The 55,628-nt window shown below is 68.9% G+C and carries 59 protein-coding genes and 1 pseudogene (2 of these 60 cut by a window edge); 33 read left to right on the forward strand and 27 right to left on the reverse strand.

The features are described from left to right. The 6 genes from C6A87_RS07345 to C6A87_RS07370 all read left to right on the forward strand — a co-directional run. On the forward strand, nt 1-441 hold the final stretch of the coding sequence (locus tag C6A87_RS07345; RefSeq protein ID WP_311117844.1) for an alkane 1-monooxygenase. Its footprint begins 717 nt before the window's first position; only the last 441 of its 1,158 coding nucleotides appear in the window; the start codon falls outside the window, past its left edge; the stop codon is at nt 439-441. Then, nucleotides 438-599, forward strand: coding sequence for a rubredoxin (locus C6A87_RS07350; RefSeq protein WP_311116640.1), 162 nt, complete (start codon nt 438-440; stop codon nt 597-599). Before C6A87_RS07345 ends, C6A87_RS07350 begins: the two co-directional genes overlap by 4 nt. 94 nt (nt 600-693) lie before the next feature. Next, nucleotides 694-873, forward strand: a complete 180-nt coding sequence (locus C6A87_RS07355) for a rubredoxin (RefSeq protein ID WP_003929438.1) — start codon at nt 694-696, stop codon at nt 871-873. 58 nt (nt 874-931) lie between these two features. Beyond that, nucleotides 932-1,576 (forward strand): TetR family transcriptional regulator, encoded by a 645-nt coding sequence (locus C6A87_RS07360; RefSeq protein WP_311117845.1) that lies wholly within the window; start codon nt 932-934, stop codon nt 1,574-1,576. A gap of 168 nt (nt 1,577-1,744) precedes the next feature. After that, the gene (gene ahcY / locus C6A87_RS07365) at nt 1,745-3,205 is read left to right on the forward strand and encodes an adenosylhomocysteinase (protein WP_311116641.1); all 1,461 of its coding nucleotides are present in this window, start codon (nt 1,745-1,747) and stop codon (nt 3,203-3,205) included. 1 nt (nt 3,206) lies between these two features. Then, the gene (locus tag C6A87_RS07370) at nt 3,207-3,692 is read left to right on the forward strand and encodes a hypothetical protein (protein ID WP_311116642.1); all 486 of its coding nucleotides are present in this window, start codon (nt 3,207-3,209) and stop codon (nt 3,690-3,692) included. Nucleotides 3,693-3,696: 4 nt separating this feature from the next. Here the strand turns inward: C6A87_RS07370 and C6A87_RS07375 are convergent, their stop codons facing one another. From C6A87_RS07375 to C6A87_RS07385, 3 genes are read right to left on the reverse strand one after another with little or no spacing between them, the layout of a single operon-like run. Next, on the reverse strand, nt 3,697-4,530 hold the full coding sequence (locus C6A87_RS07375) for an alpha/beta hydrolase (protein ID WP_311116643.1): 834 nt from the start codon (nt 4,528-4,530) through the stop codon (nt 3,697-3,699). Next, a complete protein-coding gene (locus C6A87_RS07380) occupies nt 4,530-5,702 on the reverse strand; it encodes an alpha/beta hydrolase (RefSeq protein ID WP_311116644.1) in 1,173 nt (390 codons plus the stop codon). The genes C6A87_RS07375 and C6A87_RS07380 overlap by 1 nt, the downstream gene beginning before the upstream one ends. After that, nucleotides 5,630-6,283, reverse strand: coding sequence for a hypothetical protein (locus C6A87_RS07385; RefSeq protein WP_311116645.1), 654 nt, complete (start codon nt 6,281-6,283; stop codon nt 5,630-5,632). The genes C6A87_RS07380 and C6A87_RS07385 overlap by 73 nt, the downstream gene beginning before the upstream one ends. An 81-nt stretch (nt 6,284-6,364) precedes the next feature. On the opposite strand from C6A87_RS07385, the gene C6A87_RS07390 reads away from it, so the two are divergent. From C6A87_RS07390 to secA, 9 genes and pseudogenes are all read left to right on the forward strand, one after another. Continuing rightward, nucleotides 6,365-6,997: a dTMP kinase gene (locus C6A87_RS07390; RefSeq protein WP_311116646.1), complete on the forward strand. Its 633-nt coding sequence runs from the start codon at nt 6,365-6,367 to the stop codon at nt 6,995-6,997. A 124-nt stretch (nt 6,998-7,121) separates the two neighbouring features. Beyond that, nucleotides 7,122-7,751, forward strand: a complete 630-nt coding sequence (locus tag C6A87_RS07395; protein WP_311116647.1) for a hypothetical protein — start codon at nt 7,122-7,124, stop codon at nt 7,749-7,751. Nucleotides 7,752-7,822: 71 nt separating this feature from the next. Then, complete coding sequence (gene mtrA, locus C6A87_RS07400) at nt 7,823-8,509, forward strand: two-component system response regulator MtrA (RefSeq protein ID WP_040540373.1); 687 nt, start codon at nt 7,823-7,825, stop codon at nt 8,507-8,509. Nucleotides 8,510-8,528: 19 nt separating this feature from the next. Further along, complete coding sequence (gene mtrB / locus C6A87_RS07405; protein WP_311116648.1) at nt 8,529-10,181, forward strand: MtrAB system histidine kinase MtrB; 1,653 nt, start codon at nt 8,529-8,531, stop codon at nt 10,179-10,181. Nucleotides 10,182-10,186: 5 nt separating this feature from the next. Continuing rightward, complete coding sequence (gene lpqB, locus C6A87_RS07410) at nt 10,187-11,935, forward strand: MtrAB system accessory lipoprotein LpqB (RefSeq protein ID WP_396837076.1); 1,749 nt, start codon at nt 10,187-10,189, stop codon at nt 11,933-11,935. 57 nt (nt 11,936-11,992) lie between these two features. Continuing rightward, nucleotides 11,993-12,388, forward strand: a complete 396-nt coding sequence (locus C6A87_RS07415) for a Rieske (2Fe-2S) protein (RefSeq protein WP_311116649.1) — start codon at nt 11,993-11,995, stop codon at nt 12,386-12,388. A gap of 109 nt (nt 12,389-12,497) precedes the next feature. Then, nucleotides 12,498-13,123, forward strand: a pseudogene (locus C6A87_RS07420) (ComF family protein). A gap of 289 nt (nt 13,124-13,412) precedes the next feature. After that, nucleotides 13,413-14,120, forward strand: coding sequence for a ribosome hibernation-promoting factor, HPF/YfiA family (hpf, locus tag C6A87_RS07425; RefSeq protein WP_311116650.1), 708 nt, complete (start codon nt 13,413-13,415; stop codon nt 14,118-14,120). A gap of 150 nt (nt 14,121-14,270) precedes the next feature. After that, nucleotides 14,271-17,075 (forward strand): preprotein translocase subunit SecA, encoded by a 2,805-nt coding sequence (gene secA, locus C6A87_RS07430; protein WP_311116651.1) that lies wholly within the window; start codon nt 14,271-14,273, stop codon nt 17,073-17,075. On the opposite strand, the gene C6A87_RS07435 is transcribed toward secA, so the two are convergent. Then, nucleotides 17,076-17,603: an Rv3235 family protein gene (locus C6A87_RS07435; RefSeq protein WP_311116652.1), complete on the reverse strand. Its 528-nt coding sequence runs from the start codon at nt 17,601-17,603 to the stop codon at nt 17,076-17,078. It abuts the gene before it with no gap. Between the two features lie 168 nt (nt 17,604-17,771). Between C6A87_RS07435 and C6A87_RS07440 the strand changes: the two genes are divergently transcribed. The 5 genes from C6A87_RS07440 (at nt 17,772) to C6A87_RS07460 (ending at nt 24,077) form a co-directional block, all read left to right on the forward strand. Continuing rightward, the gene (locus C6A87_RS07440; protein ID WP_311116653.1) at nt 17,772-19,181 is read left to right on the forward strand and encodes a wax ester/triacylglycerol synthase family O-acyltransferase; all 1,410 of its coding nucleotides are present in this window, start codon (nt 17,772-17,774) and stop codon (nt 19,179-19,181) included. 59 nt (nt 19,182-19,240) lie between these two features. Continuing rightward, nucleotides 19,241-20,983, forward strand: a complete 1,743-nt coding sequence (locus C6A87_RS07445) for a BCCT family transporter (protein WP_311116654.1) — start codon at nt 19,241-19,243, stop codon at nt 20,981-20,983. A gap of 65 nt (nt 20,984-21,048) precedes the next feature. Continuing rightward, nucleotides 21,049-21,522 carry a DUF6912 family protein gene (locus tag C6A87_RS07450; protein ID WP_311117847.1) on the forward strand — a complete coding sequence of 158 codons (474 nt, stop codon included), beginning with the start codon at nt 21,049-21,051 and terminating at the stop codon, nt 21,520-21,522. A gap of 93 nt (nt 21,523-21,615) precedes the next feature. Beyond that, nucleotides 21,616-22,755, forward strand: coding sequence for a ferredoxin reductase (locus tag C6A87_RS07455; RefSeq protein ID WP_311116655.1), 1,140 nt, complete (start codon nt 21,616-21,618; stop codon nt 22,753-22,755). A 68-nt stretch (nt 22,756-22,823) separates the two neighbouring features. Further along, nucleotides 22,824-24,077, forward strand: a complete 1,254-nt coding sequence (locus C6A87_RS07460) for a fatty acid desaturase (RefSeq protein ID WP_311116656.1) — start codon at nt 22,824-22,826, stop codon at nt 24,075-24,077. Nucleotides 24,078-24,151: 74 nt separating this feature from the next. Here the strand turns inward: C6A87_RS07460 and C6A87_RS07465 are convergent, their stop codons facing one another. The 3 genes from C6A87_RS07465 to aroA all read right to left on the reverse strand — a co-directional run bounded on the left by C6A87_RS07465 (nt 24,152) and on the right by aroA (nt 27,398). Further along, a complete protein-coding gene (locus tag C6A87_RS07465; RefSeq protein ID WP_311116657.1) occupies nt 24,152-25,000 on the reverse strand; it encodes an aldo/keto reductase in 849 nt (282 codons plus the stop codon). An 80-nt stretch (nt 25,001-25,080) separates the two neighbouring features. Further along, a complete protein-coding gene (gene rsgA, locus C6A87_RS07470) occupies nt 25,081-26,061 on the reverse strand; it encodes a ribosome small subunit-dependent GTPase A (protein ID WP_311116658.1) in 981 nt (326 codons plus the stop codon). Between the two features lie 5 nt (nt 26,062-26,066). Continuing rightward, nucleotides 26,067-27,398 (reverse strand): 3-phosphoshikimate 1-carboxyvinyltransferase, encoded by a 1,332-nt coding sequence (gene aroA, locus C6A87_RS07475; RefSeq protein ID WP_311116659.1) that lies wholly within the window; start codon nt 27,396-27,398, stop codon nt 26,067-26,069. A gap of 86 nt (nt 27,399-27,484) precedes the next feature. Here aroA and C6A87_RS07480 point away from each other — a divergent pair, with 86 nt between their 5' ends. Continuing rightward, nucleotides 27,485-28,237 carry an SOS response-associated peptidase gene (locus C6A87_RS07480; protein WP_311116660.1) on the forward strand — a complete coding sequence of 251 codons (753 nt, stop codon included), beginning with the start codon at nt 27,485-27,487 and terminating at the stop codon, nt 28,235-28,237. After that, nucleotides 28,234-29,751 carry a methyltransferase gene (locus C6A87_RS07485; protein WP_311116661.1) on the forward strand — a complete coding sequence of 506 codons (1,518 nt, stop codon included), beginning with the start codon at nt 28,234-28,236 and terminating at the stop codon, nt 29,749-29,751. Before C6A87_RS07480 ends, C6A87_RS07485 begins: the two co-directional genes overlap by 4 nt. Before the next feature lie 4 nt (nt 29,752-29,755). On the opposite strand, the gene C6A87_RS07490 is transcribed toward C6A87_RS07485, so the two are convergent. Next, nucleotides 29,756-30,535 carry a class I SAM-dependent methyltransferase gene (locus tag C6A87_RS07490; RefSeq protein ID WP_311116662.1) on the reverse strand — a complete coding sequence of 260 codons (780 nt, stop codon included), beginning with the start codon at nt 30,533-30,535 and terminating at the stop codon, nt 29,756-29,758. Nucleotides 30,536-30,575: 40 nt separating this feature from the next. Here C6A87_RS07490 and C6A87_RS07495 point away from each other — a divergent pair, with 40 nt between their 5' ends. Next, entirely contained in the window at nt 30,576-31,283 is a 708-nt protein-coding gene (locus C6A87_RS07495; protein WP_311117848.1) for a DUF2071 domain-containing protein, read from the forward strand. A gap of 73 nt (nt 31,284-31,356) precedes the next feature. Here the strand turns inward: C6A87_RS07495 and C6A87_RS07500 are convergent, their stop codons facing one another. The 3 genes from C6A87_RS07500 to ybaK all read right to left on the reverse strand — a co-directional run bounded on the left by C6A87_RS07500 (nt 31,357) and on the right by ybaK (nt 33,985). Continuing rightward, nucleotides 31,357-32,553 (reverse strand): IS30 family transposase, encoded by a 1,197-nt coding sequence (locus C6A87_RS07500; protein WP_311116663.1) that lies wholly within the window; start codon nt 32,551-32,553, stop codon nt 31,357-31,359. 85 nt (nt 32,554-32,638) lie between these two features. Continuing rightward, nucleotides 32,639-33,484, reverse strand: a complete 846-nt coding sequence (locus C6A87_RS07505) for an NAD(P)-dependent oxidoreductase (protein WP_311116664.1) — start codon at nt 33,482-33,484, stop codon at nt 32,639-32,641. A 9-nt stretch (nt 33,485-33,493) separates the two neighbouring features. Further along, nucleotides 33,494-33,985 (reverse strand): Cys-tRNA(Pro) deacylase, encoded by a 492-nt coding sequence (gene ybaK / locus C6A87_RS07510; protein ID WP_311116665.1) that lies wholly within the window; start codon nt 33,983-33,985, stop codon nt 33,494-33,496. A 229-nt stretch (nt 33,986-34,214) separates the two neighbouring features. On the opposite strand from ybaK, the gene C6A87_RS07515 reads away from it, so the two are divergent. Together C6A87_RS07515 and rsrA are read left to right on the forward strand one after the other, a co-directional pair. Next, complete coding sequence (locus C6A87_RS07515; protein ID WP_311116666.1) at nt 34,215-34,877, forward strand: sigma-70 family RNA polymerase sigma factor; 663 nt, start codon at nt 34,215-34,217, stop codon at nt 34,875-34,877. Then, nucleotides 34,874-35,218, forward strand: coding sequence for a mycothiol system anti-sigma-R factor (gene rsrA, locus C6A87_RS07520; RefSeq protein ID WP_311116667.1), 345 nt, complete (start codon nt 34,874-34,876; stop codon nt 35,216-35,218). Before C6A87_RS07515 ends, rsrA begins: the two co-directional genes overlap by 4 nt. Before the next feature lie 91 nt (nt 35,219-35,309). Here rsrA and C6A87_RS29170 read toward each other — a convergent pair whose 3' ends face one another. Further along, a complete protein-coding gene (locus C6A87_RS29170; protein ID WP_006245863.1) occupies nt 35,310-35,405 on the reverse strand; it encodes a 50S ribosomal protein bL37 in 96 nt (31 codons plus the stop codon). A gap of 172 nt (nt 35,406-35,577) precedes the next feature. Between C6A87_RS29170 and C6A87_RS07525 the strand changes: the two genes are divergently transcribed. After that, nucleotides 35,578-35,793, forward strand: coding sequence for a biotin/lipoyl-binding carrier protein (locus C6A87_RS07525; protein WP_163888703.1), 216 nt, complete (start codon nt 35,578-35,580; stop codon nt 35,791-35,793). Between the two features lie 48 nt (nt 35,794-35,841). Next, complete coding sequence (locus C6A87_RS07530) at nt 35,842-37,332, forward strand: sensor histidine kinase (protein WP_311116668.1); 1,491 nt, start codon at nt 35,842-35,844, stop codon at nt 37,330-37,332. A 105-nt stretch (nt 37,333-37,437) separates the two neighbouring features. Here C6A87_RS07530 and whiB1 read toward each other — a convergent pair whose 3' ends face one another. The 6 genes from whiB1 to pcaH all read right to left on the reverse strand — a co-directional run bounded on the left by whiB1 (nt 37,438) and on the right by pcaH (nt 41,881). Further along, complete coding sequence (gene whiB1, locus C6A87_RS07535) at nt 37,438-37,692, reverse strand: transcriptional regulator WhiB1 (RefSeq protein WP_003929142.1); 255 nt, start codon at nt 37,690-37,692, stop codon at nt 37,438-37,440. Nucleotides 37,693-37,971: 279 nt separating this feature from the next. Further along, on the reverse strand, nt 37,972-38,928 hold the full coding sequence (locus C6A87_RS07540; RefSeq protein ID WP_311116669.1) for a diacylglycerol kinase family lipid kinase: 957 nt from the start codon (nt 38,926-38,928) through the stop codon (nt 37,972-37,974). A gap of 40 nt (nt 38,929-38,968) precedes the next feature. Continuing rightward, the gene (gene pcaC, locus C6A87_RS07545; protein WP_311116670.1) at nt 38,969-39,334 is read right to left on the reverse strand and encodes a 4-carboxymuconolactone decarboxylase; all 366 of its coding nucleotides are present in this window, start codon (nt 39,332-39,334) and stop codon (nt 38,969-38,971) included. Next, complete coding sequence (locus tag C6A87_RS07550; RefSeq protein ID WP_311116671.1) at nt 39,331-40,533, reverse strand: lyase family protein; 1,203 nt, start codon at nt 40,531-40,533, stop codon at nt 39,331-39,333. The genes pcaC and C6A87_RS07550 overlap by 4 nt, the downstream gene beginning before the upstream one ends. Further along, nucleotides 40,530-41,090, reverse strand: a complete 561-nt coding sequence (gene pcaG, locus C6A87_RS07555; RefSeq protein WP_311116672.1) for a protocatechuate 3,4-dioxygenase subunit alpha — start codon at nt 41,088-41,090, stop codon at nt 40,530-40,532. The genes C6A87_RS07550 and pcaG overlap by 4 nt, the downstream gene beginning before the upstream one ends. Next, a complete protein-coding gene (gene pcaH, locus C6A87_RS07560; protein WP_311116673.1) occupies nt 41,087-41,881 on the reverse strand; it encodes a protocatechuate 3,4-dioxygenase subunit beta in 795 nt (264 codons plus the stop codon). The genes pcaG and pcaH overlap by 4 nt, the downstream gene beginning before the upstream one ends. Nucleotides 41,882-41,950: 69 nt before the next feature. Between pcaH and C6A87_RS07565 the strand changes: the two genes are divergently transcribed. Then, nucleotides 41,951-42,700 (forward strand): IclR family transcriptional regulator, encoded by a 750-nt coding sequence (locus C6A87_RS07565; protein ID WP_311116674.1) that lies wholly within the window; start codon nt 41,951-41,953, stop codon nt 42,698-42,700. A gap of 7 nt (nt 42,701-42,707) precedes the next feature. Here C6A87_RS07565 and C6A87_RS07570 read toward each other — a convergent pair whose 3' ends face one another. The 3 genes from C6A87_RS07570 to C6A87_RS07580 all read right to left on the reverse strand — a co-directional run bounded on the left by C6A87_RS07570 (nt 42,708) and on the right by C6A87_RS07580 (nt 45,754). After that, nucleotides 42,708-44,045: an MFS transporter gene (locus tag C6A87_RS07570; RefSeq protein ID WP_311116675.1), complete on the reverse strand. Its 1,338-nt coding sequence runs from the start codon at nt 44,043-44,045 to the stop codon at nt 42,708-42,710. Nucleotides 44,046-44,086: 41 nt separating this feature from the next. Next, on the reverse strand, nt 44,087-44,965 hold the full coding sequence (locus C6A87_RS07575) for a shikimate dehydrogenase (protein WP_311116676.1): 879 nt from the start codon (nt 44,963-44,965) through the stop codon (nt 44,087-44,089). Between the two features lie 141 nt (nt 44,966-45,106). After that, nucleotides 45,107-45,754 (reverse strand): TetR/AcrR family transcriptional regulator, encoded by a 648-nt coding sequence (locus C6A87_RS07580; RefSeq protein ID WP_311116677.1) that lies wholly within the window; start codon nt 45,752-45,754, stop codon nt 45,107-45,109. A gap of 78 nt (nt 45,755-45,832) precedes the next feature. On the opposite strand from C6A87_RS07580, the gene C6A87_RS07585 reads away from it, so the two are divergent. The 3 genes from C6A87_RS07585 to C6A87_RS07595 are packed head-to-tail and all read left to right on the forward strand — an operon-like array spanning nt 45,833 to nt 48,544. Further along, a complete protein-coding gene (locus C6A87_RS07585) occupies nt 45,833-47,626 on the forward strand; it encodes a TIM barrel protein (protein WP_311116678.1) in 1,794 nt (597 codons plus the stop codon). 52 nt (nt 47,627-47,678) lie between these two features. Continuing rightward, complete coding sequence (gene aroQ, locus C6A87_RS07590; protein WP_311116679.1) at nt 47,679-48,122, forward strand: type II 3-dehydroquinate dehydratase; 444 nt, start codon at nt 47,679-47,681, stop codon at nt 48,120-48,122. Beyond that, entirely contained in the window at nt 48,119-48,544 is a 426-nt protein-coding gene (locus tag C6A87_RS07595) for a hypothetical protein (RefSeq protein WP_311116680.1), read from the forward strand. Before aroQ ends, C6A87_RS07595 begins: the two co-directional genes overlap by 4 nt. Here the strand turns inward: C6A87_RS07595 and C6A87_RS07600 are convergent. From C6A87_RS07600 to C6A87_RS07610, 3 genes are read right to left on the reverse strand one after another with little or no spacing between them, the layout of a single operon-like run. Further along, entirely contained in the window at nt 48,481-48,978 is a 498-nt protein-coding gene (locus C6A87_RS07600) for a GNAT family N-acetyltransferase (protein WP_311116681.1), read from the reverse strand. The genes C6A87_RS07595 and C6A87_RS07600 overlap by 64 nt on opposite strands. Next, complete coding sequence (locus C6A87_RS07605) at nt 48,975-50,072, reverse strand: isochorismate synthase (protein ID WP_311116682.1); 1,098 nt, start codon at nt 50,070-50,072, stop codon at nt 48,975-48,977. The genes C6A87_RS07600 and C6A87_RS07605 overlap by 4 nt, the downstream gene beginning before the upstream one ends. Beyond that, nucleotides 50,069-50,680, reverse strand: coding sequence for an acid phosphatase (locus tag C6A87_RS07610; protein ID WP_311116683.1), 612 nt, complete (start codon nt 50,678-50,680; stop codon nt 50,069-50,071). The genes C6A87_RS07605 and C6A87_RS07610 overlap by 4 nt, the downstream gene beginning before the upstream one ends. 81 nt (nt 50,681-50,761) lie before the next feature. Here C6A87_RS07610 and C6A87_RS07615 point away from each other — a divergent pair, with 81 nt between their 5' ends. Further along, nucleotides 50,762-51,565, forward strand: a complete 804-nt coding sequence (locus C6A87_RS07615) for an AAA family ATPase (protein WP_311116684.1) — start codon at nt 50,762-50,764, stop codon at nt 51,563-51,565. Between the two features lie 8 nt (nt 51,566-51,573). Here C6A87_RS07615 and C6A87_RS07620 read toward each other — a convergent pair whose 3' ends face one another. Beyond that, nucleotides 51,574-52,785, reverse strand: coding sequence for a hypothetical protein (locus C6A87_RS07620; RefSeq protein ID WP_311116685.1), 1,212 nt, complete (start codon nt 52,783-52,785; stop codon nt 51,574-51,576). 10 nt (nt 52,786-52,795) lie between these two features. Next, nucleotides 52,796-54,310, reverse strand: coding sequence for a DEAD/DEAH box helicase (locus tag C6A87_RS07625; RefSeq protein ID WP_311116686.1), 1,515 nt, complete (start codon nt 54,308-54,310; stop codon nt 52,796-52,798). Nucleotides 54,311-54,558: 248 nt separating this feature from the next. Between C6A87_RS07625 and C6A87_RS07630 the strand changes: the two genes are divergently transcribed. Then, nucleotides 54,559-55,272, forward strand: a complete 714-nt coding sequence (locus tag C6A87_RS07630; RefSeq protein WP_311116687.1) for a ferritin-like fold-containing protein — start codon at nt 54,559-54,561, stop codon at nt 55,270-55,272. Nucleotides 55,273-55,357: 85 nt separating this feature from the next. Here C6A87_RS07630 and C6A87_RS07635 read toward each other — a convergent pair whose 3' ends face one another. Next, a protein-coding gene (locus C6A87_RS07635; protein ID WP_311116688.1) for a hypothetical protein crosses the window boundary here: on the reverse strand, nt 55,358-55,628 show its 3' end. 542 nt of this gene lie beyond the right edge of the window; only the last 271 of its 813 coding nucleotides appear in the window; the start codon falls outside the window, past its right edge; its stop codon occupies nt 55,358-55,360.

Genomic DNA, 55,628 nt, shown 5'->3' on the forward strand with positions numbered 1-55,628 from the left:
GGCTGGGCGCTGCTCCCGTACATCGTCATCTCGGCGGTGTTCGGCTTCACCCTGCTGGAGACCGTGAACTACCTGGAGCACTACGGCCTGCTGCGGCAGAAGACCGCGAGCGGCCGCTACGAGCGCTGCGCGCCCGCCCACAGCTGGAACTCCGACCACATCGTCACCAACCTGTTCCTGTACCACCTGCAGCGCCACAGCGACCATCACGCCAACCCGACCCGGCGCTACCAGACGCTGCGCAGCATGGCTGACGCCCCGAACCTGCCCAGCGGTTACGCGTCGATGATCGGGCTGACCTACTTCCCGCCGTTGTGGCGCAAGGTGATGGACCACCGCGTGCTCGCGCACTACGACGGCGACCTCAGCCGGGTGAACATCCACCCGCGGATGCGCGACAAGGTGCTGGCCCGCTACGGCGCGGGCGAGGAGCAGGCGTGAGCACCTACCGTTGCCCCGGCTGCGACTACGTCTACGACGAAGCCAAAGGTGAACCCCGCGAAGGGTTTCCGGCAGGCACCCGCTGGGCTGACGTGCCCGACGACTGGTGCTGCCCGGACTGCGCGGTCCGGGAGAAGGTCGACTTCGAACCGGTGTGAACGACAGCGAGAGTGCACTCAGAGCGTGGAAAAGCGCGAGCGGGCGCTCTGAGTGCACTCTCGGGTAACAGAGCGATAAAAGGAAGGCAGAGCGATGGACTACAAGCTGTTCGTGTGCGTGCAGTGCGGATTCGAGTACGACGAGGCCAAAGGCTGGCCCGAGGACGGCATCGCGCCCGGCACCCGCTGGGACGACATCCCCGACGACTGGAGCTGCCCGGACTGCGGCGCGGCCAAGTCGGACTTCGACATGGTCGAGGTCGCCCGGCCGTGAACGCACGCGGCGGCGGGTCGTGACCGCGGCGGCGGGCCTCGCCGCCGCGGGAAGCGTTATTGTCGCGCGTGTGAGCAGCCCCAGCGACAAGCGCATCTCCTATGCCGAGGCGTCGCGGGTGCTGTTGCGCGACTCGATCCTCGACGGCATGCGCGAGATGCTGTTCGACCGCGACTGGTCCAACATCACGCTCTCCGACGTCGCCAAGGCCGCGGGCATCAGCCGCCAGACCATCTACAACGAGTTCGGCTCGCGGCAGGGACTGGCCCAGGCCTACGCGATGCGACTGGCCGACCGGCTCGTCGACCAGATCCACACCGCCATCGACGACAACGTCGGCGACGTGTACGCGGCGTTCCTGCAAGGATTCCGCGATTTCTTCGCCGAGTCGGCCGCCGACCCGCTGGTGGTCTCGCTGCTTACCGGAACCTCCAAGCCCGATCTGCTGCAGCTGATCACCACCGACAGCGCGCCGATCATCAACCACTGCTCCGCCCGGCTCGCCGAGACGTTCATGACCGGCTGGGTGCACAGCAGCGCCGAGGACGCCGGCGTGCTGGCCCGGGCCATCGTCCGGCTCGCGATGAGCTACATCTCGATGCCGCCCGAGGCGGACCACGACGTGGCCCGCGACCTGGCCCGCCTGATGACGCCGTTCGCCGAGCGGTACGGCGTCATCGACCCAGGTGACGGACGGCCGTGACCTGGTCTGCGGCCCGAGGCGCTACGGTGTCATAGACGCCCCTGGCCGGCAGAGCGCTGAAGCGCCTGTCCCGCGAGCCCGCAGGCCGGGGTTGTTCGCATGGGTTCCGCCACAGCGCGCGCACCCGTGCGCTCACAGGCAATTGACGAAACACAAAAGGGGCTCTACATGACTGCTCTGACCGCCGACGTCCGCAACGGGATCGACTTCAAGGTCGCCGACCTGTCGCTGGCCGAATTCGGGCGCAAAGAGATCCGCCTCGCCGAGCACGAGATGCCCGGCCTGATGGCGCTGCGCCAGGAATACGCCGAAGTCCAACCGCTCAAGGGCGCGCGGATCTCCGGCTCGCTGCACATGACCGTGCAGACCGCGGTGCTGATCGAAACGCTGACCGCCCTCGGTGCCGAGGTGCGCTGGGCCAGCTGCAACATCTTCTCCACCCAGGACCACGCCGCCGCGGCCATCGTCGTCGGCCCGCACGGCACCCCCGAGGAGCCCAAGGGCATCCCGGTCTTCGCGTGGAAGGGCGAGTCGCTTGAGGAGTACTGGTGGGCCGCCGAGCAGATGCTCACCTGGGAGGGCGAGCCGGCGAACATGATCCTCGACGACGGCGGCGACGCCACCATGCTGGTGCTGCGCGGCGCACAGTTCGAGAAGGCCGGCGTGGTTCCGCCCGCCGACGAGAACGACTCGGCCGAGTACAAGGTCTTCCTGAACCTGCTGCGCGAACGGTTCGAGACCGACAAGTCCAAGTGGACCAAGATCGCCGAGTCGGTCAAGGGCGTCACCGAGGAGACCACCACCGGCGTGCTGCGCCTGTACCAGTTCGCCGCCGCCGGTGAGCTGGCGTTCCCGGCGATCAACGTCAACGACTCGGTCACCAAGAGCAAGTTCGACAACAAGTACGGCACCCGCCACTCGCTGATCGACGGCATCAACCGCGGCACCGACGCCCTCATCGGTGGCAAGAAGGTGCTGATCTGCGGCTACGGCGACGTCGGCAAGGGCTGCGCGGAGTCGCTGGTCGGCCAGGGCGCGCGTGTGCAGGTCACCGAGATCGACCCGATCAACGCGCTGCAGGCGCTGATGGACGGCTACGACGTCGTCACCGTCGAGGAGGCGATCGGTAACGCCGACATCGTCATCACCTCGACCGGCAACAAGGACATCATCACCCTCGAGCACATGAAGGCGATGAAGGATCACGCCATCCTGGGCAACATCGGCCACTTCGACAACGAGATCGACATCGCCGCTCTGGAGCGCTCCGGTGCCACCCGGATCAACATCAAGCCGCAGGTCGACGAGTGGACCTTCGGGGACACCGGCAAGTCGATCATCTTGCTGTCCGAGGGCCGTCTGCTCAACCTCGGCAACGCGACCGGACACCCGTCCTTCGTGATGAGCAACAGCTTCTCCAACCAGGTGATCGCGCAGATCGAACTGTGGACCAAGAACGACGAGTACGACAACGAGGTCTACCGGCTGGCCAAGCAGCTCGACGAGAAGGTCGCGCGCATCCACGTCGAGGCGCTCGGCGGCACGCTGACCAAGCTCACCAAGGAGCAGGCGGAGTACATCGGCGTCGACGTCGAGGGCCCGTACAAGCCGGAGCACTACCGCTACTGACGTGCAGAAGTTGTTGCGAGCGGCAACGCTCGGCTTAGCGCTGGCCCTGACTGCATGTCAGGGCCAGCCTGCCGAGCAGGCCGAGGACGTCGAGACCGCCACCACCCGCCCCGGGCCGGAGGTGCGCCACGACACCGCCGAGCTGGCCGAGACGTTCCCGGCCCTCGGCACGCCGGTCTCGGCGTCGTGGATCCGGTGGGACAACACCGGTACGGCCGAGAAGCCCAGGACGAAGGTGGTCTGGATCGACGCCGTCGTCGAGGTGACTCCGGAGACGATGAATGCCCTTGTCACCGAACATGAGTCAGAGGACCGCGGGCAGGTGCCCGCGGTGCAGAAGGTGCTGGAGCCCGAACTGCCGCCGGGCCCGTACCGCACCGGCATCGAGCTGAACATGGCGTTCGCCGCGGACCGAACCAGCACCCGGGTGTTCCTCGACCCGCCGCACGACACCGTCGTGCTGCAGTCCTACCGCATCGGGGCCTGACGGACTAGGCGACCTGCAGCGTGACGTAGCGCGCCGCGTCGGTGGGCAACAGCCCCAACTGCCGGTACACATTCGACCGCCACACCGGGGCCTGCGAGTTCACCACGATGCCGCCCAACGCCCAGCTGTGCATCTGCCCGTCGCCGATGATCACCGTCAGATCGGCCTGCGGGTCCTGCGCGAGCACCGCGTCGCGGAACGCGAGCACGCCGGGATAGAGCTTTTCGATCGTCCCGATGTACACCGTGGTCGGGGGCAGGCCGCTCAGGTCGCCGTTGATCGGGTTCACCCGCGGATCGTCCATGTCCCAGTCGCCGTTCCAGCGTGGGCCTTCGCCGGGCGCGCGCCGCGGCAGGATCGGATCGTCGATCGCGTCGACCTCCGGTCCGCGCAGCGTCAGGTGCAGCGCCGGTGACACCAGCACCATCCGCGACGGCTGGGACTGCGACACCACGCAGGCCACCTGGATCTTGCAGCGGCGCGCCAACTCCTGCGCCACCAACACCGCGTACGAGCCGCCCGAGGAATCCCCGTACAGGCTGACGTTGTCCACGCCGTGCGCGTCGATCAGCGACTTCAGGTAGTCGGCCATCGGCGGCACCAGCGTGGCCGCGGTCCCGGTGCCCTTCGGCGGCGCCATCGGATAGATCGGCACCAGCACCGTGGCTCCGGTCTCGCGGGCCATCTGCGCGTAGTCCGACCAGTGCAGCACCGTCGCCGAGGCCTCGAAGCCGCCGCCGTGCAGCGCCACCACGTACTCACCGGATGGCTTGGCGGAGGCCAACTCCCACACCGTCCACCCGTCGTGCAACCGTTCGGTGACGGTCAGCCCGAGCATCAACAGCCACGGGGGAGTGCTGCTGGTGGAGCCGCGGCGATCCCGCTGAGGATCTTGATGCCGGTCTCGTCGTTGATCCAACGCAGCGTGCGCAGCAGCCCGACGACGAACCTGTCGCCGAACGACGGCGGCGCGGTGACGATCGTCTTCGGGCCTGCTGCAACGTTATTGAGCCCGAGTTGGCGGTAGATGTCGGGGCGCACCCGCATGGCCTGCGAGTTGATCGGCACGCCCAGCGCCCAGTCGTGGATCTGGCCCTGCCCGATCACCGTCGAGATCACCGCGCCTGCGGCCGACCACTTCTCGTGCAGCAACAAAGTTTCGGGGAGGGAGAACTCCAGTGCGCCTTGATAGATCGTCGTCGGTGGTAGCCCGGCGATCACCTCGTCCTCGAAGAACAGCGGGCTGAGCATCGGGTCCCGGCGGTCGAGGCCGTGGCTCCAGTGGTTCGCGGCGTCGTAGAAGTCGAGGTTGTCGAAGTCGAAGACCGGGTCGTCGATGGTGCGGATGTCCGGGTTGGACAGCGAGGCGTCCGGGGTGATCGACACCAGCACCATGCTTGCCGGGACAGGCTTGCCGGCCAGGATCAACTCGCGCACCGCCACCGGGGCCAGGATCGCGCCGGCCGAATCCCCGTACAGACTGACGTTGTCGGCGCCGTACCGGTCGATCTGCGCGGAGATGTACTGCGCCATGGCGGGCACGACTTGCGTGGCGGTGCCCCGGGGCGTCGTCGCCAGCGGGTACATCGGTACCAGGACCGTCGCGCCGGTCTCCCGGGCCATGTTCGAGTAGTCGATCCAGTGCAGCAGGATCGGCTCCAGGATGAAACCACCGCCGTGCAGGGCGACCACGGTCTTGCCGGTGGGGTTGGGCGGGTGGAACTCCCAGACCTTCCAGACGTTGTCCTCGGACACCGCGAACTCGGTGCGGTGGACGTCGAGCCCGAACTTCACGAACCACGGCGGCCGGTCGCTGGACAGCAGCTTGCCGATCTGACCGTAGATATCGATGCCGATGAACTGCGAGATGCCGCGCAGGATCCGCAGCGCGACGAGGGTGACCTTGTCGAAGAACGAGGGCTCCGGGGTGTAGACGATCAAGTTCGCGGCGGCCGCGACGACCGCACCGCTGGTTGTCGCATCGGCGTCGCGGCGGGCCGCTCCGAGCATCGACCACAGCGCCGGCGCGGCCGCCGGCGGCGAGGGCGGGGCGGCCGGGACCGCGGGGGACTCCGGGACGTCGAGGTCGCGCTGCGTGGTGGCGGGGCCGGCGCAGGCGGGACGTCCGTCTCGTCACGCGGCGCGGGGTCGCTCGCCGACGGCTCCGCCACAGGGAGTTCGTCGGCCGGGAGTTCGGCGCCGACGTCGTCGGAGGTCTGCGCGTCGTCGCTCACCACGTCGTCGGGAAGTTCACCGCCGGGGAGGTCCTCGTCCTCGGCGGGTACGCCGGGGCGGCCACGGGCGTCGTTGACGTCGTCCTCTGCGACGTCGTCTTCTGCGAGGTCTTCGTCGCCGTCGTCGGAGCCGTCGGAGTCGTCGGCGTCCGATCCGTCGGTCACCGCGCCGCCGACGGTGGGGGTGTCGTCGTCGCGAGGGGGCCCGGTCTCGGTCTGGGACGCGTCACCGCCGCCCGTCCCGACCGACTCGTCGGCCGCGGCAACCCCGCAACCGAACCCGAGGAACACCGCCGCGCCGACCCCCGCCGCGGCAGCAACACCGACACCTTTGCCCAACGCCTGCCCACCCCGCATTTGCAGAACTATGAAGGTCGATCCGGCCCAGGTCAATGTTTGCCCGCGTGACGCCCGGGGTTCCTCGATTAGGCTCGCCGGGTGCTCATCGTGATCGAGGGAGTCGACGGCGCCGGCAAACGGACGCTGACCAACGGGCTGCGCGCCGCGTTCGAATCCGGCGGCCGCTCCGTGGCCACTCTGGCGTTCCCGCGGTACGGCGTCTCGGTGCCCGCCGACGTCGCCGCCGAAGCTCTGCACGGCAGCCACGGTGACCTCGCCGACTCGGTGTACGGAATGGCGCTGCTGTTCGCGATGGACCGGGCAGGGGCGCGCGCCGAGATCGACGACCTCACGTCGGCCTACGACGTGGTCCTGCTGGACCGCTACGTCGCGTCCAACGCCGCCTACAGCGCGGCGCGGCTGCATCAGGGCGTCGACGGCGACGTCGTGACCTGGGTCGGCGACCTCGAATACCGGCGGTTGGGCCTGTCTGCCCCGGACTGGCAGGTGCTGCTCGATGTGCCGACCGAACTCGCGGCGCAGCGCGCGGTCAACCGGGCGGCCGAGGAAGCCGACCGGGCCCGCGACGCCTACGAACGCGACGACGGGTTACAGCGCCGCACCGGCGCCGTGTACGCCGAACTGGCCGCAGCGAACTGGGGCGGACCCTGGCTGGTGGTGCCCCCGGAGATCGATGCCACCGAGCTCGCCGGCCGTCTCACCTCGGACTGAAAGTCGGTAACTGCGCGAACTGTCGCCCGAGCAGATAAGCTCCGTCCCGGGGAAGTCGCAACCGCGACAGTGAATTTCAGGGGGACCATTGCCTCTTCAGAGCAGTGTTCGCGAAAACTCCGCGGTGGCGGTGGAATCGACCGTCGATCAGCTGATGGCCTGCATCAAAGCGGCCAACCAGCGATTCGACCAGGGACGGCACACCGAGGTGAAGCCGTTGGCCGGATACCTCCGCGCGCTGCTCTACCGCAGCAACGGATCGGACGCCCTGCACGGGCTGCGCGACACCCTCACCTGGGTCGACACCGCCGGTGTGCCCAACCCCAAGACCGCATGCTCGATCGCCGGCCTGACCCTGATGCGCATCCGCAGCCGCCACCACGGCGCCGAGGAGTACGTCCCCAAGTTGGCGATGTACCCGCCGGCGCCGATCCGCACCAGAGACGGTGAGCAGATCTTCAGCGGCTCGCGCATCCCGTTCGAGCACTGGTGGACCAACCCCGTGCTGATGGACTCCGTCGGCGCGCAGTACTCACGCAAGGAACTCGTGCTCGCGCTCGCCGCTCTCGACGACAGGGAAGCCAGGTCGGCCCGCCGTGCCCTCGCCCGGAGCGCTTCGCTGGGCTGGGTGATGCGCGACGCGCCCGCGACGCGACTGTGCAGCAGCCCGGTCGTCGCCAGCGTCCGCCAGATCGGCTACGAGGTGATGCAGTCCATCAACGAGCAGCGCGAGGTCCTCGACGCCGTTCGTTGACGCTCCCGCCGCGGTAGGACACGCGAAACACCCCGCGTGGTAGCAGCGGTTTATCGCCATCTGGTGACACCATGGACACCATGAGGCAAAGGATCCTGGTAGTCGACGACGACCCTTCGCTCGCCGAGATGCTCACCATCGTGCTGCGAGGCGAAGGTTTCGACACCGCCGTCATCGGTGACGGCACCCAGGCGCTGACCGCCGTGCGCGAACTGCGGCCCGATCTGGTGCTGCTGGACCTGATGCTGCCCGGCATGAACGGCATCGACGTGTGCCGCGTGCTGCGCGCGGACTCCGGCGTGCCGATTGTGATGCTCACCGCAAAGACCGACACCGTCGACGTGGTGCTCGGCCTGGAATCCGGCGCCGACGACTACGTGATGAAGCCGTTCAAGCCCAAGGAGCTGGTGGCCCGGGTGCGCGCCCGGCTGCGCCGCAACGAGGACGAACCCGCCGAAATGCTCTCGATCGCCGACGTCGACATCGACGTCCCGGCCCACAAGGTGACCCGGCAGGGCGAGCAGATCTCGCTGACGCCGCTGGAGTTCGACCTGTTGGTGGCGTTGGCGCGCAAACCGCGCCAGGTGTTTACTCGTGATGTGCTGCTCGAACAGGTGTGGGGTTACCGTCACCCCGCCGACACCCGTTTGGTGAACGTGCATGTCCAGCGACTGCGGGCCAAGGTCGAGAAAGACCCGGAGAACCCGCAGGTGGTGCTGACCGTTCGAGGAGTGGGATACAAGGCCGGACCTCCGTGATCTCACCCCGGCGGCCGTCGTGATCTTCGGCTCACGGCGCCGCATCCACCGGCGATCGGCGCCGCTGGTTCGCGGGCTGGGTGTGCTCGGCCGGGCGCTGAGCATGATGTGGCGCCGGTCCCTGCAACTGCGAGTGGTCACGCTGACCCTCGGGCTGTCGCTGGCCGTCATCCTGGTCCTCGGCTTCGTGCTGACCAGCCAGATCACCGACCGCATCCTCGAGGTGAAGGTCGGCGCTGCCACCGAGGAGATGGAGCGCGCCCGCACCACCGTCAGCGGCATCGTCGGCGGTGAGGAGACGCGCTCCCTGGACAGCAGCCTCCAGCTGGCCCGCAACACGCTGATCGACCGCAAAGCCGACGCCAGCGCCGGCTTGGCCGGGACGTTCGACGCGGTGCTCGTGGTCCCCGGCGACGGCCCCCGCGCAGCGACCTCGGCCGGGCCGGTCGACCAGATCCCCGACACCCTGCGCGACTTCGTCAAGGCCGGTCAGGTCAGCTACCAGTACGCCACGGTGCACACCGACAGCTTCAACGGCCCGGCACTGATCATCGGCAGCCCCACCGCGTCGTCCTCGTCGTCGGTGACCAACCTCGAGTTGTACCTGATCTTCCCGCTCAACAGCGAGGACTCCACCATCGCGCTGGTCCGCGGCACCATGGCCACCGCGGGCATCGTGTTGCTCGGCCTGCTCGCCGCGATCGCGTTGCTGGTCGCCCGCCAGATCGTGCTGCCGGTGCGGTCGGCGTCGCGCATCGCCGAACGCTTCGCCGAAGGCCACCTCACCGAACGGATGCCGGTGCGCGGCGAGGACGACATGGCCCGGCTCGGGGTGTCGTTCAACGACATGGCCGAAAGCCTGCACCGCCAGATCACCCAGCTCGAAGAGTTCGGCAACCTCCAGCGGCGGTTCACCTCCGACGTCAGCCACGAACTGCGCACCCCGCTGACGACCGTGCGGATGGCCGCCGACCTGATCCACGACCACGCCGAGGACCTCGACCCCGCCCTGCGCCGCTCCACCGAGCTGATGGTCAACGAACTCGACCGGTTCGAGTCACTGCTCAACGACCTGCTGGAGATCTCGCGTCACGACGCCGGCGTCGCCGAGTTGGCCGTCGAGGCCGTCGACCTGCGCTCCATCGTGCAGAAGGCGCTGGACAACGTCGGACACCTCGCCGAACAGGCCGGTGTCGAGATGCGCGTCGACCTGCCCACCGACGAGGTGATCGCCGAAGTCGACCCGCGCCGCGTCGAGCGGATCCTTCGCAACCTGATCGCCAACGCGATCGACCACGCCGAGCGCAAGCCGGTGCACATCCAGATGGCCGCCGACGTCGACACCGTCGCCGTCACCGTCCGGGACTACGGCGTGGGCCTGCGCCCCGGTGAGGAGAAGCTGGTGTTCAGCCGGTTCTGGCGGGCCGACCCGTCACGGGTGCGCCGCTCCGGCGGCACCGGCCTGGGCCTGGCGATCAGCATCGAGGACGCCCGCCTGCACCAGGGCCGGCTCGAAGCCTGGGGCGAACCCGGCAAGGGCGCCTGCTTCCGCCTCACCCTGCCGCTGGTGCGCGGCCACAAGGTCACCAGCAGCCCGCTGCCGGTCAAGCCGACGGACATGTCGGCAGCCCCCGGCCGCCGGGTGCGCGAACCGGACAGGGAAAGCGTGTGAGGCGCCTGGCCGCACTGTGGCTCAGCGTGCTGATGGTTCTTCTCGTCGGATGTGCCGGGGTGCCCAGTTCCTCGTCGCCGCAGGCCATCGGCACCGTGGACCGGCCCGCACCGCCGAGCCTGCCCAAACCCACTCCCGGCATGGACCCGGACGTGCTGCTGCGCGAGTTCCTCAAGGCCACCGCCGATCCGGCGAACCGACACCTGGCGGCGCGTCAGTTCCTCACCGAATCCGCATCCAGCACCTGGGACGACGCCGGCAGCGCGCTGCTGATCGACAACGTCGTCTTCGTCGAAACCCGCTCACCCGAACGGGTCGAGGTCACCATGCGGGCCGACATCCTCGGGTCGCTGTCGGACATGGGCGTCTTCGAGACCGGTGCGGGCGCACTGCCCGACCCCGGACCGATCGAACTGGTCAAGACCCCAGGCGGGTGGCGCATCGACCGCCTGCCCAACGGGGTGTTCCTGGACTGGCAGCAGTTCCAGTCCACCTACAAACGGCACACGCTGTACTTCGCCGACCCCACCGGCAAGACCGTCGTCCCCGACCCGCGGTACCTCGTGGTGTCCGAACCCGACCAGCTGGCCACGGAATTGGTGAGCAAGCTGATCGCCGGCCCGCGACCGGAGATGGACCGGACGGTGCGCAACCTGCTCGGTCCGCCGATGCGGCTGCGCGGACCGGTGACCCGCGCCGACGGCGGCAAAACCGGCATCGGCCGCGGCTACGGCGGTGCCCGCATCGACCTGGAGAACCTGTCGACGACCGATCCGCACAGCAGGCAACTGCTTGCCGCACAGCTGATCTGGACGCTGTCCCGCTCCGGCATCAACGGCCCGTACGTGATCAACGCCGACGGTGCCGCACTCGACGACCGGTTCGCCGACGGCTGGGACACCGCCGACGTCGCCGCGACCGATCCCGGTGCGGCCGACGGCGCGGCCGCCGGACTGCACGCACTGGTCGGGGGATCGCTGGTGCGCCTCGACGGTGAGCGCGCGCCCCGCGTCGCCGGACCGTTCGGGCAGATGCCCGGGCAGACCGCCGCGGCGCTGTCGCGGACCGGTCAGGAGGTCTCCTCGATCGTCACGCTGCGCCCCGGCGCCCCCGACATGGCGTCCTCGCTGTGGGTGGGACCGCTCGGCGGCAACGCCAGCCAAGCCCTGGACGCCCGCAGCCTGAGCCGGCCCAGCTGGTCGCTCGACGACGCGATCTGGGTGGTCGTCGACGGCAACAACGTCGTGCGCGTCATCCAGGACGCGTCCGGCCAGCCCGCCCGCATCCCCGTCGACGCCACCGCCGTGCTGACCCGCTTCCCCGGCGGCATCGCCGAACTGCAGTTGTCGCGCGACGGTACCCGCGCGGCGATGGTGATCGAGGGCCGTGTCGTGCTGGCCGGTGTCGAGCAGACCCCGGGCGGCGGCTACGCGCTGACCTACCCGCGACGGCTGGGATACGGGCTGGGGGACACCGCGCTGTCGCTGTCCTGGCGCACCGGCGACGACATCGTCGTCACCCGCACCGACCCGCAGCATCCGGTGTCCTACGTCAACCTCGACGGCGTGAACTCCGACGGGCCCAGCCGCAACCTGCTGATGCCCGTCACCACCGTGGCCGCCAGCCCGTCGGCGGTCTATGTCGCCGACGGACGCGGGGTGTTGCTGCTGTCCGGCTCGGTCGCCGAAGACCCCAGCTGGAGTGAAGTGCGGCCGCTGATGACGGCCGGCGCGGTGCCGGTGCTGCCCGGCTGACCCCACACGTGTCGCCGGCGCAGCCCGCCGGCGATCGGCTCGACGGAGAGGTTCGGTATGTCGGTGGAGATTCCGCGCAAAGCAGTGCTCGCCGGGGCGGGGATCGGCCTCGTTGCCGCAGTGGTGGCCGCGTGTTCGAAATCAGGGTCCGGTTCCGAAGGTTCGTCTGCGCAGGGAGACACGCTCACCTCGACCGCCGACGTGCCCGTCGGATCGGGCGTCATCGTCGGCGACGTGGTGGTGACCCAGCCGGTGGCGGGGGAGTACAAGGGCTTCTCGGCGGTGTGCACCCACACCGGATGCCTGATCGACAAGATCGCCGACGGGACGATCAACTGCCCCTGCCACGGCAGCCGCTTCAACCTGGACGGCGCGGTGGTGAACGGCCCGGCCGAGAGGCCGCTGCCGTCGGTGCCCGTTCGGGTGCAAGGGGATTCGATCGTCAAGGGCTGACCGGGCCGCCGGCACCGCGAGCGTGAAACCACGGTCGCGATCGCCGGCGTTTCACGACCGTGGCTGCACGCTCGCAGAGCATGTCAGATGCCGGAGCGACACTGACCGCGTGCTCGATCTGGTGCTTCCGCTGCAGTGCGGCGGGTGCGACGCCGTCGCGACCGCGTGGTGTGAGGGCTGCGCGCGCGACCTGACCGTCAAGCCCGACGAACCGCACCTGGTGACCCCGCGCGTCGATCCCGGCGTGCCGGTGCTGTCGCTGGGGCGCTACGCCGGAGCGCGCCGCAAAGCCATCGTCGCGCTCAAGGAGCGGGGCCGCGCCGATCTGCGGCAGCCCCTGGCGGCGGCCCTGCGCGACGCGACCGAGCACCTGCTGACCTGGGGCGTGCTCGAGGTTCCGCTGACCCTGGTGCCGGCGCCGACCCGGCGCTCGTCGGCCCGGCGCCGCGGCGGGGACCCGGTCACCCGGATCGCCCGCACCGCGGCGGCCGATCTGCCAGGCGTCGGCGTGGCGCCCGTGCTGCGCTTCGCGGCGTTCACCCGCGACTCCGTCGGGCTCTCGCAGGCAGACAGCGCAACGTGGCCGGCCGGGTGCGTCTGACCGGAGCCGTCCACGGACCCGTCATGGTGGTCGACGACGTCGTCACCACCGGCGCCACCGCAGCGGAATCGGTCCGGGTCCTGCAAACCACTGGGGCCGACGTTGTTGCTGTGCTCGCAGTGGCGAACGCGTGACCCGCGCAGCCTGTTACCCCCGGGTCAATCGGGCATGAAGAACTGACAACACAAAGAACGAATTAGTGGCACGTCCGGTGAACAGCGACTACCGTCGGCACCAACCATCCGTGAACATTTCACGGCGGCGCTCAGCAGTGAGACGCCGGTATCGCGTCAGCGGTAGGAGGTGAGTAGTCGACACCTGGCACCGGCGAGTGGCGCGTCCGAACAAGCCCTACCGGTGCGATATCTGTTCAGTAGGGCACGCAGGGGGCGTGCGAATCGCGAGAGAATCGAGTTGCCAAGTATGTCAAGTCATTCCGTGGATGCCGACAGCACGATTTTGATCGACCCCGACCATGCGGTCGGGGCGTCCGACGCGACTCCAGACGCTGAGGTGGTGGTGACCGGGCGCAACGTCGAGGTGCCAGATCACTTCCGTGCCTATGTCGCCGAGAAGTTGTCTCGATTGGAGAGATTCGACCGCACCATCTACCTGTTCGACGTCGAACTCGATCACGAGAAGAACCGCCGCCAGCGCAAGAACTGCCAGCACGTCGAGATCACCGCCAAGGGCCGCGGGCCCGTGGTGCGCGGCGAGGCCTGCGCCGACAGTTTCTACGCCGCGCTGGAAGCCGCCGTGAGCAAACTCGAGGCCCGGCTGCGTAAGGGCAAGGACCGGCGCAAGGTCCACTACGGCGACAAGACCCCCCGGTCGTTGCGAGAGGCCTGCTCGCTCGATCACCTGGAAGGTGCGTTCGCCCCGCCCGCCCAAGACGCCGCGGAACCCGAGACAGGGCTCGCCGGGAACGTCGACGAACACGAACCGGGCCGCATCGTGCGCGTCAAGGAGCACCCGGGCACCCCGATGACCGTCGACGACGCCCTCTACGAGATGGAACTGGTGGGTCACGACTTCTTCCTGTTCCACGACAAGGAAAGCGACCGGCCCTGTGTGGTCTACCGGCGCCACGCCTTCGACTACGGCTTGATCAAGCTCGCTCAACCCTCCTGACCAAGCGAATCCCCCGGGACTCCGGTCCCGGGGGATTTCGTGTTCAAAGGTCACGGCACGGGCACGCCCGACCAGCATTTTCGCTGCGTCACCTACGATGGTGTCCGTCTATTTGCGAAACGCATCCGGCGAGGAAAAAGGGTATTCAGCGTGCTGTCGAAGTTGCTCCGTATCGGCGAGGGCCGCATGGTCAAGCGCCTCAAGGGGGTGGCTGACTATGTCAACACCCTGTCCGACGACATGGAGAAGCTCTCCGACGCCGAACTGCGGGCAAAGACCGACGAGTTCCGTGCCCGGCTGGCCGCCGGCAACGAGGACCTCGACGACCTGCTGCCCGAGGCGTTCGCCGTCGCCCGCGAGGCGGCCTGGCGGGTGCTCAACCAGCGCCACTTCGACGTCCAGGTGATGGGCGGCGCCGCGCTGCACTTCGGCAACGTCGCGGAGATGAAGACCGGTGAGGGCAAGACCCTGACCGCCGTGCTGCCCGCCTACCTCAACGCGCTGTCCGGCAAGGGCATGCACATCGTCACGGTCAACGACTACCTGGCCAAACGCGACGCCGAGCAGATGGGCCGCGTGCACCGCTTCCTGGGCCTGGACGTCGGCGTGATCCTGTCGCAGATGACCCCGGACCAGCGCCGCACCGCCTACAACGCCGACATCACCTACGGCACCAACAACGAGTTCGGCTTCGACTACCTGCGCGACAACATGGCGCTGCGTCTCGAGGACTGCGTCCAGCGCGGCCACAACTTCGCGATCGTCGACGAGGTCGACTCCATCCTGATCGACGAGGCCCGCACCCCGCTGATCATCTCCGGGCAGGCCGACGGCGGATCGAACTGGTACACCGAGTTCGCCCGGCTGGCGCCGCTGATGGAGAAAGACCTCCACTACGAAGTGGACATCAAGAAGCGGGTCGTCGGCATCAACGAGATCGGCGTCGAGTTCGTCGAGGACCAGCTGGGCATCGAGAATCTCTACGAGGCCGCCAACTCGCCGCTGATCAGCTACCTGAACAACGCCATCAAGGCCAAGGAGCTGTTCGAGCGCGACAAGCACTACATCGTCCGCAACGGCGAAGTGCTGATCGTCGACGACTTCACCGGCCGCGTGCTGATCGGCCGCCGCTACAACGAGGGTCTGCACCAGGCGATCGAGGCCAAGGAACACGTCGAGATCAAGGCCGAGAACCAGACCGTCGCCACGATCACGCTGCAGAACTACTTCCGCCTCTACGACAAGCTGGCCGGCATGACCGGCACCGCCGAGACCGAGGCCGCCGAGCTGCACGAGATCTACAAGCTCGGGGTGGTGCCGATCCCGACCAACCGCCCGATGGTCCGCACCGATCAGTCCGACCTCATCTACAAGACCGAGGAAGCCAAGTTCATCGCCGTCGTCGACGACGTGGCCGAGCGCTACGAAAAGGGCCAGCCGGTCCTGATCGGCACCACCAGCGTGGAGCGCTCGGAGTTCCTGTCCCGGCAGTTCGAGAAGCGCCGCATCCCGCACAACGTGCTGAACGCGAAGTTCCACGAGCAGGAGGCCGGCATCATCGCCGAGGCCGGCCTGCGCGGCGCGATCACCGTGGCCACCAACATGGCCGGCCGTGGCACCGACATCGTGCTCGGCGGCAACGTCGACTACCTGCTGGACCGGCGCCTGCGCCAGCGTGGCCTCGACCCTGTCGAGACCCCCGACGAGTACGAGAAGGCCTGGCACGAAGAGCTGCCGAGCATCAAGGAGCAGGTGGCCGCCGAAGCCGAGGAAGTGATCGCCGCCGGCGGCCTGTACGTGCTCGGCACCGAGCGTCACGAGTCGCGCCGCATCGACAACCAGCTGCGCGGCCGCTCCGGCCGCCAGGGCGACCCGGGCGAGTCCCGCTTCTACCTGTCGCTGGCCGACGAGCTGATGCGCCGCTTCAACGGCGCCACGCTGGAGACGCTGCTGACCCGGCTCAACCTGCCCGACGACGTGCCGATCGAGGCCAAGATGGTCTCGCGGGCCATCAAGAGCGCCCAGACCCAGGTCGAGCAGCAGAACTTCGACATCCGCAAGGAAGTTCTGAAGTACGACGAGGTGATGAACCAGCAGCGCAAGGTGATCTACGCCGAGCGCCGCCGCATCCTGGAGGGTGAGAACCTCGCCGAGCAGGCCCACAAGATCCTGGTCGACGTGATCACCGCCTACGTCGACGGCGCCACCTCCGAGGGCTACTCCGAGGACTGGGACCTGGAGAAGCTGTGGGAAGGGCTCAAGCAGCTCTACCCGGTGAGCATCGACCACCACGACCTGATCGACTCCGACGCCGTCGGCGAGCCCGGCGAGCTGACCCGCGAAGAGCTGCTCCAGGCGTTGATCGGCGATGCCGAGCGGGCCTACGCCGAACGCGAACGCGAGATCGAGGAGATCGCCGGCGAGGGCGCCATGCGGCAGCTGGAACGCAACGTGCTGCTCAACGTGCTCGACCGCAAGTGGCGCGAGCACCTCTACGAGATGGACTACCTGCGTGAGGGCATCGGCCTGCGCGGCCTGGCCCAGCAGCGGCCCGAGGTCGAGTACGCGCGCGAGGGCTACGACATGTTCGTCGCGATGCTCGAGGGCATGAAGGAGGAGTCGGTCGGCTTCCTGTTCAACGTCCAGGTCGAACGGGCCCCGGCCCCGGCCACGGTCGCCGCGCAACCCACACCCAGCGGGCTGGCCGAGTTCGCCGCCGCCGCCGCGCAGCAGGGCGGGGTGGCCACCAAGGAGCGTCCCGTCCCGCCGGCAGCAGGCGTACGGGCCAAGGGACTCGACGAGAAGGCCCAGCCGCTGACCTACTCCGGTCCGTCCGAGGACGGCGGCGTCGAGGTCAAGCGCTCCGGTGGCGCGCCGTCGAACGGCGGCAGCCGCAAGGAGCGCCGCGAAGCCGCCCGCCAGCAGAAGACCGGTAAGCACGCCAAGCGCCGCTGATCAGCCGATCTGCAGCGCCACCAGCCGCCAGCCGTCGCGGTGCCGCTCGATGCGTCCCGCGACGGCGTGCACCCGGCCGCTGCGGGTGAACGACGCGAACACCTCCGCGGCCGTCACCTCGGCGTCGGTGCCTGCCGACCGGACCCGCACCCGCCGCAGCGTGGCACTACCGGTGCGCGGCGCCGCGGCCCGGGCGATCACGCAGTCGATCAGCAGCGGAGTCATCAGCGGACGCAGCTGGGCCACCGGTCTGCGCCGGTCGATCACCTCGATGACCTGACGCAGCGCGGTCTCGGCGAACGTCACCGCCGACCGCGGTGGCGGCTGCTCCTGCGGCAGCGCCGGTGGCCGGTGCGCCCGCAGCGGCCGTAACCCGGTGCGGTGCAACGCCTCTCCGGACGGGACGGGACACGGCTTCGGCGGCCCGGCCGTCAGCGGCTGGGGGTGAGGTTCGTAGTCGACGACCGGCGAGGTCTTCCACCCCGGGGCTGACGGCGCGAGATCGGGTGCGGTGCGGGATGCGGGCATGCGGACTCTCCAGGGATCGAGGTGGATCTGCCGGAGAGTTGCAGACCGCTCAATGCTCGCACGGCTGACCGGCACCTCAGAGCAGCTGTTGTGCGCGACCCCGGACTATGCCGATACCGTGGCAGAGACCGACCGATGACGAGGTGAGCAGAGGGGGCGACGCCGCACATGGTGACGAGGTTGTCGGCGGCGGATGCGTCGTTCTACCGACTGGAGAACACGTCCACACCCATGTATGTCGGCACGCTGCAGATCCTGCGCAAGCCCCGTAACGGGCTGAGTTACGAGACGCTGCTGGCCACGGTGGAGCAGCGGCTGCCGCAGATCCCGCGGTACCGGCAGAAGGTGCGGGAGGTCGCTTTCGAGCTGGCCAGGCCGGTGTGGATCGACGACCGCGACTTCGACATCACCTATCACATCCGACGTTCGGCGCTGCCGTCCCCGGGCAGCGACGCCCAGCTGCACGAACTGGTGGCCCGGCTCGGTTCGCGGCCGCTGGACAAGTCCCGGCCGCTGTGGGAGATGTACCTCGTCGAGGGGCTGGCCAAGAACCGCCTCGCGATCTACACGAAATCCCATCAGGCGCTCGTCAACGGCATGACCGCGCTGGAGATCGGGCACGTGATCGCCGACCGGACCCAGAAACCGCCCGAATTCGGCGAGGACATCTGGATTCCCGCGCGCGAGCCCAGCGATCGGCAACTGCTGCTCGGCGCGCTCGGCGAATGGGTCATGCGGCCCACCGCCCAGGCCGCCGCGGTGCGTTCGACGGTGGTCGAGGCGGTCACCAACACCAGCCGGCTGGTCGAGCTCGGACGCCGCGGCGCCGAGATCGTCCGCACCGTCGCCCGCGGCGCCGCCCCGAGCAGCCCGCTGAACACCACGGTGTCCCGGAACCGGCGCTTCGCGGTGGCCTCGGCCAGCCTCGACGAGTTCCGCGTCGTGCGTGCCCGCTACGACTGCGACGTCAACGACGTGGTGCTCGCGGTGGTGGCCGGGGCGCTGCGCAACTGGCTGCTCTCGCGCGGGGAACCGGTGCGCGCGACGACGACCGTGCGCGCGATGGCGCCGATGCCGGTGTACCCGGACGCTGACATCGACTCCACCAGTCCCGGCCAGGCGATCGGTGAAGTGGCTCCGTTCCTGGTGGATCTCCCTGTGGGAGAAGCGAATCCGGTGGTCCGGCTGTCCCAGATCGCGCATGCCACCGAAACGCATCCGACCGCGCCGAGCCTCGTCGACGCCCGCACCATCATCACGCTGTCGGGTTTCGCGCCGCCCACGTTGCACGCCATGGCCATCCGGGTCGCGACGAGCTTCTCGGCGCGGCTGTTCAACCTGCTGATCACCAACGCCCCCGGCGCCCAGAATCAGATGTACATCGCCGGCACCAAACTGCTGGAGACCTACGCGGTGCCGCCGCTGCTGCACAACCAGACGCTGGCCATCGGCGTCACCTCCTACAACGGGATGCTGTACTTCGGCATCAACGCCGACCGGGACGCGATGAGCGACGTCGACGTGCTGCAAGGCCTGCTCCGCGACAGCCTCGATGAACTGGTAGAAGCCGCACGGTGACCCGATCGTGGCGCCGTTGGAATTGACGGAACCACTCCGCCGGGGTCGAATGGGCTGCAATGGCTGACTTCTCCGAGCACCAGGCGACCGTCATTCCGTCCGTCGACAGCGACACCGGGCCCATCACGCACCCGGTGCTGGAGGTGCCTGTCCCGGAAGAGCGGATCACCCGGCGGCGCAGCATCGACTGGGTGGTCTTCGGCGTCACCGCCGTCATCGCGATCAGCTTCCTGATGTGGGGCTTCCTGAGCACCGAGACACTGGCCAGTGCGTCGAGCGCGGCGCTGACCTGGGTGATGGACAACACCGGATGGCTGTTCGTGCTCACCAGCACCGGCTTCGTCGTCTTCGTGCTCTACCTGGCGCTGGGCCGCTACGGCACCATCCCGCTGGGCCGTGACGACGAACCGCCCGAGTTCAACGGGATCTCATGGGTGGCGATGATGTTCAGCGCCGGCATGGGCATCGGGCTGATGTTCTTCGGCGTCGCCGAGCCGTTGGCGCACTTCACAACTCCGCCTCCCGGCACCGGGCCCGAGGGCAACCCCGACGCCGTGCAGACCGCGATGGCCACCACGCTGTTCCACTGGAGCCTGCACCCGTGGGCCATCTACGCCGTGGTCGGGCTGGCCATCGCCTACGGCGTGTACCGCAAGGGACGTCTGCAGTTGATCAGCGCGGCGTTCGAGCCGCTGTTGGGCCCCCGCGTCAACGGCCCGTGGGGCAAGGTCATCGACATGCTGGCGATCTTCGCCACGCTGTTCGGGTCGGCGGCCTCGCTGGGCCTGGGCGCGTTGCAGATTCGCAGCGGGTTGCAGATCGTCGGCGGCATCGGGGAGACGGGTAACACGATCCTCGTCGTCATCATCACCGTGCTGACACTGTGTTTCGTGCTGTCGGCGGTGTCCGGGGTGGCTCGGGGCATCCAGTGGCTGTCCAACATCAACATGGTCCTGGCCCTCGCGCTGGCGTTGTTCGTGTTCGTGGTCGGCCCGACGGTGTTCATCCTGAACCTGCTGCCCACCACGCTGGGCAGTTACTTCGCCGACCTGAACATGATGTCGGCGCGCACCGGCGCCGAGGGCCCCGACGTGAACGCGTGGCTGCAGTCCTGGACCATCTTCTACTGGGCCTGGTGGGTGTCGTGGACGCCGTTCGTCGGGATGTTCATCGCGCGGATCTCGCGCGGCCGGACCATCCGCCAGTTCGTCGCCGGGGTGCTGTTGGTGCCGAGCGTGGTGTCGCTGGTCTGGTTCGCGGTGTTCGGCGGCGCGGCGATCAACGTGCAGCAGAGCGGTACCGACCTGGCCGGCGAGGGCGGGGTGGAGGCGCAGCTGTTCACGCTGCTGGAGCAGTTTCCGATCGCGACGATCGCCAGCGTGGTGGTGATGATCCTGGTCGCGATCTTCTTCGTCTCCGGCGCGGACGCGGCATCGATCGTGATGGGCTCGCTGTCGCAGCGCGGCACGATCAGACCCAGCCGCGCCACCGTCGTGTTCTGGGGCTTGGCCACCGGCGCCGTCGCCGCGGTGATGTTGCTCGTCGGCGGCGAGGACGCGCTGACCGGACTACAGACGATCACGATCATCGCGGCGCTGCCGTTCGTGCTCGTGATGGTCGGCCTGGCGGTGGCACTGGTCAGGGATCTGCGCCACGACCCGAAGATCGTCCGGCGCGAATACGCCGCCGAGGCCGTCAACAGCGCGGTGATCGCCGGGGTGACCCAGCACGGCGACGACTTCGTGATCTCGGTGGAGAAGGACCCGAACGCCGACGACGACGAGCCGAGCGCCTCGCGCTGACGGGGGAGCCCGGCCGGGGCGGCTACCCTCAGTCCGTGCGTGTCTATGTCCCTGCAACGTTGGCCATGCTCCAGCGTCTGGTCGCCGACGAGGCCCTGCGCCCGGTCAACGGGACCGCGTTCGCGGTGACCCCTGCGCTTCGGGAGGCCTACGCAGAAGGCGACGAGGACGAACTCGCCGACGTCGCGCTGCGGGAGGCCGCGCTGGCGTCGCTGCGCATTCTCGACGACGAGGGCGGCGAAGGGCTGCCGACGCGGCGGGTGGTCGTGGAGGCCGATCTCGACGACGACGCCGTCACCGTGCGGCCCGATCTGGACGACGCCGTGGTGCGCATCTCGGGCACCGTCGCGCTGGGCCGGGTGATCGCCGCCTACGTCGACACGTCCGCGGCGGAGCCCGCCGTACAGGCCGCGATGGCGGTGATCGACGATGCCGACCTGGGGGACGAGGACGCCGAGTTGACCGTCGGCGATGCGCAGGACCACGACTTGGCGTGGTACGCGCCGCAGGAGTTCCCGTTCCTGCTCGAACTGCTCTGACCTGGATACGGTGGCGTAAGTTACGGTACCGTAGGTTCACGCGTCGCGTTGCCGGGTAAGTCACCCGCAGCCACCGCAAGCCAAGTGGGAGTCATGGCCAAGAACACGATCAAGAACACCGCCCGAGTCGCCGACACCATCCGGCCCACCATCGCCGGAGCCAAAGAAAAGCCGGGCTGGCACCTGCTGCGCACCATCGCCGGACGCATCACCACGCCGCTGCTGCCCGACGACTACCTTCAGCTGGCCAATCCGCTGTGGTCGGCGCGCGAGCTGCGCGGCCGCGTGCTTGAGGTGCACCGCGAGACCGTCGACTCAGCCACGCTGGTCATCAAGCCGGGGTGGGGATTCTCCTTCGACTACGAGGCCGGCCAGTACATCGGGATCGGACTTCTGGTCGACGGGCGGTGGCGCTGGCGCTCGTACTCGCTGACCAGCAGCCCGATCACCAGCAAGGGCTCACGCACGATCACCATCACGGTCAAGGCGATGCCCGAAGGTTTCCTGTCGACGCACCTCGTCGGCGGCGTCGCACCCGGCACGATCGTGCGGCTGGCCGCCCCGCAGGGCAACTTCGTGATGCCCGACCCGGCGCCGCCCGCGGTGCTGTTCCTGACCGCAGGGTCGGGGATCACCCCGGTGATGTCGATGTTGCGCACGCTGGCGCGCCGCGGCCAGATCACCGACGTGGAGCACGTGCACTCGTCGCCGACCGCGGACGACGTGATGTTCGGCGCCGAACTGGCCGAGCTGGCGGACCGCCACGAGGGTTACCGGCTGCGCGTGCGGGCTACCCGCACCGAAGGCCGGCTCGACATGGACCGTCTCGACGAGGTCGTCCCGGACTGGCGGGAACGCCAGACCTGGGCCTGCGGGCCGGAGGCCATGCTGGAATCCGCGCAGCGGACATGGACGTCGGCCGGGATCGCCGATCACCTGCATCAGGAGCGGTTCGCGGTCACCCGTGCCGCGCACGCCAGCGGCGGAACCGTCGCGTTCTCCCGGTCGGGCAAGAGCGCCACGATCGACGGTGCGACGTCGTTGATGGACGCCGGCGAGGCCGCCGGAATCCAGATGCCGTTCGGCTGCCGGATGGGGATCTGCCAGTCGTGCGTGGTCGGCCTGCTAGACGGGCACGTCCGCGACCTGCGCACCGGCGTCGAACACGAGCCGGGCACCCGGGTGCAGACCTGCGTGTCGGCGGCATCCGGCGACTGCGTGCTCGACGTCTAAGGTTTACTGACCGGTAACCTACGGGTACGTAGGTTACGATAGCGTAGGTAGCCGAGAGGAGGCGGAGTATGGCAATCACCGACGTACCTGAATTCACGCATTTGACCGAGAAAGACATCGAGAATCTCGGACGCGAACTGGATGCGATCCGTCAGGAAATCGAAGACTCCCGCGGCGAGCGCGATGCGCGCTACATCCGCCGCACCATCGCCACCCAGCGTGCGCTGGAGGTGGCCTGGCTGATGCTGGCGGGCAGCGCGAAGCGCAAGTTCTGGTGGGCGGGAACCGCGACGCTGGGCGTGGCCAAGATCATCGAGAACATGGAGATCGGCCACAACGTCATGCACGGTCAGTGGGATTGGATGAACGATCCCGAGATCCACTCCTCATCGTGGGAGTGGGACATGAGCGGGGCGTCCAAGCACTGGCGGTTCACCCACAACTTCATGCACCACAAGTACACGAACATCCTCGGGATGGACGACGACGTGGGCTACGGCGTCATCCGCGTCACGCGTGATCAGCGCTGGACCCCGATGAACCTGGCCAACCTGTTCTTCAACACCTTGCTGGCCGTCGGCTTCGAGTGGGGCGTCGGGTTGCAGCATCTGGAGCTCGGCAAGATCTTCAAGAACCGCGATGACCGCAAGGAAACACTGGGCCGCGTCAAGGAATTCGGCGTCAAGGCCGGCCAGCAGGTGGTCAAGGACTACGTCGCGTACCCCGCGATCACGTCCCTGTCGCCCGGTGCGACGTTCAAGTCGACGCTGACGGCCAACGCGGTCGCCAACGTCATCCGCAACGTCTGGGCCAACGCGGTGATCTTCTGCGGCCACTTCCCGGACGGTGCAGAGAAGTTCACCAAAACCGACATGGTGGGGGAGTCGCGGGGCCAGTGGTACCTGCGTCAGATGCTGGGCAGTGCGAACTTCGAGGGCGGCCCGCTGCTGCGCTTCATGAGTGGCAATCTGAGCCAGCAGATCGAGCATCACCTGTACCCGGATCTGCCGAGCAACCGTCTCTACGAGATCTCGTTGCGGGTCCGCGAGATCTGCGATCGGTACGACCTGCCCTACACCACCGGGTCCTTCCTGGCGCAGTACGGCAAGTCGTGGCGCACGATCGCGAAACTGTCGCTGCCGGACAAGTTCCTGCGCGACACGGCCGACGACGCTCCGGAGACCCGCAGCGAGCGGATGTTCGCCGAGCTGGATCCGTCGGAGCGGCGCGGGCTGAAGTCGGCCATCGCCGCGGTGCGGTCTCGCCGGCGCGCCAAGGTCGCTGCGAAGGCCGCGATCGCCCAGCAGGATCTGGCCGCCTGATCTGACGAACGAACGGAATCGCCCGCTATCGGTTGATAGCGGGCGATTCTGTGTCTGTGACCAGCTCGGGACGGCTAGCTCGGGATGTAGTCGAAGGTGTCGGGGTTCGGTCCGATACGGCCGGCCTCGCCCTTGTCCAGGCCCGAGATCGCCGCGAAATCCTCGTCGCCGAGGCCGAAGTCGAACAGCGCGAAGTTGTCCTTGATGCGTTGCAGCGTCACCGATTTCGGGAACACGATGTCACCGCGCTGGATGTGCCAGCGCAGCACCACCTGGGCGGGTGTCTTGCCGAGGGTCTCGGCGATGCGGGTGACGACCGGGTCGCTGAGCACCTGGCCCTGCGCGATCGGGGACCACGCTTCGGTGGCGATGCCGTGCTCGCGGCCGTAGGCGCGCACCTCGTCGTTGGCGAAGTACGGGTGCACCTCGATCTGGTTGACCGCGGGCACGGTGCCGGTCTCGTCGGCGAGCCGCTGCAGGTGTGCCACCTGGAAGTTGGACACGCCGATACTGCGGGCGCGGCCGTCCTTCTTGAACTCCTCCAACGTCTTCCACGTCGACACGTAGTCGCCGTCGTACAACGTGGGCAGCGGCCAGTGGATCAGGAACAGGTCGACGTAGTCGAACTCCAGCGCCTTCAGCGTGGCGTCGAACGCGCGCCGGGCGTCGTCGGGCTCGTGGAATCCGTTGTTGAGCTTGCTGGTGACGAACACCTCGGAGCGGTCGATGCCGGAGTCGCGGATGCCCTGACCGACGCCCTTCTCGTTCTGGTACATCTCGGCGGTGTCGATGTGGCGGTAGCCGATCTCCAGTGCCGACTTGACCGCCTCGGCCGTGTCGTCCGGCGGGATCTGGTACACGCCGAAGCCCAGCTGCGGGATGCGGGCACCGTCGTTCAATTCAATCGTGGGTGTGTTGCTCAAGATATTTCCTCCTCTTCCGCCGGACAGCGTGCCCGGCCGACGTGCGCTACAAACACCATTCCCCACCCGCGGCGGGGACGTCAGCCTTCCCTCAGCGCGGCCAGCAACCTGCGGGCGGCATGCACCCGACCCTCCGCCGCGCCGGCCAGCGTGTCCAGAGCGCACTCGGGATCGGCGGGCGGCCCCATGTGTCCGCAGCCGCGCGGGCATTCCTCGATCGCGTCGGCCAGGTCGGAGAACGCCATCACGACGTCGTCGGGTGCGATGTGGGCCAGGCCGAACGACCGGATGCCGGGGGTGTCGATGACCCAGCCGCCCTGCCGCAGGGGCAGTGCGATCGACTGGGTGGAGGTGTGCCGCCCCCGGCCCACATCGGTGACCGCGCCGGTGGGCCGGAACGCCTCCGGCACAAGGCGATTCACCAGCGTGGACTTGCCGACCCCGGAGTGGCCCAGCAGTGCGGTGACCTTGCCGGTCAGCAGCGAACCGACCGACTCGAGCGGATCGTCGCGACCCGCGGTGGTGATGATCAGGTCCAGGTCGCGGAACTGCTCGGCGAACGGCTCGGCCGGCGCGAGATCGGTCTTGGTCAGGCACAGGATCGGCACCAGCCCGCCGGCGTAGGCCGCGATCAGCGTGCGCTCGACCAGGCCGGTGCGCGGCGGCGGATCGGCCAGCGCGACCACGATCAGCAGCTGATCGGCGTTGGCGACGAACACCCGCTCGGTCGGATCGGTGTCATCGGCGGTGCGGCGCAACACCGTTCGGCGTTCACCGCGACGCACGATGCGGGCCAGCGTGTCGGTGCGGCCCGACAGGTCGCCGACGACGTCGACCTCGTCGCCGACCACGATCGGGGTGCGACCCAGTTCGCGGGCGCGCATCGCGGTCACCCGGCGGGCGGGATCACCGCCGAGCACGCACCCCCAGCGGCCCCGGTCGACGGTGACGACCATGGCCTGCTCGGCGTCGGCGTGCTCGGGCCTGGTCTTGGTGCGCGGCCGCGAGCCGCGTCCGGGGCGGATCCGGACGTCAGACTCGTCGTATTCGCGCTTGCTCAACGCCGCTATGTCCTCCCCGCCTGCGGAGCGCCGTCCTGCAGGTCGGTCTGGCCGGCCAGCATCTCGGCCCACATCTGCGGGAAGTCCGGCAGCGTCTTGGCAGTGGTGCCGATGTCCTCGACCTCGACGCCGGGCACCCGCAGGCCGATGATGGCGCCCGCGGTGGCCATCCGGTGGTCGGCGTAGGACTGCCACACACCGCCGTGCATCTGCGTCGCGGTGATCTCCAGACCGTCCTCGGTCTCCTCGCACCGGCCGCCGATGCGGTTGAGCTCGGCGCTCAGCGCCGCCAGCCGGTCGGTCTCGTGGCCGCGCAGATGCGCGATGCCGCGCAACCGCGACACCGAGCCCGGAGTGGCCAGCGCGGCCATCGCGGCGACCGACGGGGCAAGTTCGCCGACCTCGCGCAGGTCGATGTCGATGCCGCCGTAGTTCGTCGCGCCCTGCAGTTCGAGGTAGGAATCCCCTTGCCGCACTTCGGCGCCGAAGCCGGCCAGGATGGTCCGGATGGTGTCGGCGGGCTGGATGCTGACGGCCGGCCAGCCCATCATGCGCACCGTGCCGCCGCTGATCACCGCGGCAGCCAGGAACGGCACCGCGTTGGACAGGTCGGGTTCGATGACCCAGCGCCTGGCCTCGACCCGGCCCGGGGCCACCCGCCACCGGCCTGCGGTGGAGTCGTCGACCTCGACACCGGCGTCGCGCAGCATCGACACCGTCATCGCGATGTGCGGCGCCGACGGCACCGCGCCGCCGGTGTGCACCACGGTCAGACCCTCGGTGAACGCCGCGCCGGACAGCAGCAGACCCGACACGAACTGCGACGACCCGGACGCGTCGATCTCGACCGTGCCCCCGCGCACCGAACCGGACCCGCGCACCGCGAACGGCAGACCGTCGCCGTCGACCTGCACCCCCAGCCCGCGCAGCGCGTCCAGCAGTGGCGCGATCGGCCGCGAGCGGGCCTGCTCGTCGCCGTCGAACGTGACGGTCTCGGTGGTCAGCGCCGCCACCGGCGGCAGGAAGCGCAGGACCGTGCCTGCCAGGCCGCAGTCGATGCGGGCACCGTCCTGCGGGGCGAGCGCGCCGCTGACCGTCAACTTGCAGCGGTCGCTGTCGTCGGATTCCACCGACACCCCGAGGTCCCGCAGCGCCGCGATCATCAGGTCGGTGTCGCGGCTGCGCAGCGCTCCGCCGATCGTCGAGGCGCCCTGCGGCACCGCGAGCGCGGCCAGGACGAGAGCCCTGTTGGTCTGCGATTTCGAGCCGGGCACGGTGACCGTCGCATGGATGGGTGTCGCCGTCGACGGTGCATGCCAGGTACTCATCAGGTTCATTGTTCCCTGTCGCGGATCCGGCGCGCCCAAGCACCCTGAACGTCGCATCTCGCGCCGGATTCACGGGGTCTGGAACCATGGAGGGCATGTGCGGACGTTTCGCGGTGACCACCGATCCGGCGCTGCTGGCCGAGAAGATCAAAGCCATCGACGAGGCCACGGCCCAGCTCAAGGACGCGCCCGCGCCGAACTACAACGTCGCGCCGACGACCAGCGTCGCGACCGTCGTCAAACGGCACAGCGAGCCCGACGACGAGTCGACGCGCCGGGTCCGGCTGATGCGCTGGGGCCTGGTGCCGCCGTGGGTCAAGGCCACCGACGACGGCGGCCCCGTCACCAGCGGACCGCTGCTGATCAACGCCCGCTCGGACAAGGTCACGTCCTCGCCGGCGTTCCGCAGCTCGGCCAAGGCTAAACGCTGCCTGGTGCCGATGGACGGCTGGTACGAGTGGCGCGGCACCAAGGGCGACAAGACACCGTTCTTCATGTACGCCGGCGACGGCGAGCCGCTGTTCATGGCCGGACTGTGGTCGACGTGGCGGCCCAAGGGCGCGGCCGAGGACAGCAAGCCTCTGCTGAGCTGCACGATCATCACCACCGACGCGGCAGGCCCACTCGCCGACATCCACGACCGGATGCCGCTGACCATCAGCAAGCGCGACTGGGACCACTGGCTCGACCCGGACGCCCCGATCGACGAAGGGCTGCTGCGCGGCCACGGCGACCTCGACCGCATCGAGATTCGCGAGGTGTCGCGGCTGGTCAACAGCGTGCGCAACAACGGCCCGGAGCTCATCGAGCCCGCCGAGCCGCAAGCCGAGCAGGGCACGCTGCTGTGAACCACCCCCTGCACGCGACCGGCGTCGTCGACGCGCTGGCCGCCGACCTCCGGTCGGCCGGATACACCACCGACGGGGTCACCGAACTGCTCGGCGCGGACGCGGGCGCCGCGTTCAGCCGCGGCCTGTGGTGGTCGGCGCTGCGCGCCACCGACCGTGCCCCCGCGGACCGGCAGCGGCTGGCCACGTTGATCCGGCTGTTCCTGCTCGGCACCGAGGAGTCGCGGGACGCGCTCGGGCGGGCGCTGCCGAGTGCGGGTGTCGACGCGCTGATCGACAACGGCGTCGTCGAACCCGCCGAGGCCGACACGGTGCGCGCCGCGCTGGACATCAGGCCGCACAGCGACGGCGCGACGGACCTGCTGGTGGTCTCCGACCAGGACTCCGCGCTGCGCTCCGGCCCGGTGCATCACGACCACGTGCTCGGCATCGGCGGCGCGTCGGTGTCGCTGGCGCACGCGGTGGTGCGGGCGCCGGTGGGCCGTGCGCTCGATCTCGGCACCGGATGCGGGATCCAGGCGCTGCACCTGAACGCGCACTGCGAGGAGATCGTCGCCACCGACACCAACCCGCGCGCACTGGCGCTGGCCGCGGCCACCGCGCGCCTCAACGGCATGTCGTGGGATCTGCGCTGCGGCAGCATGTTCGAGCCGGTGGCCGGTGAGCGTTTCGACCTCATCGTGTCCAACCCGCCGTTCGTGGTCGGCACCGGCTCGCTGGACTACATCTACCGGGACTCCGGGATGGCCGGGGATGCGTTGTGCCAGAACCTGGTCGAACAGTCCGCCGACCATCTGCTGCCGGGCGGCACCGCGCAGATCATGGCGAACTGGATCGTGCGCCGCGGAGAGGAACAGGGCGGCTGGCGCGACCGCGTGCGCGGTTGGCTCGCCGGGACCGGCCTGCACGCCTGGGTGGTGCAACGCGAGTTCGCCGACCCGATCAGCTACGTGTCGCTGTGGACGTCGGACGCCGGTGAACCGCCCGAGCAGGCCGCGCGCCGCGGCGGCCAGTGGCTGGACTGGTTCGACGCCGAGGGCATCGCCGGGGTCGGCATGGGCCTGATCACGCTGCGGGCGCCGCGGGTGGGGGAGACCCGCGCCCCCGACCAGGTGCTCGAAGAGATCACCGGCGCCGACGAGGCGCTGACCGGTCCCGAAGTCGAGGCGTTCTTCGCCCGCCGCGAGTACCTGCACGACACCGGCGACGAGCAACTGCTCGCCGCCCGGTTGTCGACGGCGCCGGTGTTCCTGGAGGAACAGTCCCTGCCCGGACCCGACGGTTGGCAGGTCGTCGGTGCCGCGGTGCGCCGCCCGGGCGGGCCTGCCGCGGTCATCGGCGTGGACGAGGTCTCCCGGGCATTGTTCGCCGGGTGCCGGGGCGAAGTTCCGCTGGGCACCCTGATCGAGTTGCTCGCCCGCTTCCACGGCGTGGGCGCCGACGCGCTCGCCGAGGCGGCGCTGCCGGTGGTGCGCGAGGCGATCGGCCGCGGCATCCTCTATCAGGCGCGGTGAGAACTCACCCGCACGCCAGTGCGGTGACCACCGCGTAGGGGGCGGTGAAGGCCACGACGCCCGACGGTTCGACGTAGCCGGCCAGTGTCTTCTCGAACTCCGCGGTCAGCCTGTCCTGCTGTGCGGGGTCGGCGCGTCGGAAAGTCGCCACGTGCACCGGGGACTCCGCACGCAGGAACCGCAGTGCCGCGGCCACGGACTCGAACTCCCACCTGTGCCGGCCGAAAGTGATGTCGATTTCGCCGAAATGCGGTGCCAGCCGGGCCGCCAACGTCTCGGTGTCGCCCCACTGTTCCGGGGAGAAGTCGGTCGCCGGCGGCGGTCCGAGCACCGCGACGACAGGATCGAAGAACGGATTGCTGCCATTGCGCACCCATGCCGAAAAGACAAGCACTCCAGTCGGTTTGAGTAGCCTGGCAATCTCGTCGACCTGGCGGGCGGGGTCGACGAAGATGATCCCCATGTTCGAGACCACGGCATCGAACGTCCGCATGGGCAAGCCGGTGTCGGCCGCGTCGGCGGTGCGCCAGGTGACCGCGTCGGCCCCGCGGCGCTGCTCGGCGATGGCGATGAGCTCCGGGGTGTAGTCGACGCCGGTGACCTGCGCGCCGCGGGCGGCGGCGGCGAGCGCGGCGCTGCCGGTGCCGCAGGCCAGGTCGACCACCGCGGCGCCGCGCAGCGGCCGGCGCCGCTCGAGCGCGTCGACCACCTGCCCGGCAATCGGGGCGATGCGGTCCCCGACGGCGTCGTAGCGTCCGGATGACCAGATTGTCGACGAGGACATCGCTCGAGCGTGCCACGATGACACTGTGGGCGTCCTGCCAATGCCACCACCGCCTCCGGTGCGGAGGCCGGTGCTGCTCGCCCAGGCGTGGGCCGACGTCACGTTTGTGCACTGGCCGGTCGACCCCTCCGCCGTTGCGCCTTTGTTCCCGCCCGGCACCCGCCCGGACGTCATCGACGGGCGAACCTACGTGGGCCTGCTCCCGTTCGCGGTGCGGCACACCGAGCTCGCTGCAGCGCTGCGCCTTCCGTACGTCGGGTCGTTCGCCGAGACCAATGTGCGGCTGTATTCGGTGGACGACGCCGGTCGCCACGGAGTGCTGTTCCTGGCGCTGGAGACGCAGCGGATCGCTGTGGTGCCGGTGACGCGCGTCGGGCTCGGGGTGCCCTACAACTGGGCGAAGATGAGCGTGACCCGCTCCGGCCCCGAGATCTGCTACCGCAGTGTCCGCCGGTGGCCAGGGCCCGCGCTGCGCAACGAGATGACCGTCGAGGCCGGGACGGCCGTCGAGCCCACGCCGCTGGAGGTCTGGCTCACCGCGCGGTGGGGCGCGCACACCCGCAAGGCCGGCCGCACCTGGTGGGTGCCGATCTCCCACCCCGCGTGGCCGCTGCGCACCGCCGAGATCGCCGATCTGCGCGACGAACTCGTCGCCGGGGCGGGCGTCGAGTGCGCGGGCCCGCGGCTGCGTGCGCTGTTCTCGCCCGGGGTGCCCGTCCGGTTCGGCAGGCCCAGCCCGCTCCGCTGACCGCCCTGGTTTGCGCGGAATAGCGTTCCCGGCTGCGAAATCGAGCCTCAAAGTCAAGTGGTTATGGCAACGCTTAGGCTGCTTGGCTAATCAGGGCGGCCATGCGCCGTGCTGGTGTGTCGAGGTTGAGTGTGGGTCGTGGTCGGGTGTTGAGTTTGTCGGCGACGGCTCGCAGGTCGGCTTTGGTGTAGGCGCTCAGATTGCTGCCCTTTTCAAACCAGTGGCGTAGCAGCCGGTTGGTGTTCTCGTTGCTGCCGCGCTGCCAGGGCGAGTGAGGATCGCAGAAGTACACCGGGGCTTGGAGCTGCAGCGAGATGTCCTGCCAGCGGGCCATTTCGCTGCCGCGGTCCCAGGTGATCGAGCGGCGCAGGTGATCGGGGAGTTCGGCCATCGCCTCAAGCATCGCCGTGGCGACCGCTTCGGAGGTGTGGTCCACGGGCAGGTGCAACAAGATGGTGAATCGAGTGCTGCGTTCGACCAGGGTGCCGATCGCGCTGGTGCCGCGGGCGCCGACGATCAGGTCGCCCTCCCAGTGCCCGGGTACGGCGCGATCGGCGGCTTCGGCGGGTCGCTGACTGATACGCAGCACGTCGTTGAACGTGCCGCGCCGTTCGCCATGACCATGAGCCTTTCGCGCCGCTCGTCGAGTGGACAGGCATTTATGCAGATCAGCGCGCAGTTGGCCACGAGTCTGCACATAGAGGCTTTGGTAGATGGTTTCGTGGCTCACCCGTGCCAGCTTGTCATCGGGGTGATCTCGGGCCAACACCTCAGCGATGAGTTTGGGGCTCCACCCGTCGTCCATCCACGCTTCCACCGCCGCGCACAGGTTCGGATCAGCGAGCTTGAACGTTTTAGGCCGCTTGGCATTGCGCGCCGCGCGGGCATGAGCCAATCGAGCGTGATAATCCCCATTAGCGGTGCTGTTGCGCTGAACCTCTCGCCAAATGACCGAGCGACTCCTCCCCAGCTGGGCGCCGATCGCTGCGTAACTCAAAGAGGCGTCGAGGCCGCGCATGATCACGATGCGTTCATCGAAACTGAGCCGGCGTCCTGGGCCCCCACAGCGCGTAAGGTCGCCCGGCTCAGCCAGGCCGGACCCGCCGTTTCCGTTGAGTAGTCTCATCGACCCAGCGTTGCGCCACCACATATAGCCGGCCTGATACGACACGCCGACCATCCAGGCGGCATGTTTCACCGGCTCTCCGATGCACACCAGCTCGTAGAACTCACGCCGAACCGCCAACCCAAACCGCCGCCCACTAGTCACCGCAAACCCTCACTCCGCCGGATGTTGCAGTGACCGTATGAATCCGCCAGCTCGCCCACGACCAGGAATGCTGTTCCGCGGGAGGTTATGGCCCGGTGTAGCCCGGGGGATTGGCCGACTCCACCCAGAAGTCCACACCGAGGTCGGAGCCCGGCACGCAGTCGTACGCCGACAGGTCGGTGACGCCGGATTCCAGCAGGACGTCCTCGCACAGCAGCGTGTTGCCGGTGTAGCTGGACGGTTTGGTTAGGACCGCGTACGCCGCGTCGGAGTAGATCTCCGGCTTGCGGGAACGCGCCATCGACTCGTCGCCGCCCAGCAGGTTCTGCACGGCGGCGGTGGCGATCATGGTGCGCGGCCACAGCGTATTGGAGGCGATCCCCGCATCGCGCATCTCTTCGGCAATGCCCAACGCGCACAACGTCATCCCGAACTTCGCCATCATGTACGGGGTCGGCCGCAGCCACTTGGACTCCAGCAGGATCGGCGGCGACAGCGTCAGGATGTGCGGGTTGTCGCGGCCCTTCATGTGCGGGATGCAGGCCTGCGACACCGCGTACGTGCCGCGCACCTGGATGCCGTTCATCAAATCGAAGCGCTTGAGCGGAACCTCTTCGATGGAGCCGAGATTGATCGCCGAGGCGTTGTTCACGCAGATGTCGATGCCGCCGAACCGCTCGACCGCCGCGGCCACCGCGGCGGCCACCGAATCACCGTCGCGCACGTCGCCGACGATCGGCAGGGCCTGCCCGCCGGCCTCCTCGATCTCCTGGGCCGCGGTGTACACGGTGCCCGGCAGCTTGGGATGCGGTTCGGCGGTCTTGGCCACCAGCGCGATGTTGGCGCCGTCGGCCGCGGCGCGCTTGGCGATCGCGAGCCCGATACCGCGGCTGGCCCCGGAGATGAACATGGTCTTTCCCGCAAGCGACATGAGCCCACCCTAGGGGGCGCAGATATCGGCGGTCACCGCATCGGTCAACCGCACCAGGTCCTGCGGTGCGAGCGCGATGTCCCAGCCGCGCTTACCCGCGCTGCACAGCACCCGGTCCCACTGCAGGGCCGAGGAGTCCACCACGGTGGGCAGCGCCCGGCGCTGGCCCAATGGGGAGATGCCGCCCACCACATAGCCCGACGACCGCTGGGCGTCGGCCGGATCGGCCATCGTCGCCTTCGTCGCGCCGAGCGCCGCGGCGGCGGCTTTCAGTGACAGTTTGGCCGGCACCGGCAGCACCGCGACGCCCAGGCCGGTGGGCAGCGCCACTACGAGCGTCTTGAGGATCTGGGCGGGTTCGAGGCCGCCGGCGTGCGCCAGTTCGTGGACGGCTTCCTCGCCGTAGGACCCGCCGCGGGGGTCGTGCCGGTACTGGAGCACCTCGTGCGGGACGCCGGCAGCCACCAGGGCCGCGATCGCCGGTGTCGCTGCACGTGCCACCGGCACAGCCTAGGACGGACGGGGAACAACCACCCCGGTGGCCGCTGTTGTATGCGACAGCTTCGATCGGCCCCGGTGGGCTGGTCGCCGCGGGTGGTCGGTGTTTGCCTTTAGGATCTGCAGAAGGGGATTGATGGTGCCAGTGTTGGCCATGGAGGCCCCTTCCGGCCCAGTGAACGTACTGGACGTGATCAGTGGCACCGCTACAGAAGGGACGGTGTTCCCCAGGATGACAGACATAGGCGGGTCGGCTGTGAAGGCGACCCTGGAAGCAGACACCCCGGCGCGGGAGGAGTCCGACGCCGAGCTGACTGCCCGGTTCGAGCGGGACGCCATCCCACTGCTCGACCAGCTCTACGGCGGCGCGTTGCGGATGACGCGCAATCCCGCCGACGCCGAGGACCTGTTGCAGGAGACGATGGTCAAGGCCTACTCCGGATTCCGCTCGTTCCGTGAGGGCACCAACCTCAAGGCGTGGCTGTACCGGATCCTGACCAACACCTACATCAACAGCTACCGCAAGAAACAGCGCCAGCCTTCGGAGTACCCGACCGAGGAGATCACCGACTGGCAGCTGGCGGCCAACGCCGAGCACTCGTCGACCGGGCTGCGGTCGGCGGAGGTGGAGGCGCTGGAGGCACTTCCCGACAACGAGATCAAAGAAGCGCTGCAAGCGCTGCCGGAAGACTTCCGGATGGCGGTGTACTACGCCGACGTCGAAGGCTTCCCGTACAAGGAGATCGCCGAAATCATGGACACGCCGATCGGAACGGTGATGTCGCGGCTGCACCGCGGCAGACGCCAACTGCGCGAACTGCTGGCCGATGTGGCCCGCGACCGCGGCTTCCTCCGGGGTGAGAAGCTCGATGCGCCGGAGGAGGTGACGTCATGAGTGACACCGAGAAGTCGGCGGGGGTATCCGCGGGGTCGGGCGGTCCTGGGCACGACGAGCGCTGGACACCGCCGGTCGGTCCGGTCGACCCGGAGCATCCCGAGTGCGCGGCGGTGATCGCCGAGGTGTGGACCCTGCTGGACGGGGAGTGCACGGTGGAGACCCGGGACAAGCTCCGCCAGCACCTCGAAGAATGCCCCGCGTGCCTGCGGCATTACGGCATGGAGGAGCGGGTCAAGCGCCTGATCGCGGCCAAGTGCAGCGGTGAGCGCGCCCCCGAGGGGCTGCGGGAACGGCTGCGCATCCAGATCAGCCAGACCACCATCGTTCGCCGGAGCTAGCCGCTCCGACAGCAGACACGTTCCGACAGCAGACACAAAGCCGCCCGGCCTCCCACAGGAGTGCCGGGCGGTGTGCTCTTCCGAGCGAGGGTCAGCGGCCGACTGACTTCGAACCCGCGTTGGGACGCTTGCCGTGGTTGGCCTTCGAGTGCTTGCGGTCGCGCTTCTTACGGCCACGCTTGGCCATGGTGTACCTCCAGGTCGTTGAATGGAACCGACCCGCTCGGCGGGTCACGGTGGTCCCATTGTCGCATGCGCCGGCGACACCGCCGTCCCGGCGGGGCGCTGACCGGCGACATCCCCAAGGCGGTGTGGTTCGATAGACCGGTCCGGCACCAGTGGAAGTGAGTGGGGTGAAGATGGCCGAGGACGTTCGCGCGGAAATCGTGGCCAGTGTGCTCGAGGTCGTGGTTCACGAAGGCGATCAGATCGGCGAAGGCGACACCCTGGTGCTGCTGGAGTCGATGAAGATGGAGATCCCGGTGCTCGCCGAGGTCGCCGGCACGATCAGCAAGGTCAGCGTGTCCGTCGGCGACGTCATTCAGGCCGGCGACCTGATCGCGGTCATCAGCTGACCCGCCGACCCGAACGAGTTCCCGCCGATCCGCTGCCGGGCGTAGGCCATGTCGACCCTCGGTGACCTGCTCGCCGAGCACACGGTGCTGCCCGGCACCGCCGTCGACCATCTGCACGCCGTGGTGGGCGAGTGGCAGCTGCTGGCCGACCTGTCGTTCGCCGACTACCTGATGTGGGTGCAGCGCGACGACGACATGCTGGTGTGCGTCGCCCAGGTCCGGCCGAACACCGCGCCCACGGTGCTGCTCGCCGACGCGGTCGGCACCCTCGCCGAACCCGAGGACATCCCGATCGTCGCCGCCGCGTTCCGCTCCGGCGACATCGGACGCGTCACCATCGACGGCCAGTACGGCGCGCCGGGGCTGAACGTCGAGGCCGTGCCCGTGCGGCACGGCAGCGACGTGGTGGCCGTGCTGACCCACCAGACGTCACTGGCGCCACGTCAGGTCAGCCCGCTGGAAGCGGCGTACGTCGACTGCGCGGGTGATCTGCTGCAGATGCTGTCGGAGGGCACCTTCCCCAACGTCGGGGACCTGGCGATGTCCCGCTCCAGCCCGCGTGCCGGGGACGGGTTCATCCGCCTCGACGAGGCGGGGGTGGTCACCTTCGCCAGCCCGAACGCAATCTCGGCCTATCACCGGATGGGGTTGAACGCGGAGTTGGAGGGCCACGATCTCGTCGGGGTGACCCGGCCGCTGATCTCCGATCCGTTCGAGGCTCAGGAACTGGCCAACCACGTCCGTGATTCGCTCGCTGGCGGCTCGAGCATGCGGATGGAGGTGGATGCCGGGGGCGCCACCGTTCTGCTGCGTACGTTGCCGCTGGGGGCTCATGGAGTGGCGATGGGCGCTGCGGTGCTGATCCGTGACGTCACCGAGGTCAAGCGCCGGGACCGGGCGCTGCTGTCGAAGGACGCGACGATCCGCGAGATCCACCACCGGGTGAAGAACAACCTGCAGACCGTCGCGGCGCTGCTGCGGCTGCAGGCGCGGCGGACCAACAACCCCGAGGGGCGCGAGGCGCTGATGGAATCGGTCCGCCGGGTCTCGTCGATCGCGCTGGTACACGACGCGCTGTCGATGTCGGTCGACGAAGAGGTCAACCTCGACGAGGTGATCGACCGCATCCTGCCGATCATGAACGACGTCGCTGCGGTGGACTCGCCGATCCGGATCAACCGCCTCGGTGACCTCGGCGTCCTCGACGCCGATCGCGCCACCGCGATGATCATGGTCATCACGGAACTGGTGCAGAACGCGATCGAGCACGCATTCGACACCACCGCGCCGCAGGGGTGCGTGACGATTCGGGCGCAGCGTTCCGCCCGCTGGCTCGACGTAGTGGTCCACGACGACGGGCGCGGGCTACCCGAGGGATTCAGCCTGGAGAAGTCCGACCGGCTCGGTCTGCAGATCGTGCGGACGCTGGTGTCGGCCGAGTTGGACGGTTCGCTCGGTATGCACAACGCGACGGACGGCGGCACCGATGTCATTCTGCGAGTGCCGATCGGCAGGCGCGTGCGAGTCAGTCAATACTGACGCTCCGTGCCATTTTCTCGGAATGACCCAATTCAAATGAATTGTTCGCACATAGTTACGGCCCCGACATTCGTCGGGGCCGTCGCTTTGTTCGCCGGGAAAGGATCAGACTCCGGTGCGGGCCTTGGTCCTGGCGTTGCGACGCTTGAGCGCGCGGCGCTCGTCCTCGCTCATGCCGCCCCACACGCCGGCGTCCTGTCCGGACTCCAAAGCCCAGCTCAGGCACTCAGCGGTGACCGGGCAGCGGTTGCAGACGAGCTTCGCATCAGCGATTTGGGCAAGCGCCGGGCCGCTGTTTCCCACGGGGAAGAACAGCTCCGGATCCTCGTCCCGACAGACCGCCTTGTGGCGCCAATCCATAAGATCAAACTCCTCGTCAATGTGTAACTGTGCGCAGCACGGCGCACTAGCTTTTTTACTTCGGCTGTTAACGCAAGCGCACAAATGTTTCCGCGCTGTTGCATCCGATGCTTTCACAGGCTGAACAGATGTCAATAGAACTCGGTTAACTCGTGGGCTATCTCACTACAAAGGTCCGTTTACGACTAGCTAACTCCGTTGTACTACGATCTATCCATCTGCGCTCTAAACCGTCGGCGTGAGCTTCCCCGACGGGCGCATCTCCCCAGTTCAGAGCGGTTATCGGCCCATTTTCGGTGACGGCGCGACCACCCGCAGAGCATTGGGTACGGCGGTGAACCGCATCGTTTTCCGCTCCCCGACGTAATCTCCGTCGATCTGGCACGCGACCGGGGTGTCCGAGGTCACCTGCAGCCATGCGAGGTCGTCGTCGCGGACCAGATGCCGGGCCGCCAGCGTCGGTTTACGGGACAGCATCTGCCGCACCAGGCCCAGATTCGCCCAGATGTTCATGCTGGTGGTGGCGAACACACCCAGCCCCGTCTCGAAGGTGGTGTCCGGGTTGGTCCACACGGGGCGGGCGTTGGCATACGTCCAGGGGCTGGAGTTGGACACGAACGCGAAATGGACGTCGGGGACGGGCTCCCGGTCGGGCAGATGCAGCGTCAGCGTCGGCTCACGGCGGGCGCTGGCCAGCATCTCCCGGATCGCGACCCGGATGTAGCGCGACGCGGTGACCTTGCGGCCCTTGGCCCGCTGGGCCTCGACCGCGGCGACGACGTCCCCGTCGACGCCCATGCCCGCGGTGAACACCGCCCAACGCTCCTGGCAGTCCATCAGGCCGATGCGCCGACAGGACCCGCTGCGCCGGTAATCGCCGAGCAGGTCGACGAGCTGGTTGGTCGCCTCGGTCGGGTCGGGGCTGATGCCCAGCGCGCGGGCGAACACGTTGGCCGACCCGCCGGGCACCACCCCGACCGCCGGTCCGTCCGCACCTGGTCCGCACTGCGCGAGAATGCCGTTGACCACCTCGTTCACCGTGCCGTCGCCGCCGTGCACGATCAGCACGTCGACCCCGTCATGCGCGGCCTGCTGCGCGATCTCTATGGCGTGGCCGCGGTGATCGGTGTGGGCGACGGTCAACCGGACCCGGCTTTCCAGCGCGTGGGCCAACAGGTCACGGCCGGCCGGTGTCGTCGACGTCGCATTGGGGTTCACGATCAGCACGGCACGCACGGAGGGTCAGCCTAACGGGGCCAGGCGTCTGCGATGAGCGTTACTCGTCGGCGAGCACACCGGCCGCGATCCGGAAGGCCGTGTTGGCGTCCGGAACGCCGCAGTAGACCGCGGTCTGCAGCAGCACTTCCTTGATCTCGTCGACGGTCAGGCCGTTGCGGCGGGCGGCGCGCACATGCATCGCGAGTTCGTCGTGGTGGCCCCGGGCCACCAGCGCGGTGAGCGTGACCATCGAACGCGACCTGCGGTCCAGGCCCGGGCGGGTCCAGATCTCGCCCCATGCGTAGCGCGTGATGAAGTCCTGGAACTCGGCGGTGAAGTCGGTGGTGGCCGCGATCGCGCGGTCGACGTGGGCGTCGCCGAGAACCGCTCTGCGCACGGCCATTCCGTCGTCGTGGGTGCTCATGAGTTCTCCTCGAGGTAGGTCGCGGCGCGGTACAGGGCCGCCTCGACCAGCGGGTAGGTGGCGCCGAGGTACGCGCCGCCGGGCGCGTGCCCCGCCGTCTCGGCCATGGTCTGCTGTTCGGCCGTGACACCTTGGGCGGCAGCCAGATTGGCCGACGCGCGGGCGGGGTCGAAGCGAAGGCCGGTGAGAAGGTCGGTGGCGTGATGCGCCGCGACGACCGCGTGACGGACCAGGGTGCGCAGTGGCGCCCACTCGGCATGCCAGCCGCCGTCGGCGCGTTCGTCGACAGAGGCTGCCGAAGCCGCGTGCAGTGCGGCGGCCAGCGGGGGAGCGGCGAGCGCGGTGCGCCGCAGCAGCACCGCCAGCACCGGATTGTTCTTGTGCGGCATCGTCGACGAGCCGCCGCCGGAGCCCTCGGCGAACTCGCCGATCTCGCTGCGGCCGCCGAGGGCGATGTCGTTGGCGAGGTGACCCCAGCAATCGCACGCCGTCACCAGCGCGTCGCCGGCGCGGGTCAGCCGTGAGCGGGACGTGTGCCACGGAAGTGCCGGGGCCAGAGCCAGTTTCGCGGCCAGCGCGTCGGACAGTGTCAGCGCCTTGTCGACGGACCCGGTGAGCTCGGCGGCCGCCGCCATGGTGCCCGCCGCGCCACCGGCCTGGACCGCGGGCGCGGGGACGCAGGCGAGCGTGTCGGTGGCGTCGAGGACCGCGCCGAGCCATCCGGCGAACTTCATCCCCGCCGTGCCCGGCAGCGCGGGCTGGGTGAGCGTGCGGGTGAGCATCGGCGCGCTCCGGTGCGTGCGCACCGTCGCGGCCAGGATGCGCACCTGCGCGGTGAGCTGCCCCCGCACCTCTTTCAGCGCATCGCGCAGGCACAGCATCAGCGCGGTGTCCACCACGTCCTGACTCGTCAGGCCGCGGTGCAACCAGTGCGCGGTGTCGTCTCCGGTGCGTGAGCGCAGCATCGCGACAAGACCGGTGACCGGGTTCCCGTCCTTGTCTGCGCCTGCCGCCACGGTCTCTCTGTCCCCGTCCCGCACGAGTGGGCCCAGCTCGGCGGCGGCCGAGGCGGGCGCGACGTGGTGCTCGACAAGCACTGTCAGCCAGGCATTCTCGACGGCGACCAGCGCATCGAAGAACGCGCCGTCGCTCATCAGCGAACCGGCGCGATGGTCTCCCGGCCAGAACAGGTCGGTCACGGTCGGTGCCCCGGGTACCGCAGGAACACCGTCTCGTCGGGGCCCTGCAGCGACACATCGAAGCGCAGCCCGGTGCCGTCGCGGCCGGCGATCAGGGTGCGGCGGCGGTCATCGGGCAGCGAGCACAGGAAAGGGTCCGCCGCCAGCGCCGGGCCGGGCACATAGGCGCGGGTGAACAGGCGGTTGAGCAGCCCGCGGCCGAACACCGTGACGAGGATGAACGCGGCCCTGCCGGGCTCGGCGGGCCCGGGTTCGACCGTCGAGAAGCTGTAGTGCCCCGCGTCGTCGGTGGCGGCGCGCCCCCAGCCGGTGAACGTCCAGCCGTCGCGGTGCAGGGATCCTGCCGAGCGCGGCACACGGCCTTCGTCGTCGGCCTGCCAGATCTCCAGCAGCGCGTCGCGCACCGGTTCGCCTGCCCCGTCGGTGACGGTGCCGTGGAAGCGGATCGCGCCGGGAGCCTGTGGCGGAATCAGTTCGGCGCCAAGGCTGTACGGCAGTGCATAGCCGTAGAACGGGCCGATGGTCTGGCCCGGCGTCGGGGCGAGAAGCGTACTCACTGGTCGTCCTCCTCGGGGTCGTCGCGCGGGGTGCGTGCCGGGCCGGTCAGCACGATGTCCCAGCGGTATCCGGTGCACCATTCGTGGGTGCTGACGTCGTGGTCGTAGGTGGCGACCAGTCGTTCGCGCGCCTTCTGGTCGGTGATGGACTGGTAGATCGGGTCGAACCTGAACAGGGGGTCTCCCGGAAAGTACATCTGGGTGATCATCCGCTGGGTGAAATCGGTTCCGAACAACGAGAAGTGGATGTGGGCGGGACGCCAGGCGTTGCGGTGGTTCTTCCACGGATACGGGCCGGGCTTGATGGTGGTGAACGCATAGGTGCCGTCGTCGCCGGTCAGGCAGCGACCCACGCCGGTGAAATTGGGATCCAGCGGCGCGCGGTGCTGATCGCGTTGGTGCACATAGCGTCCCGCGGCGTTGGCCTGCCAGATCTCGACCAGCTGTCGGCGTACCGGCCGTCCCTCGCCGTCGACGATGCGTCCCGTGACGACCATCCGTTCGCCGAGCGGGTCACCGTGGTGCTGGATGGTCAGATCGGACTCGAGCGCGTGCACGTCGGAATGACCGAAGGCCGGCGTCCACAACTCGATGCCCTCCGGGTCGGCCTGCTGCAGGTTCTTCGTCGGGTGCCGCAGCAGGCTGCTGCGGTAGGGCGGGTAATCCAGTCGGGGTTGGGTCTCCTCGGCGCCGGACCGCAGATAGGCGGACTCGATCGCCGCGATCTCGGTGTTGATCTCCGTCTGGGACGCCGCCGCGCTGTCGGGGTTGCTGTCGACGATCGCTGTCATGTCCTGACACTAGGTCGACCCGACGGCCCGGCAGAAGACTACGCTTTCGCTCAGCGGAAGGATTCTGCGATGGCGGGAAACAGTTCGGCACCCGGCGTCACGGTCAGTCAACGGTTGCTGGCGGTGATCGGTGCCTTCGACGAGCGGCACCGCGCGCTGACCCTGACCGACCTTGCCCGCCGTGCCGGGCTCGCCGTTCCCACGGCGCACCGGCTGGTCGGGGACCTGGTGTCCGGCGGTGCGCTGGAACGGCGTGACGACGGCCGGTATGTCGTCGGCCGGATGCTGTGGGAAGCCGGTCTGCTGGCCCCGGTGCAGGGACGCTTAACGCAGGTCGCGGAGCCTTTTCTCAGTGACGTGTATGCGGCAACACTGGCGACGGTGCACCTCGCGGTCCGGGATGGTGACCAGGTGCTCTACCTGCAGCGGCTGGCCGGCCGGGCGTCGGTACCGATCGTCTCCACCGTCGGCAGCCGGTTGCCGCTGCACTGCACCGGAGTCGGCAAGATCCTGCTGGCGCACTCGCCGGCGGATGTCCACGACCGGGTGATGAGGAATTTGCCGAAGGTCACTCCCAAGACGATCACCTCCCCACAGCTGCTCGAAGCACAGCTGCAGCGCATCAGGAGGGAGGGGATCGCGGTGACCGCCGAGGAGATGTCGCTCGGCGCGTATTCGTTGGCCGTGCCGATCGTGCAGTCCTCGGACCAGGCCGTGGCGGCTGCGATCGGGGTGGTGGTGCCCACCCTGAAACGCGACCGCCAACGGTTGATCGGTGCGCTGCAGGTCGCCGCCCGCGGCATCGGCCGGCTCCTGTGAACGCCGGTCAGTGATCGATGAGGGCGCGCGATGACCGGGTGCCCGGGTGGCCGAGCATCGGGGTCGGGACCGCCTTGGTCTCGCGGGCCGTCAGTGCGGCGCCGGCGGAGATCAGGCAGACGACCGCGGTGAAGACGCTGATGACCACCCAGCCGCCTTCACGGACACCGCCGAGTGCGGTGACGATCGACGGTGCGAAGCCCGCCATCAGGAACCCGAGTTGGGTGCCGATCGCCATGCCGGAGAAGCGGACCTGGGTGGAGAACATCTCGCCGTAGAACGACGGCCAGACGGCGTTGGCCGCGGCGTAGCCGAGCGAGAACGTGGCGACGGCCAGCGCGAAGGTCAGCAGGTGGTTGCCCTGGCTCATCGACAGCATGTAGAAGGGCATCAGCACCGCAGACGACACTGCGCCGTAGACGAATACCGGCTTGCGCCCGATCCGGTCGGCCAGTGCTCCGAACAGCGGCTGGGTGAACAGGGCGCCGATGTTGGCGACGACGACGAGCCACAGCGTGAGATCGGCTTCCAGCCCGACCTCCTTGCCGTAGGCCAGCGCCAGGTTCGCGAAAACTGTTGACACAGCGGCGATGAACGCACAGAGGACGACGCGCAACACGTCGCGCCAGTGGTCCCGCAGCAGCGGCACGAGCGGCATCCGGGCCAGAGTGCCCGCGTTCTTGGCCTCGGTGAACTGCGGGGTCTCGTGCAGCTGGCGGCGGATGAAGTAGGCGACGATGACCACCACGGCCGACAGCCAGAACGGCACCCGCCAGCCCCAGCTGTACTTGGCCTCGTCGGGCAGGGCCATGAACGGAATCATCACCAGCGACGCGAGGATCAGGCCGCCCTGCGTCCCCGTCAGCGTCCACGACGTGAAGAACGCGCGTCGGTCGTCGGGGGAGTGCTCCAAGGTCAGCGAGCTGGCTCCGGCCTGCTCACCGGCAGCCGAAAGCCCTTGCAGCAGGCGGCAGAACACCAGCAGCGCGGGTGCGGCCCAACCGATGGTCTCGAAGCCCGGAAGGCAGCCGATCATGAATGTCGACACGCCCATCAGGACGAGCGTGAACATCAGCACCCGCTGACGTCCGATCCGGTCGCCGAAGTGGCCGAGGATGACCGCGCCGACCGGGCGGGCGATGTAGGCGACGCCGAAGGTGGCGAACGACATCACCAGTGATGCCTCGTCGTCGGACGGGAAGAACACGTGCGGGAAGATCAACGCCGCCGCCGACCCGAACAGGAAGAAGTCGTAGTACTCGACGGCGCTGCCCATGAAGCTGGCCAGCGCCGCCTGCTTCGGTGTCTTCTCCGGGAGGACGCCCGGATCGTGCGTGGTGGTCATCGGAGACTCCTTAGCCGAATTGTGGCGGATGGACGGATGTTTCAGGGCTGTTCGGGCTGATCTGAGACAAGGGAGCGAAAGTGCCTGGACATGCGTTCGGCATCCGGGGTGATCCCGGTGATCAGCGCGAACGCGTCGGTGGCCTGGTACACCGCCATGTGGCCGCCGTCGAGCGTGCGGCAGCCGAGCGCGCGGGCGGCCCGCAACAGCGCGGTGTCCAGCGGGCGGTAGACGATGTCGGCCACCCACATCCGCGGGCGCAGCAGGTCGGCGGAGAACGCCATCCCGGGGTGGGCGGCCATGCCGGTGGGCGTGGCGTGCACGACGCCGTCGCTGTCGGGAAGCAGCACCGCGAGCTTGTCGAACGCGGCGGCTTGGACGCGGCTCAGCGGGTGTCGGGCGGCCAGTTCGTGGGCCAGGTGATCGGCGCGCTCGACGTCGAGGTCGACGACCGTCAGATGTCCGCAGCCCATACGCAACAGCGCGTCGGCGACCGCGACGCCCGCGCCGCCGGCGCCGACGAGCACCACACTGTCCGTCCGCGCGTCGGGCAGTCCCTCGGCGAAGCCGTGGGCGAACCCGGTGGTGTCGGTGTTGTAGCCCTGAGCCCGGCCTGCTTCGTCGAAGACCACGGTGTTGACGGCCCCGAGCTGGGCCGCCGTCGGGTCGATCCCGTCGAGATGCTCGAGCACCAGCTGCTTGCAGGGGTGGGTGATGTTGAGCGCGTCGTAGCCCAGCGCACGGGCCCAGGAGAGGACCTCGCCGATCCGGGAGGGGGCGATGTGCAGCTCGTCGAGGTCGACGGTGCGGTAGACGTAATCGAGGCCGTGGGCGCGCGCCTCGGCCATGTGCAGCGCCGGGGTCAGGGACGGGCCGACGCCGGTGCCGACGAGGCCGACGAGATAGGGACGCTGGGGCATACGGGCTTCTCCGTAATGTACTAACTGGTTCGTTCGTTGCTGAAAGTACAGCACTGTGGCGGGGGTCGCGTCAACAGGAAATAGTGATCGGGCACACATCCCAAGCCCGGTGAGGCGCGGCGGCGCTGGTCAGGGGGTGCGTTACCTCATCGGCGAGGTGAGCCACCCGACGACGACGTCGCCGATCATCCGGCGCAGATGGGCGCGCTGGGAGATGTCGGTGAAGTCGACACCGAACAGGAAGCCGAACGTGTAGCGGTTGGCGACCTGGAAGACGCAGTAGGAACTGATCACCACGTGCACGTCCAGGGCATCGACGTCGGTGCGGAACACCCCGGCCGCGCGCCCGTCGCGCAGGATGTCGTCGAGGAGCGAGGTCGCGGGGGTCGAGAGTTCGCGCAGCGAGGTGAGCCGGCTGATGAACTCGCCGCGGTGGATGTTCTCGATCGACACCAGTCGGATGAACGCGTCATGGGCGATGTGGTGGTCGAACGTCACCTCGGCCAGCCGCCGGATGGCCTCCACGGGGTTGGCGTGGTCGACTTTCAGTTTCTGTTCGGCTTCGCGGATACCGCGGTAGGCGCTCTCCAGAACGGCCAGGTAGAGCTGCTCCTTGCCGCCGAAGTAGTAGTAGATCATCCGTTTGGTGGTGCGGGTGCGCTCGGCGATCTCGTCGACGCGGGCGCCGGAATAGCCCGATTCCGCGAACACCTCGGTGGCCACGGCGAGTAACTCTGCCCGGGTGCGTTCAGCGTCCCGCAGGAGTTCGGCTTTCGGCTTGGCGGCCACGACCGCTCAGCTTACTGTTCGCCGGCCGATGCCGATCGGACCCTTCCCGATTAACTAACCAATTGGTACATTGCTGTGATGAAGACCTCGATCGCGACGGTGTCCCTGGCCGGATCACTGGTGGACAAACTGCACGCGTGCGCGGCCGCCGGCTTCGACGGCGTGGAGATCTTCGAACCCGATCTCATCGCCAGCGACCACTCCCCGGAGGAGATCCGCGCCCTGGCCCGCCGTCTCGGCCTGACCCTCGGCCTGTACCAGCCCCTGCGCGACCTGGAGGGCGTCGACGAGCTCACCTTCGCCGACAATCTCCGGCGCGCCGCGGCCACCTTCGCCACCGCACAGCGGCTCGGCATCGACACCGTCCTGGTCTGCAGCAACGTCGCCACCGCGACCGTCGACTCCGATGAGGTGTCGGCCGACCAGCTGCGCCGCATCGGCGACGTCGCGCAGACCTTCGGCGTCCGCATCGCGTTCGAGGCGCTGGCGTGGGGCCGCTTCGTCGATGGCTACCGGCGCGCCTGGCGGATTGTCGAGATCGCCGACCACCCGGCCGTCGGGGTCTGCCTGGACAGCTTCCACGTGTTGTCCCGCGGACACGACCCGGCGGCGATCGCCGACATCCCGGCCGAGAAGATCTTCTACCTACAGCTCGCCGACGCCCCGGCGCTCTCGATGGACGTGCTGTCCTGGAGCCGCCACCATCGGCTGTTTCCCGGCGAGGGCGCGTTCGACCTCACCCGCTTCGTCACCTGCGTGCTCGCCGCCGGCTACGACGGCCCGCTGTCGCTCGAGGTTTTCAACGACACGTTCCGGCAGACGGATCCGGGCCACACCGCGGTGCACGCGCTGCGCTCGCTGCTGTGGCTGCAGGACAAGGTCGCCGCGGCCAACCCCGAAGGCTGGCGACCGGCGCTGACGACGCTGGTGGCCGCCAAACCGCCCACGGCCTTCGACTTCGTCGAGCTCAAGGCGGAGGACACCACCGAGGTCGAGGTGTTGCTCGGTCAGCTTGGGTTCGCGATGCGCGGCAGGCACCGCACCAAGCCGGTGTCGCTGTGGTCGGCCGGCGAGGCCCGCGTCGTGCTCAACGAACAGCAGGCCCGCGACCGGGTCCCGCACGTCGCGGCGATCGGCCTGCAGGTTCCCGACGCGGGCGCCACCTCCAGCCGCGCCGCCGAGCTGATGGCCCCGCTGGCCTACCGCCGCACCTATGCCGCCGAGCAGCCGTTCGGAGCGGCCGTGGCGCCCGACGGCACCCAGTTCTTCTGGATCAACGAGGTGCGCGGCGTCCCCGACTGGGTGATCGAGTTCGAGGCCGGGATGCCCGACACCACCACACCGGTGCGTGCGGTCGACCACGTGAACCTCACGCAACCGTGGCAGACCGCCGAGGACGCGGTGCTGTTCCTCAGCAGTGTGTTCGGGCTGACCGCAGACGCGCCGGTCGAGGTGCCGGGGCCGACCGGGCTGGTGCGCAGCCAGGTGATGCGCACCGCAGACGGCGCGATCCGGTTGCCGCTCAACGTCGCTCCGCACGTCATGGATTCGGCGAGCCTGGCCCAGCATGTGGCGTTCGCCTGCACCGACGTCGTCGCGCTGGCGCGCAGCGCGACCGCCCGCGGGCTGCAGTTCCTGCCCGTCCCCGACAACTACTACGACTATCTGCACGGCCGGTTCGGCCTCGACGGCGACGAGCTCGCCGAGCTGCGGGAGCTCAACCTGCTCTACGACCGCGGTCCCCGCGGGCACTTCGTGCACTTCTACACCAGGACCGTCGGGTCGGTGTTCTTCGAGTTCGTACAGCGCTTCGGCGACTACGACGGGTACGGCGTGGACAACGCCCCGGTCCGGTTGGCCGCGCAGCATTGAGTTTTCCTCACGCGGGCGCTCGTCGGCGGGCGCGCGTCGGTACCGTACAACGGTGACCGAACGCCGACTGCTTCTCGTCAACGGGCCCAACCTGAACCTCCTGGGCACCCGGCAGCCCGAGGTGTACGGGTCGACGACGCTGGCCGAAATCGAGGCGAGGACGGCCGAGGTCGCCGCGGAGGTCGGGTTGCAGCTGCGCGCGGTGCAGAGCAATCACGAGGGCGTGCTCGTCGACGAGATCCACAGCGCCCGCACCGACTGCGCCGGCATCGTGATCAATCCGGCGGCCTACAGCCACACCTCGGTGGCCATCGCCGATGCGCTGCGCTCGGTGGAGCTGCCCGTGGCCGAGGTGCATCTGAGCAACATCCATGCCCGCGAACCGTTCCGGCACCACTCGTACGTGTCGGCCGTCGCGGACATCGTGATCGCCAGCGCCGGCCCGCTGGGCTACGAGATGGCGGTCCGCTACCTGGCCGACAGGCTCGACCGGTGACCCCGCGTACGGTGCGCGCCGCGGCCGTGATCGCCGCCCTGGAGGGCGTTCTCGGCATCGTGATGGCCGTCGTGCTCGTGGTCCGGGAAGCCTCCGGACACCACGAGGTCGCGATAAGCGGATACGGCACCGCCGTCTGGTTCACGATCATGGGCTCGGCGGTCACGGCGGCGGGGTGGGCGCTGTGGACCGGACGACGCTGGGGCCGGGGGATCGCGGTGTTCGCCAACCTGATCCTGCTCGGCGTCGCGTGGTATGTCTTCAGCTCGGGCCAACTGCGCTACGCGGTGTTGGTGGCCGTCGCGGCGGTCGCGGTGCTCGGCCTGCTGTTCAGTCCGACCAGCCTGCACTGGCTGACTCAGTCCGACTCCGGGCCCAATTCGGAGGCCAACTCCGACAGGCGGGGACCTGAGACCCGGTAGGTGATCCAGTCGCTCTGCGGCTCACCACCGACGCCGTCGTACAGCGCGATGGCGTTGACGTTCCAGTCCAGTACCGCCCAGCTCAGCCGCGAGTAGCCGTGCGCGACGCATTCGCGGGCCAGCGTGGAGAGCATCTTGCGCGCCAGCCCGCGCCTGCGGAACTCCGGGCGCACGAACAGATCCTCCAGGTAGATGCCCGCCACGCCGTCCCACGTCGAGAAGTTGCGGAACCACAGCGCCGCCGCGGCGGCCTTTCCGTCGACCTCCGCAATGTGCCCGTAGAGCACGGGATTCGGTCCGAAAAGGGCGTCCCGCAACCGGTTCTCGGTGACGGTGCACTCCTCGGCGGCATGCTCGAACTCGGCGAGTTCGTGGACCATCGCGGTCAGTTCGGTTTCGTCGCCGGGGCGGACGACCCGGATGGTCTCGCTCATTGCGTTGCTCCCAGTGCAGCCAAGATGGTGCGGAATTTCGTTGTGGTCTCGTCGACTTCGTCGTCGGGATCGGATTCGGCGACGATACCGCCCCCGGAATGGGCGACGGCGGTGCGCCGGTCGGCGGACAGATGCGCGCATCTGATCGAGACCACCCAGCGTCCGTCACCGCGCTGGTCGCACCAACCGACCGCCCCGGCATAGAACCCGCGGTCGCCTTCGACGTCGTTGATGAATGCCATCGCCAGGTCGGTCGGCGAGCCGCCGACAGCCGGTGTGGGATGCAGGGCGACGGCGAGATCCAATGCTGTCGTTGACTTTTCGCGCAGCCGCCCGGACATCGGGGTGAACAGGTGCCAGACCGCGGCGGTCTTGCTCAGCTGCGGCCGGTCCGCGATCTGCAGATCGGTGCACAGCGGCTGCAGCGCGGCCGCCAGCGCGTCGACCACCAGCTGGTGCTCGTGACGGTTCTTCGCAGAGTCGGCCAGCGCGGCGCCGTTGGCGGCGTCGGCGTCCGGATCGGCCAGCCGGGGGGCCGACCCCGCGAAGGGGCGGCAGAGCACCTGGTCGCCGTGCCGGGCCACCAGCAGTTCGGGGCTGGCCCCGACCAGTGCGGTGCCCGAGTAGCCCTCGCCGGCCGCCGACAGGTCGATCAGATACTTGGTGGCCTGTGCGTCGTTGGCGGCCAGCCGGTTGAGCACGGTTCGCGCGTCCAGCCGGCCGTCGGCCGTCAGGCGCAACGCGCGGGCCAGCACCACTTTCTGCAGCGGATCGGCGGGGTCGCGCAGCCGCGCCAGCGCCAGCCCGATCCTGCGGCGGTGCTCGTCGGCGTCCGGCGTGGTGGCGGTGACCTGCGCAGAGACCAGGTCGCGGGACGGCCAATTCGGCAGCGCGTCGGTGAAGCGCACCGACTGCGGGCGGATCAGCGCCGCGGGCTGGGTGAGATCGAAAGGCAAGGCGCCCACGACGATCGGTGTGCTGTGCGAGGCCAGCGCGGCCCGGGCGTCGGCGATGCGCGGAAACGCGGCCTGCACGCCGTCACCGATCACGGTGCCTTCGGGGCCGGCGAGGACGAACGCGGGTTCGCGGGTCACGTCGACACGGCCGGGTTGGGGTGGCCGGTCTGGGCCAGCGCGCCGAGCTGGCGCACGCCGTGCTCGAATCCGCACACCGCGATGGAGGCGGCGGGCATCGCGAACCGGATGCCCTCGTAGACCGGCTGTTCGACCCAGCGGGTGATCACCGCGCGGGAGAAGTGGCCGTGACCGACGAACACCACGTCGCGCGATTCCATATGCCGCAGCGCCATGTCGATCGCGTTGTCGGCGCGCGCACAGACCTCCGCCGAGGTCTCGCCGCCGGGGCAGCCGTGCGTCCACACCAGCCAGTTCGGCACCGCTTTGCGGATCTCCGCGGTCGTGGTGCCCTCGTAGTCGCCGTAATCCCATTCGGCGATCAGCGGGTCGACCTCGTCGACGTCGAGGCCGGCGATCTCCGCGGTGGCCCGGGCCCGCAGCCGGGGGCTGGTCACCACGAACGGGTCATCCAGTTGCAGCTGCTTGAGCGTGTCTGCGGCCGCCAGCGCCTGAGCCCGGCCATGCTCGGTGAGCTCGAGTTCGGTCCGGCTCGTATGCTTGCCGGATTTCGACCATTCGGTTTCGCCGTGGCGAAGCAGGATCAGCCGGTGCTGCAGGAGGCCCACAGCGTCCGATTCTGCCGTACGACGCCGGTACGCCGGTACGTGCGGGTTGAAGATGAGCGGGGGAGGATCAACGATGTCAGGATGGGCTCTGTGACGCGGGTACTTGCGGTCGCCAATCAAAAGGGTGGGGTCGCCAAGACGACGACGGTCGCATCAGTCGGCGCGGCGATGGTGGAGATGGGCAAGAAGGTGTTGCTCGTCGACCTCGACCCGCAGGGGTCGCTGACCTTCTCGCTCGGCCATGATCCGGACAAACTACCGGTCTCGGTGCACGAAGTGCTGCTCGGCGACGTCGAACCGGATGCCGCGCTGGTGCAGACCCCAGAAGGCATGACGTTGCTGCCCGCCAACATCGACCTCGCAGGCGCGGAAGCCATGCTGCTGATGCGGGCGGGCCGGGAACACGCGCTCAAGCGCGCGCTGGACAAGATCATCGGCGAGTTCGACGTCGTGCTCATCGACTGCCCGCCGTCGCTGGGCGTGCTGACCCTCAACGGGCTGACCGCGGCGAACGAGGTCGTGGTGCCGCTGCAGTGCGAGACGCTGGCGCACCGCGGCGTGGGTCAGTTCCTCCGCACCGTCGCCGACGTGCAGGCGATCACCAACCCCGGCCTGACGATGCTCGGGGCGCTGCCCACCCTCTACGACGCGCGCACCACCCACAGCCGCGACGTGCTGTTCGACGTCGTCGACCGGTACAACCTGCCGGTGCTGGCCCCGCCGATCCCGCGCACCGTGCGCTTCGCCGAAGCCAGCGCGTCGGGGTCCTCGGTGCTCAGCGGCCGCAAGAACAAGGGCTCCACGGCCTACCGCGAGTTCGCGGCGGCGCTGCTCAAGCACTGGAAGACGGGCAAGGAACTGTCCACCTTCACGCCGGAGGTCTGACCGGGCCCTCAGCCCAGCGCGACCAGTTGGTCGCCGCGCTGCTCCAGCAGCGTCGACCCGGCCACCGCGGGCACCACCGGTCCGGCGACATCAGGCCGCTGCAGCGGGACGTGTCGGTCGCCGGTGCCCGTCATCGGATCGAACACGTCGTAGCCGGAGCTGACCGGCACGAGCAACTGCCCGGCCATCACCGTCGCGGGCCCGACCGGCGCGTCCGGGCCGGACGCGGCGATCGTGTACTTGTACCGAAGATCGTTGGCGGAGAACACCATCAGTGCGTCCCCGGTCCACCAGGTGATCACGTCGCCGGCCCGCGACGACGTCGCGCCCGGGACCGGCTCACCGTCGACCACGGTGCTGTCGATCACCACGCCGGTGTCGTCGATGATGTCCACCCGGGGCTTCGGGGTCGGCACGTACAGCGCGGTGGCCGTGTCCGTCACCGCCACCACGCGGGCGCCGGTGCCGTCGGCCACACCCTTCTGCTGGACGTACTTGAGCTCCGGGGCGGCTTCGTCGTCGGACGGCCGCAGCATCGTCAGCCGCAGATCATCCTGGCCTTCGCAGGACTCCAGCACCGACACCGAACTGGAACTGGCCGCCGCGTCGACGAACCGGCACACCGGGGCGGCAGGCACGCCGGGATTGATCGGGGCATCCAGAGCGCCGTAGCTCAGCATCCGCACCATGTCCGAGCGCCACATCTCCAACCGGGTCTCCCCGGCGGACAGCACCGTGGTGCCGTCACCGGACAGCGTCACGTGCCGGTCGGCGTAGCTGGTGCGGGCCGGACCCCGCCTGCCGGTCTTGGCGTCGACGGTGCTGACCTGTCCGCACCCGCGGACGTCGGGGTAGACCGCGACCGCGTAGTTGTAGACCCAGGTGACGCCGCACAGCTCGCGATCGCGGGCATAGCTCCACAGCGAGGCCCCGGTGATCGGGTCGCGGCCCTCCATCGCACGGCCGTCGCCGGTGACGACAGTGCCGCCGACGACCACCGGTGCGGAGGTCTTCGCGCTGGGCGCTGCCCACTGCTCTTCGAGCGAATCAGGTACGGCCGCAGCCGGTTTCAGGCTGGGAACGGGTTCCGCGGCGGGACGGCTGACGGTGGCCCTGGCGTCGCTGGTCCACCACACGACGACGGCAACCAGGACGACGACCGCAGCGATGGCCGCGGCCGCCACCAGGTCCGCCCGAGTACGGCGTTCGGGTCTGACCAACGGAGTCGGGTCAGTTGGTGCCGGTGCCCGCGGCGGCAGCCTTGCCGGGCCTGCGGCGCCGACGACGACGGCCGGACCGCGCACCGGCCTCACCTGACTCGGTGCTCGCGTTCTCGGTCTCCGGCGCTGCCTGCTCGGTCGTGCCCTCGGGGTGGCCGCTGACCGCCTTGCCCCCGCGCGTCCGGCGCCGGGTGCGGTTGCGCGCCGGCCGCTCGCCCGTCTCACGGGGCTCGCGGGATTCACGGGATTCACGGGATTCACGCTTGGGCTTGTCCGACGAGCGTGCCTTGCCGACCGTGCCGCCCGCATCTGCCGGGATGTTGAGTTCCTCGTAGAGGTGCGGCGAGTTCGAATACGTCTCGGCGGGGTCAGGGGTGTCGAGGCCCAGCGCCTTGTCGATCATCGTCCAGCGCGGCAGCTCGTCCCAGTCGACCAGGGTGACCGCGATGCCGGTCTTGCCCGCGCGGCCGGTGCGGCCGATGCGGTGCACGTAGGCCTGCTCGTCCTCGGGGATCTGGAAGTTGATGACGTGCGTGATGTCGTCGATGTCGATACCCCGAGCGGCCACGTCGGTGGCGACCAGCACGTCGACCTCACCGGTGCGGAACGACTTCAGCGCCTTCTCCCGCGCGCCCTGTCCCAGGTCGCCGTGCACGGCGCCGACCTTGAAGCCGCGCTCGGCCAGCTCGTCGGCGACCTTCTGCGCGGTGCGCTTGGTGCGGGTGAAGATCATCGTCGCGCCGCGGCCCTCGGCCTGCAGGATACGGGCGACCATCTCGACCTTGTCGAGCGCGTGCGCACGGTAGGCGAACTGCTCGGTGCTGTCGTGCGTGGCCGACGAATGCGGCGCCTCGGCGCGGATGTGCGTCGGCTGGGTCATGAACGTGCGGGCCAGCGTGATGATCGGATCCGGCATGGTGGCCGAGAACAGCATGGCCTGGCGCTTGGCCGGGATCTGCTTGAGGATCCGCTCGATGTCGGGCAGGAAGCCCAGGTCGAGCATCTCGTCGGCCTCGTCGAGGACGAGCACGCTGAGTCCGCCGAGCTGCAGGTGGCCCTGCTGGGCCAGGTCGAGCAGCCGGCCCGGGGTGCCGACGACGACGTCGACGCCCTTCTGCAGCGCCTCGATCTGCGGCTCGTAGGGGCGTCCGCCGTAGATTGCGGTCACCGTCAGCTTGCGGGTGTCGTCGGCCATCAGGTGCTTCGACGCGCCGACGAGGTCCTCGTAGACCTGGATGCAGAGCTCACGGGTCGGGACGACGATCAGGGCGCGCGGGATGCCGGTCAGTGGCCGTTCGGTGTCGGTGGTGATCCGATGCAGCAACGGCACGCCGAAGGCGAAGGTCTTGCCCATGCCGGTGCGGGCCTGGCCGATCAGATCGTCGCCGGCCAGTGCCAGCGGCAGGGTCAGCTCCTGGATCGCGAAGGCGTGTTCGATACCTTGCTCAGCGAGTGCGCGGACGATCTCGTCACGTACTCCGAGCTGGGCGAATGTGGGGTTTGGATGTGTAGTTACGGGTGTCATGCTCGGGAAACGAAGCCTTTCACTTATTCCTCATGCGTTCCACGCGCGCACGAGTTGTGAAGAGAACTTCGCCGGGCCCTGCGCTGAGGAGGCGGGCCGCCGCGTGCACGCACATTTCTTAGGTGTCTGCGGCCAGAGCGGTCGGCGAATGGTTCGATCCGTCGGCACCTGCGCCGACACCGGGTCCCATGGTAGCCGGTCGAGCCCGCTGGAGCCGCATCGCCGGGCCCGGAGTCTAGAGTTGGTCCATGTCTTCGACGTCCTCAGCGGCCGCTGAATCCGCCCGCGCGAGCGAGCCGGAGGAACCGGCGGGGTCGCGCGTCTCGTCCGGGCATCCCGGCATCAACGAGCTGTTCGCGCTGCTCGCCTACGGTGAGGTCGCGGCGTTCTACCGCCTCACCGAGGAGGCGCGGATGGCGCCGAACCTCAACGGCCGGATCAACATGGCCAGCATGGCGGCCGCCGAGATGAACCACTACGAGGTGCTGCGCGACGCGCTGGCGCGCCGCGGCGTGGACATCGTCCCCGCGATGACGAAGTACGCGTCCGCGCTGGAGAACTACCACCGCCTGACCACGCCGAGCACGTGGCTGGAGGCGCTGGTCAAGACCTATATCGGTGATGCGCTGGCCGCCGACTTCTACCTGGAGATCGCCGACGTGATGCCCGCCGACGTGGCCCACGTCGTGCGTTCGGTGCTGTCGGAGACCGCGCACTCGCAGTTCGTGGTGGCCGAGGTGCGGGCCGCGGTGACGGCCAGCGACCGGCAGCGGCACCGGTTGGCGCTGTGGTCGCGGCGGCTGCTGGGCGAAGCGATCACCCAGGCCCAGTACGTGCTGGCCGAACACGACGAGCTGGTTGAGCTGGTGATGTCGGGCGGCGGACTGTCGCACATGACCGACTTCTTCGACCGGCTGCAGCAGACCCACGCCAACCGCATGCAGGAGCTCGGCCTCGCCTGACCGAGCGTGTCTTCGCGCCGAAATCGCATTCCGTGCGGTCCTGAGTCGAAGAACGCCGCGCGGAATGCGATTTCGGCGGTGAGGGTCAGCGGGTGCAGTTCGTGATGATCGAGTTGTTGTTCTGCGCCGCGATCAGCGAGCCGTTGGCGTCCAGGATCGCGCAGTTGAGCTGACCGGACACGCTGGTCGCGGTCACCGAGCTCAGCGCCACCCCCGGATTGAGCACCAGCGTCTTCGACCACGGCAGCGCAACGTTCACGTCGGTCTTCAGCGCGCCCTGCTCGTCGGTGTAGATCACGGTCACCAGGTCGAGCAGCTGGCGGTTGCCCGTGATGCGGTAGGTGACCGTCCCGGCG

Source organism: Mycobacterium sp. ITM-2016-00317 (assembly GCF_002968295.1).
In the GTDB taxonomy this organism is placed as follows: Bacteria; Actinomycetota; Actinomycetes; order Mycobacteriales; family Mycobacteriaceae; genus Mycobacterium.

Excerpts from the sequence above, each read along its gene's own strand:
- ahcY (WP_311116641.1), top strand. The coding sequence starts at position 1,745 with ATGACTGCTCTGACCGCCGACGTCCGCAACGGGATCGACTTCAAGGTC.
- C6A87_RS07570 (WP_311116675.1), bottom strand. The coding sequence starts at position 44,045 with ATGACCACCACGCACGATCCGGGCGTCCTCCCGGAGAAGACACCGAAG.
- C6A87_RS07435 (WP_311116652.1), bottom strand. The coding sequence starts at position 17,603 with ATGCCCGCATCCCGCACCGCACCCGATCTCGCGCCGTCAGCCCCGGGG.
- C6A87_RS07490 (WP_311116662.1), bottom strand. The coding sequence starts at position 30,535 with ATGTCCTCGTCGACAATCTGGTCATCCGGACGCTACGACGCCGTCGGG.
- aroA (WP_311116659.1), bottom strand. The coding sequence starts at position 27,398 with ATGAACCTGATGAGTACCTGGCATGCACCGTCGACGGCGACACCCATC.
- C6A87_RS07525 (WP_163888703.1), top strand. The coding sequence starts at position 35,578 with ATGGCCGAGGACGTTCGCGCGGAAATCGTGGCCAGTGTGCTCGAGGTC.
- C6A87_RS07385 (WP_311116645.1), bottom strand. The coding sequence starts at position 6,283 with ATGCGGGGTGGGCAGGCGTTGGGCAAAGGTGTCGGTGTTGCTGCCGCG.
- C6A87_RS07600 (WP_311116681.1), bottom strand. The coding sequence starts at position 48,978 with ATGAGCGAGACCATCCGGGTCGTCCGCCCCGGCGACGAAACCGAACTG.
- C6A87_RS07585 (WP_311116678.1), top strand. The coding sequence starts at position 45,833 with ATGAAGACCTCGATCGCGACGGTGTCCCTGGCCGGATCACTGGTGGAC.
- C6A87_RS07630 (WP_311116687.1), top strand. The coding sequence starts at position 54,559 with ATGTCTTCGACGTCCTCAGCGGCCGCTGAATCCGCCCGCGCGAGCGAG.
- C6A87_RS07625 (WP_311116686.1), bottom strand. The coding sequence starts at position 54,310 with ATGACACCCGTAACTACACATCCAAACCCCACATTCGCCCAGCTCGGA.
- C6A87_RS07445 (WP_311116654.1), top strand. The coding sequence starts at position 19,241 with ATGGCTGACTTCTCCGAGCACCAGGCGACCGTCATTCCGTCCGTCGAC.
- C6A87_RS07375 (WP_311116643.1), bottom strand. The coding sequence starts at position 4,530 with ATGCTCGGGCTGACCGTCACCGAACGGTTGCACGACGGGTGGACGGTG.
- C6A87_RS07355 (WP_003929438.1), top strand. The coding sequence starts at position 694 with ATGGACTACAAGCTGTTCGTGTGCGTGCAGTGCGGATTCGAGTACGAC.
- pcaH (WP_311116673.1), bottom strand. The coding sequence starts at position 41,881 with ATGACAGCGATCGTCGACAGCAACCCCGACAGCGCGGCGGCGTCCCAG.
- C6A87_RS07575 (WP_311116676.1), bottom strand. The coding sequence starts at position 44,965 with ATGCCCCAGCGTCCCTATCTCGTCGGCCTCGTCGGCACCGGCGTCGGC.
- C6A87_RS07505 (WP_311116664.1), bottom strand. The coding sequence starts at position 33,484 with ATGTCGCTTGCGGGAAAGACCATGTTCATCTCCGGGGCCAGCCGCGGT.
- C6A87_RS29170 (WP_006245863.1), bottom strand. The coding sequence starts at position 35,405 with ATGGCCAAGCGTGGCCGTAAGAAGCGCGACCGCAAGCACTCGAAGGCC.
- C6A87_RS07515 (WP_311116666.1), top strand. The coding sequence starts at position 34,215 with ATGACAGACATAGGCGGGTCGGCTGTGAAGGCGACCCTGGAAGCAGAC.
- C6A87_RS07415 (WP_311116649.1), top strand. The coding sequence starts at position 11,993 with ATGTCGGTGGAGATTCCGCGCAAAGCAGTGCTCGCCGGGGCGGGGATC.
- hpf (WP_311116650.1), top strand. The coding sequence starts at position 13,413 with ATGTCAAGTCATTCCGTGGATGCCGACAGCACGATTTTGATCGACCCC.
- C6A87_RS07480 (WP_311116660.1), top strand. The coding sequence starts at position 27,485 with ATGTGCGGACGTTTCGCGGTGACCACCGATCCGGCGCTGCTGGCCGAG.
- C6A87_RS07380 (WP_311116644.1), bottom strand. The coding sequence starts at position 5,702 with ATGCTCGGAGCGGCCCGCCGCGACGCCGATGCGACAACCAGCGGTGCG.
- rsrA (WP_311116667.1), top strand. The coding sequence starts at position 34,874 with ATGAGTGACACCGAGAAGTCGGCGGGGGTATCCGCGGGGTCGGGCGGT.
- C6A87_RS07440 (WP_311116653.1), top strand. The coding sequence starts at position 17,772 with ATGGTGACGAGGTTGTCGGCGGCGGATGCGTCGTTCTACCGACTGGAG.
- C6A87_RS07460 (WP_311116656.1), top strand. The coding sequence starts at position 22,824 with ATGGCAATCACCGACGTACCTGAATTCACGCATTTGACCGAGAAAGAC.
- whiB1 (WP_003929142.1), bottom strand. The coding sequence starts at position 37,692 with ATGGATTGGCGCCACAAGGCGGTCTGTCGGGACGAGGATCCGGAGCTG.
- C6A87_RS07615 (WP_311116684.1), top strand. The coding sequence starts at position 50,762 with ATGGGCTCTGTGACGCGGGTACTTGCGGTCGCCAATCAAAAGGGTGGG.
- C6A87_RS07565 (WP_311116674.1), top strand. The coding sequence starts at position 41,951 with ATGGCGGGAAACAGTTCGGCACCCGGCGTCACGGTCAGTCAACGGTTG.
- C6A87_RS07530 (WP_311116668.1), top strand. The coding sequence starts at position 35,842 with ATGTCGACCCTCGGTGACCTGCTCGCCGAGCACACGGTGCTGCCCGGC.
- pcaC (WP_311116670.1), bottom strand. The coding sequence starts at position 39,334 with ATGAGCACCCACGACGACGGAATGGCCGTGCGCAGAGCGGTTCTCGGC.
- C6A87_RS07455 (WP_311116655.1), top strand. The coding sequence starts at position 21,616 with ATGGCCAAGAACACGATCAAGAACACCGCCCGAGTCGCCGACACCATC.
- mtrA (WP_040540373.1), top strand. The coding sequence starts at position 7,823 with ATGGACACCATGAGGCAAAGGATCCTGGTAGTCGACGACGACCCTTCG.
- C6A87_RS07495 (WP_311117848.1), top strand. The coding sequence starts at position 30,576 with ATGCCACCACCGCCTCCGGTGCGGAGGCCGGTGCTGCTCGCCCAGGCG.
- C6A87_RS07450 (WP_311117847.1), top strand. The coding sequence starts at position 21,049 with ATGCTCCAGCGTCTGGTCGCCGACGAGGCCCTGCGCCCGGTCAACGGG.